The sequence below is a fragment of the Klebsiella sp. ME-303 genome, assembly GCF_007910085.1.
Taxonomy (GTDB): domain Bacteria; phylum Pseudomonadota; class Gammaproteobacteria; order Enterobacterales; family Enterobacteriaceae; genus Klebsiella; species Klebsiella michiganensis.
Window position 1 is genome coordinate 211,767 of the sequence record NZ_VOJB01000061.1, and the last position, 57,671, is coordinate 269,437.

At 57.5% G+C, this 57,671-nt stretch carries 51 protein-coding genes (1 of these 51 only partly in view); 30 read left to right on the plus strand and 21 right to left on the minus strand.

Translation table 11 applies throughout. The annotated features are described in order from the left end of the window. Window positions 1-28 precede the first annotated feature (28 nt). From FQK12_RS06500 to mdcH, 9 genes are all read left to right on the plus strand, one after another. Entirely contained in the window at window positions 29-1,063 is a 1,035-nt protein-coding gene (locus FQK12_RS06500; RefSeq protein ID WP_004119683.1) for an AI-2E family transporter, read from the plus strand. Window positions 1,064-1,615: 552 nt separating this feature from the next. Beyond that, window positions 1,616-3,271: a malonate decarboxylase subunit alpha gene (mdcA, locus tag FQK12_RS06505; protein WP_014229541.1), complete on the plus strand. Its 1,656-nt coding sequence runs from the start codon at window positions 1,616-1,618 to the stop codon at window positions 3,269-3,271. Beyond that, window positions 3,271-4,113, plus strand: a complete 843-nt coding sequence (locus FQK12_RS06510; protein ID WP_014229542.1) for a triphosphoribosyl-dephospho-CoA synthase — start codon at window positions 3,271-3,273, stop codon at window positions 4,111-4,113. Before mdcA ends, FQK12_RS06510 begins: the two co-directional genes overlap by 1 nt. A 17-nt stretch (window positions 4,114-4,130) precedes the next feature. Beyond that, window positions 4,131-4,430, plus strand: a complete 300-nt coding sequence (gene mdcC / locus FQK12_RS06515) for a malonate decarboxylase acyl carrier protein (RefSeq protein WP_004102520.1) — start codon at window positions 4,131-4,133, stop codon at window positions 4,428-4,430. Continuing rightward, on the plus strand, window positions 4,423-5,256 hold the full coding sequence (locus FQK12_RS06520) for a biotin-independent malonate decarboxylase subunit beta (RefSeq protein WP_004851300.1): 834 nt from the start codon (window positions 4,423-4,425) through the stop codon (window positions 5,254-5,256). The genes mdcC and FQK12_RS06520 overlap by 8 nt, the downstream gene beginning before the upstream one ends. Next, window positions 5,256-6,056, plus strand: coding sequence for a biotin-independent malonate decarboxylase subunit gamma (mdcE, locus tag FQK12_RS06525; protein ID WP_014229543.1), 801 nt, complete (start codon window positions 5,256-5,258; stop codon window positions 6,054-6,056). Before FQK12_RS06520 ends, mdcE begins: the two co-directional genes overlap by 1 nt. A gap of 129 nt (window positions 6,057-6,185) precedes the next feature. Continuing rightward, a complete protein-coding gene (locus FQK12_RS06530) occupies window positions 6,186-7,145 on the plus strand; it encodes an AEC family transporter (RefSeq protein WP_004851304.1) in 960 nt (319 codons plus the stop codon). A 2-nt stretch (window positions 7,146-7,147) separates the two neighbouring features. Beyond that, window positions 7,148-7,768 (plus strand): malonate decarboxylase holo-ACP synthase, encoded by a 621-nt coding sequence (locus tag FQK12_RS06535; RefSeq protein ID WP_014229544.1) that lies wholly within the window; start codon window positions 7,148-7,150, stop codon window positions 7,766-7,768. Then, complete coding sequence (gene mdcH, locus FQK12_RS06540) at window positions 7,765-8,667, plus strand: malonate decarboxylase subunit epsilon (protein ID WP_014229545.1); 903 nt, start codon at window positions 7,765-7,767, stop codon at window positions 8,665-8,667. Before FQK12_RS06535 ends, mdcH begins: the two co-directional genes overlap by 4 nt. Here the strand turns inward: mdcH and FQK12_RS06545 are convergent. The 4 genes from FQK12_RS06545 to FQK12_RS06560 all read right to left on the minus strand — a co-directional run bounded on the left by FQK12_RS06545 (window position 8,657) and on the right by FQK12_RS06560 (window position 13,631). Continuing rightward, window positions 8,657-9,583: a LysR substrate-binding domain-containing protein gene (locus tag FQK12_RS06545; RefSeq protein WP_004135593.1), complete on the minus strand. Its 927-nt coding sequence runs from the start codon at window positions 9,581-9,583 to the stop codon at window positions 8,657-8,659. The genes mdcH and FQK12_RS06545 overlap by 11 nt on opposite strands. Before the next feature lie 214 nt (window positions 9,584-9,797). Continuing rightward, entirely contained in the window at window positions 9,798-11,453 is a 1,656-nt protein-coding gene (gene mqo, locus FQK12_RS06550; RefSeq protein ID WP_014229546.1) for a malate dehydrogenase (quinone), read from the minus strand. Window positions 11,454-11,753: 300 nt separating this feature from the next. Then, complete coding sequence (locus tag FQK12_RS06555; protein WP_014838636.1) at window positions 11,754-12,659, minus strand: N-acetylmuramic acid 6-phosphate etherase; 906 nt, start codon at window positions 12,657-12,659, stop codon at window positions 11,754-11,756. Window positions 12,660-12,890: 231 nt separating this feature from the next. After that, window positions 12,891-13,631, minus strand: coding sequence for an SDR family oxidoreductase (locus FQK12_RS06560; protein ID WP_014229548.1), 741 nt, complete (start codon window positions 13,629-13,631; stop codon window positions 12,891-12,893). 107 nt (window positions 13,632-13,738) lie between these two features. Here FQK12_RS06560 and FQK12_RS06565 point away from each other — a divergent pair, with 107 nt between their 5' ends. From FQK12_RS06565 to dcuR, 3 genes are all read left to right on the plus strand, one after another. Next, window positions 13,739-14,662, plus strand: a complete 924-nt coding sequence (locus tag FQK12_RS06565; RefSeq protein WP_014229549.1) for a LysR family transcriptional regulator — start codon at window positions 13,739-13,741, stop codon at window positions 14,660-14,662. An 80-nt stretch (window positions 14,663-14,742) separates the two neighbouring features. Further along, complete coding sequence (locus FQK12_RS06570; protein ID WP_004851318.1) at window positions 14,743-16,356, plus strand: sensor histidine kinase; 1,614 nt, start codon at window positions 14,743-14,745, stop codon at window positions 16,354-16,356. Further along, the gene (gene dcuR / locus FQK12_RS06575) at window positions 16,353-17,072 is read left to right on the plus strand and encodes a two-component system response regulator DcuR (protein WP_004851320.1); all 720 of its coding nucleotides are present in this window, start codon (window positions 16,353-16,355) and stop codon (window positions 17,070-17,072) included. Before FQK12_RS06570 ends, dcuR begins: the two co-directional genes overlap by 4 nt. Here the strand turns inward: dcuR and FQK12_RS06580 are convergent. Beyond that, window positions 17,053-18,003, minus strand: coding sequence for an FAD:protein FMN transferase (locus tag FQK12_RS06580; protein WP_014229550.1), 951 nt, complete (start codon window positions 18,001-18,003; stop codon window positions 17,053-17,055). The two genes, dcuR and FQK12_RS06580, sit on opposite strands and share 20 nt — an antisense overlap. A 67-nt stretch (window positions 18,004-18,070) precedes the next feature. After that, window positions 18,071-20,848: a flavocytochrome c gene (locus FQK12_RS06585; protein WP_014229551.1), complete on the minus strand. Its 2,778-nt coding sequence runs from the start codon at window positions 20,846-20,848 to the stop codon at window positions 18,071-18,073. Between the two features lie 627 nt (window positions 20,849-21,475). Between FQK12_RS06585 and FQK12_RS06590 the strand changes: the two genes are divergently transcribed. Further along, on the plus strand, window positions 21,476-22,981 hold the full coding sequence (locus tag FQK12_RS06590) for an anion permease (protein WP_004851326.1): 1,506 nt from the start codon (window positions 21,476-21,478) through the stop codon (window positions 22,979-22,981). A gap of 52 nt (window positions 22,982-23,033) precedes the next feature. Further along, the gene (gene fumA / locus FQK12_RS06595) at window positions 23,034-24,689 is read left to right on the plus strand and encodes a class I fumarate hydratase FumA (RefSeq protein ID WP_014229552.1); all 1,656 of its coding nucleotides are present in this window, start codon (window positions 23,034-23,036) and stop codon (window positions 24,687-24,689) included. Between the two features lie 83 nt (window positions 24,690-24,772). Here fumA (FQK12_RS06595) and pcaC read toward each other — a convergent pair whose 3' ends face one another. The 6 genes from pcaC to FQK12_RS06625 are packed head-to-tail and all read right to left on the minus strand — an operon-like array spanning window position 24,773 to window position 29,831. Continuing rightward, window positions 24,773-25,156 (minus strand): 4-carboxymuconolactone decarboxylase, encoded by a 384-nt coding sequence (gene pcaC / locus FQK12_RS06600; protein ID WP_014229553.1) that lies wholly within the window; start codon window positions 25,154-25,156, stop codon window positions 24,773-24,775. After that, entirely contained in the window at window positions 25,146-25,913 is a 768-nt protein-coding gene (gene pcaD / locus FQK12_RS06605) for a 3-oxoadipate enol-lactonase (protein WP_014229554.1), read from the minus strand. The genes pcaC and pcaD overlap by 11 nt, the downstream gene beginning before the upstream one ends. After that, window positions 25,903-27,255 (minus strand): 3-carboxy-cis,cis-muconate cycloisomerase, encoded by a 1,353-nt coding sequence (locus FQK12_RS06610; protein ID WP_014229555.1) that lies wholly within the window; start codon window positions 27,253-27,255, stop codon window positions 25,903-25,905. The genes pcaD and FQK12_RS06610 overlap by 11 nt, the downstream gene beginning before the upstream one ends. 9 nt (window positions 27,256-27,264) lie before the next feature. Next, window positions 27,265-28,467, minus strand: a complete 1,203-nt coding sequence (gene pcaF, locus FQK12_RS06615) for a 3-oxoadipyl-CoA thiolase (RefSeq protein WP_014229556.1) — start codon at window positions 28,465-28,467, stop codon at window positions 27,265-27,267. Between the two features lie 10 nt (window positions 28,468-28,477). After that, window positions 28,478-29,134 (minus strand): 3-oxoacid CoA-transferase subunit B, encoded by a 657-nt coding sequence (locus tag FQK12_RS06620; RefSeq protein ID WP_014229557.1) that lies wholly within the window; start codon window positions 29,132-29,134, stop codon window positions 28,478-28,480. 10 nt (window positions 29,135-29,144) lie between these two features. Then, a complete protein-coding gene (locus FQK12_RS06625; RefSeq protein ID WP_014229558.1) occupies window positions 29,145-29,831 on the minus strand; it encodes a 3-oxoacid CoA-transferase subunit A in 687 nt (228 codons plus the stop codon). A 167-nt stretch (window positions 29,832-29,998) separates the two neighbouring features. Between FQK12_RS06625 and FQK12_RS06630 the strand changes: the two genes are divergently transcribed. Further along, complete coding sequence (locus tag FQK12_RS06630; protein ID WP_004851343.1) at window positions 29,999-30,805, plus strand: IclR family transcriptional regulator C-terminal domain-containing protein; 807 nt, start codon at window positions 29,999-30,001, stop codon at window positions 30,803-30,805. Here the strand turns inward: FQK12_RS06630 and smrA are convergent. Together smrA and FQK12_RS06640 are read right to left on the minus strand one after the other, a co-directional pair. Then, window positions 30,802-31,365, minus strand: a complete 564-nt coding sequence (smrA, locus tag FQK12_RS06635) for a DNA endonuclease SmrA (RefSeq protein ID WP_014229559.1) — start codon at window positions 31,363-31,365, stop codon at window positions 30,802-30,804. The genes FQK12_RS06630 and smrA overlap by 4 nt on opposite strands. A gap of 82 nt (window positions 31,366-31,447) precedes the next feature. After that, the gene (locus tag FQK12_RS06640; RefSeq protein WP_014229560.1) at window positions 31,448-32,356 is read right to left on the minus strand and encodes a LysR family transcriptional regulator; all 909 of its coding nucleotides are present in this window, start codon (window positions 32,354-32,356) and stop codon (window positions 31,448-31,450) included. Window positions 32,357-32,522: 166 nt separating this feature from the next. On the opposite strand from FQK12_RS06640, the gene FQK12_RS06645 reads away from it, so the two are divergent. From FQK12_RS06645 to uspE, 6 genes are all read left to right on the plus strand, one after another. Continuing rightward, window positions 32,523-33,833: a M20 family metallo-hydrolase gene (locus tag FQK12_RS06645; RefSeq protein WP_014229561.1), complete on the plus strand. Its 1,311-nt coding sequence runs from the start codon at window positions 32,523-32,525 to the stop codon at window positions 33,831-33,833. Next, window positions 33,833-35,278: a M20 family metallopeptidase gene (locus tag FQK12_RS06650; protein WP_014229562.1), complete on the plus strand. Its 1,446-nt coding sequence runs from the start codon at window positions 33,833-33,835 to the stop codon at window positions 35,276-35,278. The genes FQK12_RS06645 and FQK12_RS06650 overlap by 1 nt, the downstream gene beginning before the upstream one ends. A 112-nt stretch (window positions 35,279-35,390) precedes the next feature. After that, window positions 35,391-36,917: a p-aminobenzoyl-glutamate transporter gene (gene abgT, locus FQK12_RS06655; protein WP_014229563.1), complete on the plus strand. Its 1,527-nt coding sequence runs from the start codon at window positions 35,391-35,393 to the stop codon at window positions 36,915-36,917. Window positions 36,918-37,371: 454 nt separating this feature from the next. After that, entirely contained in the window at window positions 37,372-37,887 is a 516-nt protein-coding gene (ogt, locus tag FQK12_RS06660; RefSeq protein WP_014229564.1) for a methylated-DNA--[protein]-cysteine S-methyltransferase, read from the plus strand. Between the two features lie 194 nt (window positions 37,888-38,081). Further along, window positions 38,082-38,834, plus strand: coding sequence for a fumarate/nitrate reduction transcriptional regulator Fnr (gene fnr, locus FQK12_RS06665; protein WP_004851364.1), 753 nt, complete (start codon window positions 38,082-38,084; stop codon window positions 38,832-38,834). Between the two features lie 137 nt (window positions 38,835-38,971). Beyond that, a complete protein-coding gene (gene uspE, locus FQK12_RS06670) occupies window positions 38,972-39,922 on the plus strand; it encodes a universal stress protein UspE (RefSeq protein ID WP_004851366.1) in 951 nt (316 codons plus the stop codon). Window positions 39,923-40,050: 128 nt separating this feature from the next. Here uspE and FQK12_RS06675 read toward each other — a convergent pair whose 3' ends face one another. From FQK12_RS06675 to pntA, 3 genes are all read right to left on the minus strand, one after another. Beyond that, window positions 40,051-40,239 (minus strand): YdiH family protein, encoded by a 189-nt coding sequence (locus tag FQK12_RS06675; protein WP_004102581.1) that lies wholly within the window; start codon window positions 40,237-40,239, stop codon window positions 40,051-40,053. A gap of 144 nt (window positions 40,240-40,383) precedes the next feature. Further along, complete coding sequence (pntB, locus tag FQK12_RS06680) at window positions 40,384-41,772, minus strand: Re/Si-specific NAD(P)(+) transhydrogenase subunit beta (RefSeq protein WP_014229565.1); 1,389 nt, start codon at window positions 41,770-41,772, stop codon at window positions 40,384-40,386. Window positions 41,773-41,782: 10 nt separating this feature from the next. Then, window positions 41,783-43,312, minus strand: coding sequence for a Re/Si-specific NAD(P)(+) transhydrogenase subunit alpha (gene pntA / locus FQK12_RS06685; RefSeq protein ID WP_014229566.1), 1,530 nt, complete (start codon window positions 43,310-43,312; stop codon window positions 41,783-41,785). 522 nt (window positions 43,313-43,834) lie between these two features. On the opposite strand from pntA, the gene ydgH reads away from it, so the two are divergent. From ydgH to folM, 3 genes are all read left to right on the plus strand, one after another. Then, on the plus strand, window positions 43,835-44,785 hold the full coding sequence (gene ydgH, locus FQK12_RS06695; protein ID WP_014229567.1) for a DUF1471 family protein YdgH: 951 nt from the start codon (window positions 43,835-43,837) through the stop codon (window positions 44,783-44,785). 179 nt (window positions 44,786-44,964) lie between these two features. Continuing rightward, entirely contained in the window at window positions 44,965-46,347 is a 1,383-nt protein-coding gene (locus FQK12_RS06700) for an amino acid permease (protein ID WP_014229568.1), read from the plus strand. Between the two features lie 36 nt (window positions 46,348-46,383). Then, a complete protein-coding gene (folM, locus tag FQK12_RS06705; RefSeq protein WP_014229569.1) occupies window positions 46,384-47,109 on the plus strand; it encodes a dihydromonapterin reductase in 726 nt (241 codons plus the stop codon). On the opposite strand, the gene FQK12_RS06710 is transcribed toward folM, so the two are convergent. Beyond that, window positions 47,106-47,441, minus strand: a complete 336-nt coding sequence (locus FQK12_RS06710; protein WP_014229570.1) for a GlpM family protein — start codon at window positions 47,439-47,441, stop codon at window positions 47,106-47,108. The two genes, folM and FQK12_RS06710, sit on opposite strands and share 4 nt — an antisense overlap. A gap of 1,029 nt (window positions 47,442-48,470) precedes the next feature. Between FQK12_RS06710 and iraM the strand changes: the two genes are divergently transcribed. The 4 genes from iraM (at window position 48,471) to FQK12_RS06735 (ending at window position 52,521) form a co-directional block, all read left to right on the plus strand. Then, window positions 48,471-48,818, plus strand: coding sequence for an anti-adapter protein IraM (gene iraM / locus FQK12_RS06715; protein ID WP_014229571.1), 348 nt, complete (start codon window positions 48,471-48,473; stop codon window positions 48,816-48,818). A 348-nt stretch (window positions 48,819-49,166) separates the two neighbouring features. Continuing rightward, the gene (gene rstA / locus FQK12_RS06725; RefSeq protein WP_004851385.1) at window positions 49,167-49,883 is read left to right on the plus strand and encodes a two-component system response regulator RstA; all 717 of its coding nucleotides are present in this window, start codon (window positions 49,167-49,169) and stop codon (window positions 49,881-49,883) included. 309 nt (window positions 49,884-50,192) lie between these two features. Then, the gene (locus FQK12_RS06730) at window positions 50,193-51,965 is read left to right on the plus strand and encodes an EAL domain-containing protein (protein ID WP_014229573.1); all 1,773 of its coding nucleotides are present in this window, start codon (window positions 50,193-50,195) and stop codon (window positions 51,963-51,965) included. A gap of 88 nt (window positions 51,966-52,053) precedes the next feature. Next, on the plus strand, window positions 52,054-52,521 hold the full coding sequence (locus tag FQK12_RS06735) for a glutathione peroxidase (protein WP_014229574.1): 468 nt from the start codon (window positions 52,054-52,056) through the stop codon (window positions 52,519-52,521). Between the two features lie 176 nt (window positions 52,522-52,697). Here the strand turns inward: FQK12_RS06735 and FQK12_RS06740 are convergent, their stop codons facing one another. Then, window positions 52,698-53,387, minus strand: coding sequence for a VIT family protein (locus FQK12_RS06740; protein WP_014229575.1), 690 nt, complete (start codon window positions 53,385-53,387; stop codon window positions 52,698-52,700). Window positions 53,388-53,705: 318 nt separating this feature from the next. Here FQK12_RS06740 and rstB point away from each other — a divergent pair, with 318 nt between their 5' ends. Both rstB and tus read left to right on the plus strand, forming a co-directional pair. After that, complete coding sequence (rstB, locus tag FQK12_RS06750; RefSeq protein ID WP_014229576.1) at window positions 53,706-55,007, plus strand: two-component system sensor histidine kinase RstB; 1,302 nt, start codon at window positions 53,706-53,708, stop codon at window positions 55,005-55,007. Between the two features lie 75 nt (window positions 55,008-55,082). Then, entirely contained in the window at window positions 55,083-56,015 is a 933-nt protein-coding gene (gene tus / locus FQK12_RS06755) for a DNA replication terminus site-binding protein (protein WP_014229577.1), read from the plus strand. Here the strand turns inward: tus and fumC are convergent. Continuing rightward, window positions 56,005-57,405 (minus strand): class II fumarate hydratase, encoded by a 1,401-nt coding sequence (gene fumC, locus FQK12_RS06760; RefSeq protein WP_004851399.1) that lies wholly within the window; start codon window positions 57,403-57,405, stop codon window positions 56,005-56,007. The two genes, tus and fumC, sit on opposite strands and share 11 nt — an antisense overlap. A 142-nt stretch (window positions 57,406-57,547) precedes the next feature. Further along, window positions 57,548-57,671, minus strand: the end of a protein-coding gene (fumA, locus tag FQK12_RS06765) for a class I fumarate hydratase FumA (protein ID WP_014229578.1). The gene runs 1,523 nt beyond the window's last position; only the last 124 of its 1,647 coding nucleotides appear in the window; its start codon lies beyond the right edge, outside the window; it ends in the stop codon at window positions 57,548-57,550.

Sequence of the window (57,671 nt, forward strand, 5' to 3'; positions counted from 1 at the left end):
CCCCATTTTTTCTCTCGCAGGGAGCGGTATGGCCAAACCCATCATCACGCTTAACGGCTTAAAAATAGTCATCATGCTCGGCATGCTGGTTATCATCCTGACAGGCATTCGCTTCGCGGCGGATATTATCGTTCCTTTTGTTCTGGCGATCTTTCTGGCGGTGGTGATAAACCCGCTGGTTCAGCTCATGGTGCGCTGCCGGGTACCGCGGGTGCTGGCTATTTCGCTCCTGGTCGGCGTGATTGTCCTGCTGGCCGTTGTGCTGCTGGCCTCGCTCGGCACGTCGCTTAACGAGCTTGCGCGCACCCTGCCGCAGTACCGTAATTATCTCTATGAACCGATGCAGACCGTTGCGCCCTGGCTACAGCGCTTCGGCTTTACCGTGTCGGTGGTGGAGCTGAATAAGTATATTGACCCCAACGCGGTGATGACGCTGGTGACCGGCCTGCTCACCCAGCTTTCCAACGCGATGTCCTCTATCTTCCTGCTGCTGCTGACGGTGGTCTTTATGCTGCTGGAAGTGCCGCAGCTTCCCGCGAAGCTGCAGCAGCTGATGTCGCGGCCGGTGGAGGGAATGGGCGCGATTCAGCGCGCGCTGGATAGCGTCTCCCACTACCTGGTGTTAAAAACCGCCATCAGCCTGGTGACCGGCCTGGTGGTCTGGGGAATGCTGGTGCTGCTGGACGTCCGCTTTGCTTTTATGTGGGGACTGCTGGCCTTTGCGCTCAACTACATTCCCAACATTGGTTCGGTGCTCGCGGCGATCCCGCCGATCCTGCAGGTGCTGGTGTTTGGCGGTCTGTACGAAGCGCTGGTGGTCCTGGCAGGCTATCTGGTGATTAACCTGGTGTTCGGCAATATTCTTGAACCGCGCATTATGGGCCGCGGGCTGGGGCTGTCGACGCTGGTGGTCTTCCTGTCATTGATCTTCTGGGGCTGGCTGCTGGGCCCGGTGGGTATGCTACTCTCGGTACCGTTGACGATTATCGTCAAAATCGCCCTCGAACAGACGGTGGCCGGGCAAAGTATTGCCTTTCTGCTGAGTGATTTGAGTAAAAACTAACGCCATTGCGCATGCTTCCCCGGAGGCGATGCTGGCGCATCTGTCCGGGCTACCGGCCCGCAGACGACCCTTAACCTGTAGCCCGGGCAGGCGCTTTGCGCCGCCCCCGGGAGCAGAGCGCGGAGCCGATGAACTTCCCCGGAGGCGATGCGGCGCATCTGTCCAGGCTACCGGCCCGCAGACGCCCTTAACTGTAGCCCGGGCAGGCGCTTTGCGCCGCCCCCGGGAGCAGAGCGCGGAGCTGATGAACTTCCCCGGAGGCGATGCGGCGCATCTGTCCAGGCTACCGGCCCGCAGACGCCCTTAACCTGTAGCCCGGCTAAACGCAGTGCGAGCCGGGAAGCCGCGCCAATACCTCAACCCGGTACGTCCCCTGCTCGTAGACCAATCATTCGCAATCATTATTGATCGTCATCACATCTCTGCCCCGTCAATCATTACTCTTACGCTAACGATTCGCCATCGGCCTTAATTGATGCCCGCCACCTCGCGACGCACACTTACTTCCACACCAGGACAATCAAAACGATTCGTCGAATCAGGAGGTTAATAATGAGTGCCGAACAAACGACGGGACGCGTCTGGAACCATCGCCGTACGGAAAAACAGCGGCGACTGACCGAGGCGAAGGTCTCGGGCAAAGTGATCCCCACCGACCAGCTGGTCGCCGTTCTTGAGCAGCTGCTGGCCCCCGGCGACCGGGTGGTGCTGGAAGGTAACAACCAGAAACAGGCTGATTTCCTCTCGCGGATGCTGGCGGAAGTTAACCCACAAAAAATTCACGACCTGCATATGATTATGCCGAGCGTCGGGCGCAGCGAGCACCTGGACCTCTTCGAAAAAGGTATCGCCCACAAGCTTGATTTCTCCTTCTCCGGTACCCAAAGCCTGCGTATTTCGCAGCTGCTGGAAGATGGCCTGCTGGAAATCGGCGCTATCCACACCTACATCGAACTTTACTCTCGCCTGTACGTCGACCTGTCGCCAAACGTCGCGCTGATCGCCGGTTACAAAGCCGACCGCAAGGGCAACCTGTACACCGGGCCGAGCACCGAAGATACCCCGGCGCTGGTGGAAGCCGCCGCGTTCCATGACGGCATCGTTATTGCGCAGGTTAACGAACTGGTCGATGACGAGTGCGATCTGCCGCGCGTGGATATACCCGGTTCGTGGATTGACTTCGTGGTCGTCGCGGATAAACCGTTCTTTATCGAGCCGCTGTTTACCCGCGATCCGCGCCTGATTAAGCAGGAACATATCCTGATGGCGATGATGGCGATTAAAGGCATCTACGCCGAGCATCAGGTGCAATCCCTGAACCACGGGATCGGCTTTAACACCGCCGCCATCGAACTGCTGCTGCCGACCTACGGCGAACAGCTCGGCCTGAAGGGCAAAATCTGTAAACACTGGACGCTGAACCCGCACCCCACCCTTATTCCGGCAATTGAAAGCGGTTGGGTCGAGAGCGTGCACTGCTTCGGCGGCGAGCTGGGAATGGAAGAGTACATTCGCGCGCGTCCGGATATCTTCTTCACCGGCGCCGACGGCTCCATGCGCTCCAACCGCGCGTTCTGCCAGCTGGCGGGACAGTATGCGGTAGATATGTTTATCGGCTCGACCTTACAGGTTGACGGCTACGCCAACTCCTCGACGGTGACCCGCGGCCGCCTCTCCGGCTTCGGCGGCGCGCCGAATATGGGCCACGACCCGCACGGTCGCCGCCACGCTACGCCGGCATGGCTCAACATGATCACCGAACCGGATCCGATGCAGCGCGGTAAAAAGCTGGTCGTTCAGATGGTGGAAACCTTCCAGGCGGGCGTGAAACCGACCTTCGTGGAAAAACTCGACGCCGTTGAGGTCGCCAAAACCTCCGGAATGCCGCTGGCGCCGGTGATGATTTACGGCGATGACGTCACCCACGTGCTGACCGAAGAAGGCATCGCCTATCTCTATCGGGCGGAAAGCCTGGAAGAGCGCCGGGCAATGGTGGCGGCCGTGGCCGGGATCACCGATATCGGGCTCGGCGTTGACGCCAAACGCGTGGCCGCACTGCGCCAAAGCGGCAAAGTCGTCTATCCGGAAGATATCGGTATCCGCCGCAGTGACGCCACCCGCTCTCTGCTCGCCGCCGGCAGCGTAGCCGATCTGGTGGAGTGGTCCGACGGTCTGTACAACCCACCGGCAAAATTCCGGAGCTGGTAATGAAAAAACTCTCCCCCCACGTTGCTGAAACCCGGGCCCGCTGGCTGGCCCAGACCGCCAGCGCCTGCCTGGTTGACGAAGCGCGACTCAGCCCCAAGCCGGGCCTGGTGGATAGCCGCGGCAACGGCGCGCATCAGGACCTGAACCTGGCCCTGATGGAGCGTTCGGCCCACAGCCTGCAGCCGACGTTTCACGCGCTGGCTCAGCAGAGCTGGCGGCGTCCGGCCGACGTTGCCCTGCGGGAAACCGTTGGCCGGCTTGGCCGCGAAGGCGAAGCGCGGATGATGCAGGCGACCGCCGGGGTCAATACCCATCGCGGCGCTATCTGGGCGCTGGGCCTGCTGGTCAGCGCGACGGCGATGCTCGGGGGGGAGGGTCAGGCACAGAGAATTACGGAAACCGCCGCCGCCCTCGCCCGTCTGCCGGACGCCTGCGCGCCAAAGACCTTCAGTAAAGGTCTGCGCGCCAGCCGCCGCTGGCAGGTTCCCGGCGCGCGGGAAGAAGCGCAGCGCGCTTTTCCGCACATCACCACCCTGGCGCTGCCGCAGCTATTGCGCAGCCGGGCCGCGGGGGCCAGCGAGGATCAGGCCCGGCTTGACGCGCTGATGGCGATTATGACCTCGCTTAGCGATACCTGCGTGCTCTCCCGCGCCGGAATGGCGGGCCTTGAGGCGATGCGGCAAGGCGCAGCCGAGGTGCTGGCGGCAGGAGGATGTGCGACAGCCAGGGGGCGCGCCGCGCTGGCGCGTCTCGACGTGCAGATGCTGGCGCAGAACGCCTCGCCGGGTGGCGCGGCGGATCTTCTTGCCGCCACCCTGTTTCTCGACCGGGTTTCCGCTTAACGCATTCAGAGGATGTTATGGAACAGATTAAATTGTCATTCCCTGCCAACCGCGCCCTCAGCGGCAAAGCGCTGGCAGGCGTTGTCGGCTCCGGCGATATGGAAGTGCTCTATACCGCCGGACAGAGCGATACGCTCAACGTCGAAATCACCACCTCCGTGGACAACAGCCAGGCGCGCTGGAACGCGCTGTTCGAACGACTGAGCCTGATTAACGGCCTGCCCGGCGGACAGCTGATCATCCACGATTTCGGCGCCACGCCCGGCGTCGCGCGGATCCGTATTGAACAGGTTTTTGAGGAGGTGGCTCATGCGTAACGATCGCAGCTTTATTGAACTCCGCGCCCGTGAACGCGCCCGCACCCTGCTGGATGACGGCAGCTATCGCGAACTGCTGGATCCCTTTGACGGCATTATGTCCCCGTGGCTCGGCGCGCAGGGCATCGTCCCGCAGTCCGACGACGGTATGGTCGTCGCAAAAGGCACCATTAACGGCCAGCCGGCGGTAGTCATTGCCATCGAAGGTACCTTCCAGGGCGGCAGCATGGGCGAAGTCTCCGGCGCGAAAATGGCCGCCGCCCTTGAGCTGGCGGCGGAAGATAACCGCAACGGCATTCCTACCCAGGCGGTTCTGTGCCTGGAAACCGGCGGCGTGCGCCTGCAGGAAGCCAATCTGGGCCTTGCCGCCATCGCCGATATTCACGCCGCGATTGTCGACCTGCGCCGCTACACCCCGGTAATCGGCATCGTTGCCGGTACCGTCGGCTGCTTCGGCGGGATGTCCATCGCCGCGGCGCTGTGCAGCTACCTGATTGTCACCCGTGAAGCGCGTCTGGGCCTCAACGGACCGCAGGTTATTGAACAGGAAGCGGGGATTGAAGAGTACGACTCCCGCGACCGTCCGTTTATCTGGAGCATGACCGGCGGCGAAATTCGCTACGCCAGCGGTCTGGTGGATGCCCTGGTGGGCGATGGCATCAACGCGGTGAAAAGCGCGATGAACGAAGCCATTGCCAAAGGCGTGCCCGCGCAGCATCGCAGCGACAAATATGAAGATTTCCTGACCCGTTTGACCCATTTCGATACCCGCCAGCAGGCGGATACCGCGCAGATCAAACAGCTATTCGCCCGGGAGGAGAAATAATGAGCCAGTTCACAAATCGCGCCGCGCTGTGGCTAAACCAGCTGGCGCCGAACGCCCCGCTAATGACCGGTCTGTGCCCATCGGTGCAGGTTGCCGACGCCGATTTTAACGGTGAAAGCGCCCGTTTTATCGCCGTGGTGCCGGATGCTAATAACCATTATCCACGCGCCGCTCAGGGTGAAGTCGGCCTGCTCGAAGGCTGGACGCTGGCCAAAGTGGTCAACGAAACCATCGACGCCGATGCCGATAACGCGGTGAAGCGCCCGATTATCGCGGTTATCGATGTCCCCAGCCAGGCCTATGGCCGTCGCGAAGAAGCGTTCGGTATTCATCAGGCGCTGGCGGGCGCCGCGGGCGCCTACGCGAAGGCGCGGCTTGCCGGACATCCGGTGATTGGTCTGATCGTCGGCAAAGCGATGTCCGGGGCGTTTCTCGCCCACGGCTACCAGGCCAATCGACTGATCGCGTTTAACGACGCCGGCGTGCTGGTGCACGCGATGGGCAAAGCGTCCGCCGCGCGTATCACGCTACGTACCGTTGAGGCGCTGGAGAAACTGGCGGCAACCATTCCGCCGATGGCCTATGACGTCAGCAACTACGCAACGCTCGGCCTGCTCTCCGCCCTGCTGGATATCAGCAATCCTGACGCGCCGGACGCCCGCGATCTGACGCTGGTCACCGACACCCTGCGCGACGCCATCGCTGACGCCCGCCGGGATGTCTCGCTGAAGTGCCGCCTTGGCGCGGAGAATCGCCGTAGTTCCCAACAGGTGCGCGATCGCATGCGCGCCAGCTGGTAGTCAGTCCCTAAGTAGAAGAAAACCTGCCGGAAGCGGCCGCCCGGGGCGCCATCGCGCGCCCCGGAAATAAACCGCTTTTAGAAATTATAACAATCGCGCCAGTACTCTATTTTCATTTACAGGTGATTTATGACTTATGTGATTATTCATGCCCTCGCGCCGATTTTTGTCATCATGCTGCTGGGCTTCTGGGCCGGCAAGGCCAAAATGGTCGATAACAAAAACGTCTCTTTACTCAACATCTTCGTGATGGACTTCGCCCTGCCCGCCACGCTGTTCAGCGCCACGGTGCAAACGCCGTGGAGCGGTATTGTCGCGCAATCGCCGCTGGTGCTGGTGCTGACCGGGGCGATGTGGATTACCTATGCGGCCATCTACTTCCTCGCGACCCGCGTCTTCAAGCGCTCGCCGCAGGATGCCGCCGTGCTGACCCTGACCGTCGCGCTGCCTAACTACGCCGCGCTTGGCCTGCCGATTCTGGGCAGCGTGCTCGGCGAAGGCGCCTCCACCTCCCTCTCCGTCGCCGTTTCCATCGCCTGCGGATCGGTACTGATGACGCCGTTCTGCCTGCTGATTCTGGAACGTGAAAAAGCGCTCGCCGCCGGAGAGAACAGCGGCTCGACGCTGGCAATGCTGCCGGTTCTGATGTGGCGTTCGGTGAAAAAACCAATTGTCTGGGGTCCGCTGCTGGGGGTCGTGCTTTCGGCCATCGGTATCAAAATGCCGGATCTGCTGCTGGCCTCTATCAAACCGCTGGGCCTGGCGGCGACCGCCGCCGCGCTGTTCCTGACCGGGGTGATTCTGTCGGCGCGTAAGCTGCAGCTCAATGCGCTGATTGCCACTTCCACTATTGTCAAACTGCTGGTGCAGCCGTTTATCGCCTGGGGTCTGGTGATGCTGCTGGGGCTGCACGGCTCTATCGCCATTACCGCCATTCTGATGATTGCGCTGGCGGCCGGTTTCTTTGGCGTGGTCTTCGGCAACCGCTTTGGCGTGCAGTCGCCGGATGCGGAAGCGGTGCTGCTGTTAAGCTCGGTTCTGTGTATTCTGTCGCTGCCGCTGTTTATCACCTTAACGTCAGGAATCTAACGATGTCATCAACGCCGCGTCCTCATGATTTAGTCTGGTTGAATAATGCCGCCGCGCTGGAGGCGATTGAGGAGTCCTGGGTCGCACAGTACTGGCGTATTAGCCTGCCGGTGGTGGTACGACGCGACGTTGATGCTAACGCCCGCATTCCGGTGGGCGTACGGGGTATGAAGCGCGAGCAGCGGGCCGCAGGCTGGGTACAGAGGGAAAATATCGTCCGTACCGTCAGCCCGGAAACCCTCGCCGATCGCCAACAGCTCCTGCGCTCGCCGTTTGTCTCCCAGCCGCCGGTACAGGCGGCGATATCACTGACCTTACACCCCTGGCCGTGGCGCTGGGGCATTACCGGCAGCACCGGCTACGCGCTGGCCACCGAGATTCCGGTGCTTCACGCCGCCAGCGATCTCGATCTGCTGATCCGCGCGCCGCAGCCGATCGCTCGCGAAACGCTGCTCGCCTGGCAGTCCCGCGTCGCGCAGCTGCCCTGCCGGGCGGATACCCAGGTCGAAACGCCCGCAGGGGCTTTCGCGCTAAATGAGTGGCTGCGCGATGGCCGCGCCCTGCTGAAAACGTCCCGCGGCGCGCGCCTGACCGCTGCGCCGTGGAACAGGGAGGAAGCATGAAAATTATCTTTACCTTTCCCGGTCAGGGAAACCAGCGGCCGGATATGCTCGCCGCGCTTCCCGACCGCCAGAATATCCTCGCTGAAGCGCGAACCGTGCTTGGCGATGAAGTAGACCATTTAGATACCGCCGCCGCGTTAAAACATACCCGTGCGGTGCAGCTGTGCCTGCTGATCGCAGGCACAGCCTGGGCGCGGGAGCTGCAGCGTCAGGGAGTAAATCCGGACATGGTCAGCGGCCTGTCGATAGGGGCTTTCCCGGCGGCGGTGATGGCCGGCGCGCTGGATTTCACCGACGCCCTGCGGCTGGTGGCGCTGCGCGGCGATTTAATGGAGCAGGCTTATCCTCACGGCTACGGGCTGACGGCGATTATGGGCCTGACGCTCGACCGCGTGGAAAAGCTGATTGCCGACAGCAACCTCTATATTGCCAACCTGAACGCGGAAACGCAGATTGTCATTGCCGGACGCGACGACGAGATGGCCCGCGTAGCCCGGCTGGCGCTGGCGGCTGGCGCCGGTAAAGCACAGCGGCTGGAGGTCAGCGTACCTTCCCACTGCGCGCTGCTGGATGAACCGGCGGCTAAGCTGGCAAAGGCATTCACTGACGTCACGCTGCAGCGCCCGCGCTGCGCCTATCTGAGCGGCTCCACGGCGCGCGTTTTATGGGACCCGTTAAGCATTGCCGACGATTTAGCGCGGAATATGGCGCGAACCGTGCGCTGGCAGGAAGCGATGATCGCCGCTGATGAACGGGACGCGCGGCTGGCGATCGAGATGCCGCCCGGCGGCGTACTGACCTGTCTCACCCGCCAGGCGGGCTGGCAGGGGGAGTGTATTGCGCTGGAGCGCAGCGGTATCGACGTTGCCCGTCACCTGGCGAACCGGCTTAACGGCTGAGGCTGCGGGCGTACATCCGCCCTTCTGCCGCCAGCGCCAGCAGGTCGGCGTCGCGCTCACGATGGTGTGAGTAGACAATGGAGATCAGCTGGCGCATCTGATACGGCTCCGCCAGCTTCAGCAGCTGTACGTCGTTTTCATACACCTTTTTCATTCGTCCCGGCAGCAGCGCAAAGCCTACGCCCGCCTGCACCAGGCTAATCATCGAAAAGATATCGTTAACCCGGGTGACGATTTCAGGCTCGAATCCGGCCACCTGGAAGGCGTCCTGAAATCCGGCATAGGTGGCAAACCCTTCCGCCAGCGAAACAAACTTGCGCCTGGCGTAATCGCGCAGCTCGGCGGGAGCGGTGGTATCCAGCTGTTCCGTCGCCGGGGCGGCGAGGAAGATATCGTCCTCAAACAGCGGGACCACATCAAAAGCCGAATTATTAAATTCACCTTCGTTGGTGGCGATCAGGATCGCATCAAGCGCGTCATCTTCCAGCATATCCAGCAGCATCTGATTGGAGCCCATGGTGAGATCCAGCTCCAGCTCCGGCCGACGCAGCTTCATGCCCATAATAATGCGCGGCACGGTTTCAAGGGTCAGGGAGTAAAGCGTGCCGATGCGCAGCCGGCCCTGCCCGACGCCGGCTACTTTACGCGTCGCTTCCAGGCCGCGGGTCATCAGGCTCATGACGTCCTGGCAGTACTCCAGCAGCGTCCACGCCGCCGGGAGCGGCAGCAGGTTGCGCCCTTTATGAATAAACAGCGGGCAGCCGACGCCCTCTTCCAGCGTATGCAGCGCCCGGTGGACGCTGACGCCGCTCAGCTGCATGGCCTCAGCGGTTCTGGCGATGTTCCCTTTCGCCATAAACATCATAAATACCGACAGCTTGCGGAAAGTGATGTCCTGATTAATGTCGTCTTTCATTGCCCTGGGCTCCGCGTTTCGGTCTTCATTAGCATTTTGTTTCGTGATTTCAAGACAGTATAACCACAATTAATGAATGAAGGATTAGCCGGAAGGGGGATATCAGCGCGAGGGAGAGATTAGAGCAATGTCACGTTTTCGCCGGGGCAGCGAAGAGAGGCCAGTAGGCCCGGTGAGGCGTCAGCCGCCACCGGGCAATGTCAACGACGTGGGCTTACAGCGCCATATCGTGCTGCGGCGACGTTTCCGCCTTCGGCTCCGCCGGTTTGGCGGTCATCACCGGCGCGGAGGCGTTCATCTCAATCACCGGCGGTTTGGTCAACTGCAGCGCCGCCGCGGTATCATCCCAAACCTGCTGGGTCAGCGCGACGTTACCGTTCAGCTTCTGGCCGTAGCTCGGGACGATATCGTGAATACGGCGCTGCCATTCCGCTGAATGAAACTGCTCAGGGAACATCTGCTTAAGAACGTTCAGGGTAATCGGCGCGGCGGTAGAAGCCCCCGGCGAAGCGCCCAGCAGCGCGGAGAGGGTTTTCTGCTGGTCAACCACCACTTCGGTACCCAGCTTCAGTATGCCGCCCTTCTCTGCATCTTTTTTGATGATCTGCACGCGCTGACCGGCCTGGATCAGCTTCCAGTCCTCTTTACGCGCGCCAGGGTAATACTCTTTCAGCGCCGCAAAACGGTCGTCGTCGCTCAGCATCACCTGGCTGATGAGGTATTTCACCAGATCGAAGTTGTCCAGACCTACGTGGGTCATCGGCAGGACGTTATCGGTGGTGGTGGTGCTCAGCAGGTCGAAGAACGAACCGTTTTTCAGGAATTTCGTCGAGAAGGTGGCGAATGGCCCAAACAGCACCACGCGCTTGCCGTCGAGGAAACGGGCATCAAGATGCGGGACCGACATCGGCGGTGCGCCTACAGAGGCCTGACCGTAAACTTTTTGCTGGTGCGCATTGGTCACCGCCGGGTTTTCGGTCATCAGGAAAGAGCCGCCTACCGGGAAACCCGCATAGTTATCCGCTTCCGGAATACCGGTTTTTTGCAGTAATTTCAGCGCGCCGCCGCCGGCGCCGATAAATACGTATTTCGCATCGATCGCCTGCTCTTCACCGCTATTAACGTTTTTAATCGTCACGTGCCAGGAATTATCGGCATTGCGTTTAAAATCGGTGACTTCAGAAGAGGTCTGCAGCGTGAAGTTATTATTTTTCTTCAGGCTACCGATCAGCTGGCGGGTTATTTCCCCATAGTTAACGTCGGTACCCACCGGAGTCCAGGTTGCCGCAACGCGCTGCTGCGGATCGCGCCCTTCCATCACCAGCGGCGCCCACTGTTTTATTTGCGCGTGATCGGTAGAGAATTTCATCCCCTGGAATAAGGTCGTTTGCTGCAGCGCGGCGTAGCGTTTTTGCAGATAATCAACGTTATCTCCCCAGACGAAACTCATGTGCGGCGTGGAGTTAATAAAAGAGTGCGGATCGTGCAAAATGCCGCGTTTGACCTGCGCCGTCCAGAACTGGCGGGAGATCATAAACTGTTCGTTAATATCCAGCGCTTTGCTGACGTCGATGGTGCCGTCCGGGCGTTCCGGCGTATAGTTCAGCTCCATATTCGCGGAGTGCCCGGTACCGGCGTTGTTCCAGCCGTTAGAGGACTCCAGCGCGACGCCATCCAGCTTCTCAACCATCACCTGTTTCCAGTCCGGCTGTAATTCCTGCAGCCAGGTCCCCAGCGACGCGCTCATAATACCGCCGCCAATCAGCAGGAAATCGGTTTTTTTCGAGGTATCGTCATTTGCGAAGGTCGCCGAGCTGACGAACATCGCTAATGCGGTCATAGATATAATCGTATTTTTAATTGCAGGCATAATAGAAATATCACATAGCACAAGTGTAATAAGAGCGTGCATATTAACGCACTTTTACTTTATTTTAAAATATCATTTACACATCCGCACACATAGCTAATTATTGTTAACCTGGTTTTTTAACTTAAAAAAGTAAAAGCCTCGCCAGCAGCAATAAATACGCCTTGCGATGGCCATTTTCAAACGGGGAATTAAACCCGGGTAAGCGGATGAAGAGTATGGAATAACGATGCTGTTGATGACCAGATTATTTTGCGTTATCCGGCGCGTATTGTGGAAATACGCGCCGTCGGGTTAAGTTCAGGCAACCGTCTGCGCCGCGCGTAGCGCAATCCGCAGATGATCGTTATGCTCTGCCAGCAGCTCGCGCGCCTGCCAGGCATCGAGCCCGCTGAGGAGCATGAGTATTGCCGTCCGGCAGTGCTGATTGCAGCTGGCCAGCGCGGCTTTGGCCTCGCTGCGCGAGCCCCCCGTCGCCGCCATCACGATCGCTATCTGCCGCTCGGCCTCGTGCGGCGTATTGGCCTGCAGATCGACGCGCAGGTTTTCATAAACCCGTCCTTCGCGAATCGCCAGCCCGGTGGTCAGCATCGTCAGGATCTGCCGCTGCGCGATGCGCGCTTTCGGATTCCCGAAACCCGCCACCGCTTCTGGCCCGGTTTGCGGGGCGATAATGATATCCGCCAGCTGCGCGGCTTCACTGGCGGGCTGCTGCGTCACAACCGCAATCGGCGCCCCCAGCGACCAGGCGTGGCGCATCGCGCCCCAGACCCACGGCGTTTTGCCGCTAACCGTCAGCGCCAGCAGCATATCCTGGTTGCTGAATCGCAGAGCCTCAAGTTCGAAAGCCCCAAGATCGTAATGACTCGCGGCGGTTTCCATCTCCTGCCGCGCGGCGGTCGCTCCTCCGGCGATAAGGGCGACCAGCGAATGTTTTCCCTCCGGGGTAAATTCATTCACCGCCTGTGCGGCGGCTTGACCCGATGCCCCGGCCCCCACAATCACCAGCCGCCCTCCTCGGCTGAGCGTCGCCGTCGCGTTATCCATCAGGCGCGCGATCGCCGGCAAACAGGCCTCAACGGCATCGGCAATCCGCTTATCATCCTTATGCAGCAGCGTCAGCATATCGAGGGTGGCAAGACTATCAATATGGGTGGTTTCAGGGTGGCGTCGTTCCATCATTGAAGCGGTTGGCTTACTGCTCATAAAAACCTCCATTTAAACGCGAAAGAACCTTCCGGGACGAAAGCGCAGGCCTGAGGCAAACCCTTTCATTGACCATGGCTATTAATGGCAGTGTAAGGCTTAAGCGACGCGCTTTACCGCCACCGGAGTCACAGTTTTCATCCCCCTGAAGCCATTCAGCTGCCGATTGGTCGTTATCCAACCAGCGGCGCGTTCGGCGCGCCGAGGTTGCGAGGCGAGGCCAATGCGCTATTAGCGCAACGTCAGCCCGCCATCCACGACATACTGGCTACCGCTCACGAAGGACGCCGCGTCGGAAAGCAGAAACAGCGCCACATCAGCCGCTTCAGCCGCCGTCCCCTGGCGGTGAAGCGCCAGGCGGCTCACCACCGAGGCTTCAAATTCGCGGCGCACCTCGTCGCGCATAAAATGGCGAAATGGGGTGTCAATCGGGCCGGGAATCAGCGCGTTAACGCGAATATTTCGTTCCCCTAACGCCGAGGCCCAGCAGCGGGTTAACGAAATCAGCGCGCCTTTAGTCGCCGAATAGAGGCTTGCCGCCGCGGCCCCTTCATAAGCGGAAGTGGACGCCGTCACCACCACCGAGGCTCCCGCATTAAGCTTTCCGGCGAGCGCCGCCATCTGGAGAACCGGCCCGCGCACGTTGGTCGCCATCATGCGATCAAAGGCCGCGGCATCCACCTGCGACAGCTCCCCAACCGCTGCGTATCCGGCGTTGAGCCAGAGGCCATCAAGTCCGCCGGATGAATCGATCGCCTCGGCCAGCGCCGCGCCGGTCAGCGGATCGCTGGCATTATTGTCAATGACCCGCGCCCGATCCGAGAGCTGCCGGCGAAGAGACGCCAGCCGTCCGGGATCGCGCCCGGTGGCGATCACCCAACCGCCTTCGCTATCGATGCGCTTTGCCCCGGCAAGCCCGATTCCGCTTGTCGCACCGGTGATAAGAACTCTTTTTGCGCTAAATCTCGCCATGGTCATTGCCCCTCTCTGCGTAATCACATTTATCAGGATGGTAACCAGCGAAGAACTGTTTGATAATACCAGTATTATAAATAAGACTGTTTGGGGTAATAGCCATAATGCGCGGAAGTGATTTTGCGGAATTAAGAGCCTTCGCGATGGTCGTTGAGCAAGGCAGTTTTACCCGGGCGGCGGCGCATCTCGGCGTCACGACCTCCACCTTAAGCGCAACCATCCGGCGTCTCGAGGAGCGCATCGGCGTACGTTTATTACACCGGACAACGCGCAGCGTCGCGCCGAGCGAGGCCGGCAAGCGCATGATGCAGCGGCTGGCTCCTGCGCTGGCGGCGCTGGAAGACGCGGTTACCGATGCCCGGACGGCCAGCGCGCCCGCGGGCCGCCTGCGCCTCAATGTGTCGCGCATCGCCGCGATTCATTATCTGGCGCCGCTGCTGGGCGGATTTATGCAACGCTATCCCAACATTGAGCTGGATATTGTTACCGACGATGCTTTAGTCGATATCGTTTCTTCCGGTTTTGACGCCGGAATTCGTCTCGGTGAAAAGCTCCATCAGGATATGGTTGCCGTCAGGCTGAGCGGCGACCTTGAAATGAAAGTCGTCGCCTCGCCGCACTATCTGGCGCAAGCGCCGCAGCCGCGAAAGCCGCAGGATTTGCTGCAGCACCCCTGTCTGACTTATCGCAGGCCCAGCGACGGCAGCGTTTATCGTTGGGAGTTTCAGCGCGACGGCGAACGCTACGAGATTGCGGTCAAAGGGCCGATCGTCGTCGATGAACCGGCCATGCTGACGCCGTTAGCCCTCAAGGGCACCGGTATCGCCTATCAGTTTGCCCATCAGGTCGATCCCTGGCTGGAGACAGGCCAGCTAGTCCAGCTATTGAAAGAGTGGACCCCGGCTTTTCCCGGGTTTTACGTTTACTACCCCAGCCGTAAGCAGATGGCATCGCCTCTGCGGGCGTTTATTGACTATCTGCTGACCGTCGGCGGCAAATCGCGTCCGCCAGAATTGCCGTCTGGCTGATTTTGCTTTTATTACGCGGCTTTATGTAAACCGCGCATTCAGCGATAATACGCCTCTATCCGTTTTCTCCTGGGGTCGGTATGAATGAATTCGCGCAGCAGCCCGCGCGTAAACGCGCAATGAGCATGAAGCTGAGCACCGCCGTGACCTTAATGATCGGCAGCGTCATCGGTTCAGTACTGATTCTGGTCTATGCCCTGTGGTTTATGCAGATTAGCGGCGCCACCCGCGACGGCGTAAAAGATACGGCGCTGGCGGTGGCGCGGACGCTGGCCGATACCCCGGAAGTCAAGCGCGGCCTGACGCTGCCGCCGGACAGCGGCATTATTCAGCCGCTAGCGCTGGCCGTCACCCGGCGCAATGGCCTGCTGTTTGCCGTCGTCACCAATATGGACGGCATTCGCTACTCGCATCCCAATAGCCAGATTATCGGCAAACCTTTTATCGGCGATGACATCCGGCCCACGCTGGCGGGCAAAGAGAACGTTGCCGTTAACCACGGCGTGCTGGCTCCGGCGCTGCGCGTCTTCACCCCGGTGTTTGACGATAGCCGCCGGCAAATCGGCGTGGTGGCGATTGGCATTTCGCTGAGCAAAGTCGATACGCAGATCGCCGCCAGCCGCTGGGATGTGATTCTGACCGTGCTGTTCAGCGCGCTCGTGTGCGCCGTCGGTACATGGAGTCTGGTTCGCGGCCTGAAGCGCGTCCTGCTGGGCCTTGAGCCGCAGGAGATCTCAACGCAGTTCCAGCAGCGCCAGGCGATGCTGCACTCATTAAAAGAGGGCGTCGTGGCGGTGGATACGGACGGCAAGGTGACGCTGATTAACCCCGCCGCGCGCGACATTCTGTTTAACGGCCCCGGGAACGATATCGCGCAAACGCCGCTGCTGGCGGATTTGCAGGAAGTGCTGCAAACCGGCGAGCCGATTTACGATCGGGAGCTGGGCTGTAACGGTCTGCTGCTGATCAGCAACACGGTCCCCGTCCGCGACGAGGATGACGTGGTCGGCGCCATCAGCACCTTCCGTGACAAAACCGAAGTCAGCCAGCTGCTGCAGCGGCTTGACGGGATGGTGAACTATGTGGACGCCCTGCGTACCACATCCCATGAATTTATGAATAAGCTGCACGTGATCCTCGGCCTGTTGAATATGAAAAGCTACGATAAGCTGGAAGAGTACGTGCTGCAGACCGCCCACACCTATCAGGCGGATATCGGCGAAATCCAGCACCGGATTAAATCACCGGTAGTGGCAGGCTTTTTGATCGGTAAAATTCAGCGCGCTAAGGAGCGGGGTTTTACCCTCACTCTCGCCGAAGAGAGCCTGGTGCCGGACTGCCCGAATGAAAAACAGGTCACCGTACTGGTTACGGTGCTGGGTAATTTAATCGAAAACGCGCTGGATGCTATGAGCGGCCAGGCCGAAGGCGAAGTCGGCCTGCTGCTGCATTACCAGAACGGCTGGTTAAGCGGCGAAGTCAGCGATGATGGTCCCGGTATCCCGGAAGCGTTTATCGATGATATTTTTAATAAAGGCTTCTCCACCAAAGGCGAAAACCGCGGCGTCGGGCTGTTTCTCGCCAGCCAGCAGCTTCGCGAACTGGGCGGATCGCTGGCCGTGGAATCCGAACCCGGCGTATTTACTCAATTTTTTGTTCATCTCCCGTGGGACAGTAAAAGGAAAAGTGCGTGATAAATGTATTAATTGTTGACGATGATGCCATGGTTGCCGAACTGAACCGCCTGTACGTGGGACGGGTCAGCGGCTTCCGCTGCAGCGGCACGGCGTCTACGTTGAGTAAAGCCAGGGAGATGATTAACGACAAGGATCTGGAGATAGACCTGGTGCTGCTGGATGTCTATATGCAGCAGGATAGCGGTCTGGATCTGCTGCCCGCCATTCGCGCGTCCGGACGGGCCATCGACGTGATTATGATTACTTCCGCCGCGGATGCCGCGACGGTTCAGGCCTCGATGCGCTACGGCGTGGTGGACTATCTGATCAAACCCTTCCAGTTTCCACGGTTTGAAGAGGCGCTCACCGCCTGGCGCGAAAAGCGTAAGCTGATGACCGGTCAACCCTATTATGAACAAGCGGATGTCGACCGGCTGCTGCACGGCGGCGTACCGGAAGCCGCTGACGCCCGCAAGTTGCCGAAAGGCCTGACGCCCCAGACGCTGCGCACCCTCTGTCAGTGGATTGATGCCCATCCGGACGTGGAGTTCTCCACCGACGAGCTGGCGGCAGCGGTAAATATATCCCGGGTTTCGTGCCGCAAATACCTGATTTGGCTGGCGCAAATTAATATTTTGTACACCAGTATCCACTACGGCGCCACGGGACGTCCGGTGTACCGCTACCACCTGATAGCGGAGCAGTACGGCCTGCTTAAGCAGTACAGCCAGTAAGCCGGTAACCGTCATCCAGCAGCTGAAAGCGGAAACGACGCTGTGAAGAGAGGATAACGTCGCGATTTTTAGTGACGAAAATCGCTTCGATATCCTCGCGCTGGCGCAGCGCCGCGCAGCCTTTCTCTACGCCAAGACCGTAGATCAGGGTGGTCCAGATATCGCCGTCCAGCGAGTCGGCGGAAATAATCGTTACGCTCTCCAGCTCGTTATCCAGCGGGTAGCCGCTACGCGGGTCGAGAATATGGTGCCAGCGTTTGCCGTCCTGCTCGAAGTAGCGTTCGTAAATGCCCGAAGTCACCACCGATTGCCCCGCCACCGCAATGCTGCCAATCAGCGCATCCGCCGCTGAGTACGGTTTTTTCAGCCCGATAGACCATTCGCCCAGGGTATGGACATTGCCGCCGAGATTAATCAGCGCGGCGTTCACGCCCTGCTGCCGCAAATAGTCGCGCACCCGGTCGGCGATATAGCCTTTCGCGATGGCCCCAAGATCGATCTCCATTCCCGTCCGCGCAAGGTAGACGCTGCTGGCGGCGTCGTCGAGGATCACATCCTGCGCACGCGTTAACGTCAGGCGAGCGGCAATATCCTGCGGGGCGGGCACGCTCTGGCCCTGAAAACCAACGCGCCACAGCTTCACCAGCGGGCCGATCGCCAGGTTAAACGCGCTGTCCCGCACCATGCTGGCGGATTTGGCGCATTTAATCAGCGCATACACCGGGCGGCTCACCGTCACCGGATGTCGCCCGGCGGCATGGTTGATATCCATCACCTGGGAGTGCGCGCGGTTAACGGTGAAAAGATCTTCATAGCCTTTAATCAGCTGAAAGACGCGGGAGGCGAGCGGTTCATCGTGAACGTAGAGCTTGAGGAGAATGGGCGAACCCATCAGTACAGCGGAGTAGCTGTAGACGCGGTTGTCGGACATATCGCACTCCTCAGAGAGATAAGAAGCCGGGCCGTCTATTTGCCAGCCCGGCGGGTGTCGCTGACGTTTAACCTCTGGCGCGTTTCGCCGCCTGATGGCCCGCGAGGGTCCCGAAGATAATAATATCGGCCACCGCGTTACCGCCGATGCGGTTACCGCCGTGAATGCCGCCAACCACTTCGCCCGCGGCAAAAGCGCCCGCAATCACCTGATGACCGGCATTCAGCACCGCGGTATCGGTGTTAATGGTCACGCCGCCCATCGTGTGGTGTACCCCCGGAGCGATACGAATCGCATGGTAAGGGCCTTCATTGATCGGCGCACGCAGCGCGGTGGTACGGCCAAAGTCATCGTCATGCTGTTTTTCAACAAAGCCGTTGTAGCGTTCCAGCGTATTGAGAAAAGCATGGTAATCCATCCCCAGTTTCTCCGCCAGCTGACGCGGCGAGCTGGCGCTGGTGACGAAACCTTTAGCGATGTACTCATCGGCGGCTTTGTTTTTCGCCCGGACGTGCTCGTCAAAGACGATATAGGCGAAGTGCTCAGGCAGCGCGATAATCGCGGCGGAAACCTTATCGCGGGTCTCCATTTCGTTGAAGAAGCGGTTGCCCTGCGGGTTCACCAGTATCGCCCCGCCGCCGCGAATCGACTCGGAAATCAGGTACGAGGTTTGCTGCTCGACGGTCGGGTGAATCTGAATTTCACCCATATCCACGGTGCCCGCGCCGATGCGTTCAAGCAGCGCGATACCGCCGCCGGTCGCCCCTTTATGGTTGGTGGTCACAAAGCCCGCCAGATCCGGGCGGTATTTCACCACCATCGCGCTGTTGGCGCTGAAGCCGCCGGTAGCCACCACGATGCTCTTCGTCTGTACCACTACGGATTCGTTTTCATCGGTGAGCAGGCGCACGCCGCTCACCTCATCGTCGGTCATCAGGATCTCTTCCACCGATGTATCCAGCAGGACATCGATACCGCGTTTGGTGATGTTACGCACCAGGCCGCTGATCAGGTAGCCGCCGACCGCCGACCCGTCGCGCGGACGGTGGGTGCGGTCGATGCTCATCCCGCCGGTAGTGGTGATATCGTTAAGCATAATGCCGCGACGCGCCAGCCACTCAATGGCTTCCGGCGCATTCTCCACGAAGCGGCGAAGCAGCTGCGGGTCGTTTTTGTTCTTACCGCCTTTCAGCGTTTCCTGGTAAAACAGCTCTTTGCTATCTTCAATACCTTTCACGCGCTGGAAGCGGGTCTCTGCGGCGTTCATCCCGGCAGAAGCTTTAATGGTGTTACCGCCGATGGTCGGCATTTTTTCAACGATCAGAACGCTCGCGCCTTCATCGTGTGCCTGAATCGCGGCCGCCAGACCGGCTCCGCCGCTGCCGACCACCACCACATCGTAGCTTTTCGGCGCCGCATCGCCCGCGCCCTCTTCGGCGGCCAGCGCTTTACTGGACTTCAGCATCGCTTTGGAAACCGCCTTTTTCACCGCTTCACTCTGGCTGGTTGCGCCGGAAATCGCATCCACGTGCGGGGTGTTGGCGCTGAGGATCCGCTCGCGGATCTCTTCAAAGCTGGTGGTGAACTCGACGGTCTGTACCGGGCTTGCCGCCAGTGCGATATCGGCAATGCGGTCGTTTTCCAGGCTGACGTTTATCACCAGCTCGTTAGCGTCGTCCTGAACGGTTTCGACGAACATCCCCGGTTTGAATTTGGCGTCGCCCATGCTCATATCGCGGATCATCGCCTCCACCAGCGAGAAGCGCCACAGCGGTTCCGGGATGTTCAGCGCTTCGCGCTGGATGCTGTCAATAAACAGCTCCAGATCTTCGCCAGCGGCAATGCGCGCCGTCCAGTCAGGATACGCGATACAGGCGCGGCCCACCGCCATCAGGTCGTAGCCGTGATCCAGGCCCTGCTCGGCATCGGCCGCGTTCACTACCCCGCCCACGCCCATCACCGGCACCTGAGCCAGGGTTTCGGAGCGCATGGCGCAATATTTTTCAATCAGCGGCGTGGGATCGGTGGTATCGACAATCGAGGGTCGCAGCGTGGCGCCAACCGAGAAGTGGAGATAGTCGACGCCGCGGGCGGCCAGCTTTTCCAGCAGATACATGGTGTCAGCAAAACGGATACCGGGGACTTCCATCTCTTCCGGGGAGAACCGGTAGCCGATAATAAAGGCATCATCGGCGTACTGGCGGGCCATTTTGTGGGTGATGTCCAGTACCGCCAGCGGGAATTTCGCGCGATTATCGCGGCTGCCGCCCCATTCATCGTCGCGCTGGTTAGAGTTTGGCGAATAAAACTGCTGGATCAGATAGGTGTTCGCGCCGTGAATCTCGACGCCGTCGAAACCGGCCTGAATGGCGCGGCGTACGCCTTCGCCAAACTTCGCGATCATGCCCTCGACTTCAGCGCCGCTCAGCGCGCGGGGCGTTGCTGCGCCATCGCGCGGCGCGGCAATCGCGCTCGGGGCCACCGGCTGGCGTCCGCCGATAAGCTGCGGGTCGACCATCCGGCCGCCGTGGTAGATCTGCAGAATCGCTTTTGACCCTTCCGCCTTGATAGCGGCGGCAATTTTCGCCAGGCCAGCCACTTTTTCATCATTATCGATACCGATGGCGCCGGGGAACGCCAGACCGTAGTCATCAATAAAGCAGCATTCAACGATAATGGTGCCGATACTGCCTGCGCGAGCGCGGTAGTACTCAACCAGTTCGCTGGTCACGGTACCGTCAAAATAACCGGTGCAGGTGGTCATCGGCGCCATTAACAGGCGGTTTTTAAGCTCAGTACCGTTCGGTAAAGTAAAAGGACGCAAAATTCGTGGATGACTGGTCATAATGACGCTCCAGATTTTAAATATTGAAAATTGAGAATTGGGTGACGGAATTGTTTTTGTTTGTATTTGGTAATCCCTTAAGTCATGCCAATAATATAGCGCTTTTTTTAGTTACCAAAATAATTACGTTAGTTAAAAAACTATTTAATACCAACAATAACATCGATACCTCCTTTGTATTATTAATTAAATATAATTCGTTCACATAATGGATATAACCAATAACAAATCTGAAACCATTTTTAACATGCATCGCCAGGAAGACACCAAAATAAAATGATAAAATTCAACAATATAAATAAATCATCAGTTCATGGAATCATTCGTGATTTAACATTAAGCCAAATTTCAGACAAATAAACACCTCACTAAACAGGGTTATCCGTAATAATAAAAAAGTGGCTAACAACCCGCTTTTTTTGATCTAAATCAATTGCAACGGCGCATGAAAGCGCAATATATAAATAACCCAATATTTTAATTTAACGCCCAACGAAGAGCTTTAAATAACGGTCAGCGCAATAACCAAAATCGACAATTAATAATTAAAGAAACTTTTGCAACTAAAGAAATCGAACGGTTAAGCGATGACCAAACCCTATTTTTAACTACTTGCAGATACTCATTATGAAAGAGAAAAAGACAACCATACCGCCTGCCGGTGCAGCAACAAATGCTGCTTATAAACGTCTGCTGATGATGGCGATGCCCATTATCGTTGCCGTCTTACTCTTATTCGTCCCGGTGCCCGACGGCCTTCCCCCTTACGCCTGGCACTACTTTGCCATTTTTGTCGGCGTGATCGTCGGTCTGATCTTCGAACCGCTGCCCGGCGCGGTCATCGGTATTACCGGCGTGGTGGTGATTGCGCTGTGCAGCCAGTGGCTGCTGTTCAGCCCTGAACAGCTGGCCGCGCCAGGGTTCAAGCTTGCCGGCGCCTCCTTTAAATGGGCGGTGAGCGGTTTCGGTAACTCCACCGTCTGGCTTATCTTCGGCGCCTTTATGTTTGCCGCCGGCTACGATAAGACCCAGTTTGGCCGCCGTCTGGCGCTGATCCTGGTGAAGTATCTCGGCCGCCGCAGCCTGACGCTGGGCTACGCCATTACCTTCGCCGACCTGCTGCTGGCGCCGTTTACCCCCTCCAACACCGCGCGCAGCGGGGGGACTATCTACCCGATTATCGCTAACCTGCCGCCACTGTACGGCTCTAAGCCCAACGACCCGAGCGCGCGCCGTATCGGCTCCTACCTGATGTGGGTGGCCATTACCGCCGCCTGTATCACCAGCTCGATGTTTCTCTCCGCACTGGCGCCGAACCTGCTGGCGCTGGCGCTGGTGAAAAGCATCGTCGGCATTAATATCTCCTGGGGCACCTGGTTTATCGCCTTCCTGCCGCTGGGTATCCTGCTGATTCTGGCAATGCCGCTGCTGGCCTACTGGTTCTACCCGCCGGAAGTGAAAGTCAACGATGAAGTGCCGCTGTGGGCCGCCCGCGAGCTGGAAAAACTTGGCCGCCTATCGCGCAATGAAATTCTGCTGCTGGTCTTCGTCTGCTTTGCGCTGATGATGTGGATCTTCGCCGCCGAATGGATTGAACCGGCGCTGGCCGCCCTGCTGGTTATCGTGCTGATGCTGTGGACCGGCGTACTTTCGTGGAATGACATCACCAGCAACAAAGCGGCGTGGAATACCTTTGCCTGGTTCGCTACCCTGGTGGCGCTGGCCGACGGCCTCTCCTCCACCGGTTTTATCGCCTGGCTGGGTAAAGAAGGCGGCGCGCTGATGAGCGGCATCTCCCCGGGCGTCGCAACCGTCGTCCTGCTGCTGGCGTTCTATCTGCTGCACTATCTGTTCGCCAGCACCACCGCGCACACCACCGCGCTGCTGCCGGCCATGCTGACTATCGCCTCCACCATTCCGGGGATGAATATGCAGGTGTTCGTACTGCTGATGGTGACCTCGCTCGGCGTGATGGGGATTATCACCCCCTACGGTACCGGCCCCAGCCCAATCTACTACGGCAGCGGCTATCTGCCGACCAAAGACTACTGGCGTCTCGGCACCATTTTCGGCGCCATCTTCCTGGCCGCCCTGCTGCTGATTGGCTATCCGTGGATGTCCATGATGTTCTGATTCATAACCGTCGGGCCGAACCCCGGCGGTTTTACTCTTAGGGAGCAAAGCAATGTCGACTAAACCATTTGTCTATCAGGAAGCCTTTCCGCTAGCAAAAGATAAGACTGAATACTATCTGCTGAGCAAAGAGCACGTGTCCGTGGCCGAATTTGAAGGCCAGGAGATCCTCAAAGTAGACCCTCAGGCCCTCACCCTTCTGGCACAGCAGGCCTTTCACGATGCGGCGTTTATGCTGCGCGTTTCCCACCAAAAACAGGTCGCGCAGATCCTTCTCGACCCTGAAGCCAGCGATAACGATAAGTACGTGGCGCTGCAGTTCCTGCGCAACTCTGAAATCGCGGCTAAAGGCGTGCTGCCCACCTGCCAGGATACCGGCACGGCGATTATTATGGGTAAGAAAGGCCAGCGCGTGTGGACCGGCGGCGGTGATGAAGCGGCCCTCGCCCGCGGCGTCTATAACACCTATACCGAGGATAACCTGCGCTATTCGCAGAACGCCGCGCTGGATATGTACAAAGAGGTCAATACCGGGACTAACCTGCCTGCGCAAATCGACCTCCACAGCGTCGACGGCGACGAATATAAATTTCTCTGTATGGCCAAAGGGGGCGGTTCGGCCAACAAAACCTATCTGTATCAGGAAACCAAAGCGTTAATCACTCCGGCGAAGTTGAAAAACTATCTCGTTGAGAAGATGCGCACGCTCGGTACCGCCGCCTGCCCGCCGTACCATATCGCCTTTGTGATTGGCGGTACCTCGGCAGAAGCGACGCTAAAAACGGTGAAGCTGGCCTCTACCCACTATTACGACGAACTGCCGACCGAAGGCAACGAACACGGCCAGGCCTTCCGCGATATTCAGCTGGAGCGGGAACTGCTGGTGGAGGCGCAAAACCTCGGTCTCGGCGCACAGTTCGGCGGCAAATACTTCGCCCACGATATCCGCGTCATCCGCCTGCCGCGACACGGCGCCTCCTGCCCGGTGGGCATGGGCGTCTCCTGCTCGGCGGATCGCAATATCAAAGCCAAAATCAACCGCCAGGGGATCTGGATTGAGAAACTGGAGAGCAACCCGGGTCAGTATATTCCCGAACATCTGCGCCAGCAGGGCGAAGGCAAGGTCGTCAGCATCGATCTTAATCAGCCGATGAGCGAGATTCTGGCCCAGCTTTCCGCCCATCCGGTCTCGACGCGTCTGACGCTCAACGGCACCATTATTGTGGCCCGCGATATCGCCCACGCGAAGCTGAAAGAGCTTATCGATAACGGTGAAGAACTGCCGCAGTACGTCAAAGATCATCCGATCTACTACGCCGGCCCGGCGAAAACCCCGGAAGGCTATGCGTCCGGCTCCCTTGGCCCGACCACCGCAGGCCGCATGGACTCTTACGTCGACCTACTGCAATCCCACGGCGCAAGCATGGTGATGCTGGCCAAAGGCAACCGCAGCCAGCAGGTCACCGATGCCTGTCACAAGCACGGCGGTTTTTACCTCGGCAGCATCGGCGGCCCGGCGGCGGTGCTGGCGCAGCAGAGCATCAAGAGCCTGGAGTGCGTGGCCTATCCTGAACTGGGGATGGAAGCCATCTGGAAAATCGAAGTGGAAAACTTCCCGGCGTTTATTCTGGTGGATGACAAAGGCAATGACTTCTTCCAGCAGATCCAGAATAAGCAGTGCGCAGGCTGTTCGCAGCAAAGAGGATGATATTACCCGCCCCTGGCGGCGGGTAACCGTCGAAGGCCGTCGCATGACGGCCTGAGATGTGCGACAAACCTGCCGGGTGGCGGCTAAACGGCATCCAGCTCGTCAAATACCTGCTGCGCCAGATGCATCGTGGCGTTGGCGGCGGGCAGGCCGCAGTAGAGCGCGGAGTGCATAATCAGCTCTTTCAGCTCATCGCGGGTGACGCCGTTATTAAACGCCGCGCGCAGATGCATTTTCAGCTCAGCTTCGCGGTTCAGGGCAATCAGCATGGCGATGGTGATCATACTGCGGGTATGATGATCGAGCCCCGGTCGGGTCCAGGTCTCTCCCCAGGCGTAGCGGGTAATAAAATCCTGGAACTCTTCATTCAGCGGCGTCAGCTTTTCCAGCGTCTTATCGACGTGAGCATCGCCGAGCACCTTCCGCCGGACCTCCATTCCCCGCTGATATCGCTGTTTATCGTCCATGCTTTTCCCCCTGAACAAAACCCAGCAGCGCCGAGCTGAACGCCCCCGGCGCTTCGATATTCGATAAATGCGAAGCCGCCAGCACGACGACTTCTGAGACCGGGATCTGCTGATGCAGGAAGTTGGCGTCCGCCACCGTTGTGACAGGGTCACTTTCTCCGGCGACGATCAGCACCGGAATCGCGATCTGCGCGACCTCTCCACGCAGATCGGCGGCGGCCAGCGCTTCGCAGCAGGCCGCATAGCCTTCAGCATCGATATGGGTCAGCTGGTGACACAGTGCTTCCACCACTTCCGGCGTCTTCTGGCGAAATGCGTGGGTAAACCAGCGGTCCGCGGCGCCTGCGGCGACCACTTCCATCCCTTCCTGACGCACCGTGCGGGCGCGCGACAGCCAGCCGGCCTGGTCGCCAATACGCGCAGCGGTGTTGGCAACGACCAGCCCCTGAAAACGTTCAGGGGCAAAGCGCCCCAGCCACAGACCGGTCAGGCCACCCATTGAAATCCCGCAGAACCAGGCTTTAGCGATATTAAGATGATCGAGCAGCGCAATCACATCTTCGCCGAGCTGCGCCAGCGTCACTTTACCGTTTTTACGGGTGGCGCCATGGCCGTGGGTATCGTAGCGCAGCACGCGAAAATGCTGCGTTAACGCCTCAAGCTGCGGCTGCCACATCGCCCGGGTAGTGCCCAGCGAGTTAGAGAGAACGATGACCGGCGCGTCTTGCGGCCCGTCTATCTGATAATCAACATTCATAACGTTGCTCCTTATAGCGCGCCACAACCTGGCGCACGAAGAGTGCTGAGCTGCCGGTCGCCGTTGTCGGGTCCAGCAGTTGGGTTAAGCGGCTGGCGGAGAGATGCTCGCTGACCAGCGGATCGGTTTCCAGCACGCTTAACAGCGAACGTGACGCATCCAGCGCCTGGCGACACAGCGCCTCAACCCGGTGATGAGCCTCGGCTTTGCCGACAAACTCCGCCAGCGCCAGAGTGACGGCCTCGGCCATAATCAGGCCATGGGTGATATCGAGGTCGGCGCGCATCTTATGCGGGAAGACCTGCATGTCGCGGACCAGCGCTTCGCTCTGCGCCAGCGCGCCGCCGACGAGGGTTATCAGCTCCGGCAGCGTTTCCCACTCCGCCTGCCAGCCGCCCAGCGCCCGCTCGTGCTGCTGGATCTGCCCGGCATAGAGCGTTGCCACCAGCCCGGGCGTACGCTGGGCGGCGGTCAAAATAGCGGCGCAGGAGATGGGATTGCGTTTGTGCGGCATGGTAGACGATCCGCCGCGTCCTTCGGCGACCGGTTCACCCACCTCTGCAACCTCGGTTTGCATCAGCAGAGAAAAATCATTGGCGAATTTACCCAGCGTGCCGCAGACGCCCGCGTACCATGCCCCCACCTCCAGCAGCCGGTCACGCTGGCTGTGCCACGGCGCGTCCGGAAGCTGCAGGTCGAGAGTTTTCGCCAGCGCGCCAGCGATCCGCGGCGCCTGCGTTTTAAGGGAATCGAGGGTGCCCGCCGCGCCGCCAAACTGCAGCGCCAGCACCCTTGAGCGCATCTCTCGCAGACGCACCTGCCAGCGCAGCAGCGCATCCAGCGTCCCGGCCAGTTTCAGACCAAAGGTGACCGGCAGCGCATGCTGCATCCAGGTACGCCCGGGCATCACCGTATCCTGATAGCGCGCCGCCTGATGGGCTAACGCGTCGAGCAGTTGCTGCAGCAGGGAGTCCGTTTCCGCCAGCGCGCCGCGCAGTTGCAGGATAAAGCCGGTGTCGATAGCATCCTGGCTGGTCGCCCCCCAGTGTACGTAGCGCGCCGCCGCGTCATCCCGTTGTTTAACCCGCGCGGTCAGCTGTTTGACCAGCGGGATCGCCAGATTCCCGGCGCTGGCGGCGGCCTGCCCCAGCGCGGCAAAGTCGATGTTTTCGTGCCGGCAACTCTCAATAATGGGATTAAGCGCCGCCTGCGGCACGAGGCCGCATTCGACCTGAGCGCGAGCCAGCGCGGCTTCAAAATCCAGCATCCCCTGTACCCGCTGCGCATCGCTGAACCAGGCGGTCAGCGGACTGGTGCGCATCATCGGGGTCAACAAACTCATTATGGCTCCTTAAACGCGTTCTATAATCAGCGCGATCCCCTGACCGACGCCGATACACATGGTGCACAGCGCATAGCGCCCGCCGGTACGGCGCAGCTGGTACGCCGCGGTCATTGCCAGACGGCCGCCGGAGGCGCCAAGCGGATGTCCGAGGGCTATCGCGCCGCCGTTAGGGTTGACGTGCGCCGCATCGTCGGGCAGACCCAGATCGCGCGTGACCGCCAGCGCCTGAGCGGCAAAGGCCTCATTCAGTTCAATGACGTCCATCTGCCCAAGCGTTAGCCCGGTTTGCGCCAGCACCTTACGTACCGCCGGCGCCGGGCCAAATCCCATAATACGCGGCGCCACCCCTGCCGTCGCGACGCCCACCACGCGGGCGAGCGGCTGTAAATCATTGGCGGCCAGCGCCTGCTCGCTGGCAAGCAGCAGCGCGCAGGCGCCGTCGTTGACTCCGGAAGCGTTACCTGCCGTCACCGTACCGTCGGCGCGCACCACGCCGCGCAGCCTGGCCAGCGCCTCCGCCGTGGTGCTGCGCGGGTGCTCATCGCGGCTAAAGAGTAGCGGTTCGCCCTTACGCTGCGGCACCGAGACGGCGATCAGTTCGTTGGCAAAGCGTCCGGCCTCCTGCGCCGCCGCCGTACGCAGCTGGCTACGCAGCGCAAACGCATCCTGATCCTCCCGCGAAATGGCGAAATCGTCCGCCACGTTTTCCGCCGTTTCCGGCATCGAATCCACGCCGTACAGCGCTTTCATCTGCGGGTTAATGAAGCGCCAGCCGATGGTGGTATCTTCCATCCGCATCGTGCGGCTAAAGGCGCTTTCGGCCTTGCCCATCACAAACGGCGCGCGCGACATGCTCTCCACGCCGCCGGCGATCATCAGCTGAGTTTCGCCGCTTTTAATCGCGCGCGCTGCGATACCGATTGCATCAAGGCTGGAACCGCACAGGCGGTTTACGGTACTACCCGGTACGCTTTCCGGCAGACCGGCCAGCAGCAGCGCCATGCGCGCGACGTTGCGGTTATCTTCCCCCGCCTGGTTAGCGCAGCCGTAAATCACATCGTCAATACGCGCCGGATCGAGTCCCGGGTTGCGCTCCAGCAGCGCTTTCAGCGGCAGCGCCGCCAGATCGTCGGCGCGCAGGGCGGCCAGGGTACCGCCAAAGCGGCCGAACGGCGTCCGCACCGCATCACAGATAAATGCCTGATTCATCATAGGTTCCTTACGCGCTTTCCGCCAGTTGTGCAAAAGTCAGCGCCACCGGCGTGATGCGCTGCAGTTCCTCAAAAGAGAGGCCGTTAAAGATTTCCCGCACCACCGGGCCGCTTTCGCTGATATCGATGACCGCCAGGTCGGTGTAGATACGGCTGACGCAGCCGACGCCGGTCAGCGGATAGGTGCAGTGCTCTACCAGCTTGCACTCCCCGTCGCGGGTCAGGTGATCCATCATCACGAAGACCTGACGAGCGCCAATGGCCAGATCCATCGCTCCGCCGACGGCAGGAATGGCGTCGGGCGCGCCGGTACTCCAGTTCGCCAGATCGCCGCTGGCGGAAACCTGGTAAGCGCCAAGCACGCAGATATCGAGGTGCCCGCCGCGCATCATGGCGAAGGAGTCGCCGTGGTGAAAGTAGCAGCCGCCGTTGAGCAGAGTCACATACTCTTTCCCGGCGTTAATCAGCTCCGGATCCTCTTCCCCCGGCAGCGGTTTCGGCCCCATCCCCAGCAGGCCGTTTTCGCTGTGCAGGAAGATTTCTTTATCGGCAGGAAGATAGTTGGCGATGCGGGTGGGCAAGCCGATCCCCAGGTTGACGTAAGCGCCTTCGGGAATATCGCGGGCCACGCGCTGGGCCATCTCATCGCGAGTCAGTTTTTGCATTAAGAGTTCCTCAGGCGCTTTTAGCGGCAATCAGGTTTTCCAGGGAGTAGACGCGCTGCACAAAAATGCCCGGGGTAATGATGCTTTCCGGGTCGAGATCGCCCAAGGGCACCAGCTGCGAAACTTCTACAATGGTGGTTTTCGCGGCGGTCGCCATAATCGGGCCAAAATTGCGCGCCGCTTTGCGATAAACCAGGTTTCCCCAGCGGTCGCCCTGGTGGGCTTTGATCAACGCGAAGTCGGCCCTGATGGGGTATTCGAGCACGTAATGACGCCCGTCGATTTCGCGGGTCTCTTTCCCCTCCGCCAGCGGCGTACCGTAGCCGGTGGGGGTAAACACCGCGCCGAGGCCAGCGCCTGCCGCCTGGATCCGCGCCGCGAGGTTGCCCTGCGGTACCAGCTCCAGCTCAACTTTGCCGCGGCGATAAAGGTCATCGAAAATCTGCGAATCAACCTGACGTGGGAATGAACAGATCATCTTTCGCACCCGACCGGCCTTCAGCAGCGCCGCCAGGCCGACTTCGCCGTTGCCCGCATTGTTGTTGATAATGGTTAAATCACGGGCCCCCTGTTCTATCAGAGCATCTATCAGGTACGTCGGCTGCCCGGCGGGGCCAAAACCGCCAATCATTATGGTCGCCCCGTCGTGGATCCCGGCGATGGCATCACGTAGCGTCGACACGCTTTTATCAATCATCAGGTCGCTCCTGTATGTGCGGTAATCGCACTTTTATTCGTTGTTCGCACAAAATGTGACCCGCTTAACGATGCTGGTCAAGGGCGATAATCGAAATATGGTGCGATAATCGAACATCGTGTATGTTTAGCGAAAGAATGTGATCGACGGCAAATACGGAGAAGAAAATGGAGAAGCATCCAGATGATTTACTGACGGGCGATAGCGATCCGTTTAAGGGCGATCCGAACTTTATGGCTTCGCTGGCGCGCGGGCTGGAGGTGATCCAGGCGTTTACTCCGCAGCGCCCGCTGCTCTCAATTTCGCAGATCAGCCAAAAGACCGGCATTCCGCGCGCGGCGGTGCGCCGCTGCCTGTATACGCTGAGCAAACTGGGCTTTGTTTACGCCGAAGATGGTAAAAATTTCCAGCTGCGACCGAAAATTCTGGCGCTGGGCCACGCCTGGCTTGCCTCCACGCCGCTGGCGCGTTCGGCGCAGCCGGTGCTGAAGCATTTAAGCGAAATGCTCAATGAGTCCTGCTCCATCGCCACTCTCGACGGCGACGACATTCTTTATATCGCTCGCGCGTCGAGTTCGCGCATTATGACCATCGATCTCGACATCGGCAGCCGCCTGCCCGCCTGGGCGACCTCCATGGGACGCGTGCTGCTGAGCTATCAGCCGGAAGAGAAGCTGAACGATATGCTGGGCCGGGTCACCATGATTCGCTATACCCCGCAAACCGTTGATTCGGTTGCAAAGCTGCGTACCGAACTTAAGCGCGTGCACCAGCAGGGCTACGCGCTTAACGATCAGGAGCTCGAGATGGGGCTGCGCTCGCTGGCGGTGCCGCTGTTTAACCCTCAGGGGCAGATTCAGGCGGCGCTGAACGTCGGCGTACACGCCGGGCAGGTCTCCACGCACGAGATGCTGGAGCGGGTGTTACCCGAGCTACAGAAAGCAGCCCGGGAACTGACGCTGCTGATGCGCTAGCGGCTATGCTTGGCGTGGCGCTCCCAGTTTTCCTGCTTTGCCTCCGCCGATTTTCGCAGGGCCACGTAGCAGGCGCCGCTGCCGCCGTGGTGCGGTAACGCCGCGCAGAACGCCTGGACTTCCGGGAGTTCCACCAGCCAGCGCGCCAGGTAGCTGCGAATAATATTGGCGTGCGCGTTATCGTCGCGCCCTTTGCCATGCACGATCAGCACATTACGCAGCCCCTCTTTTTGCGCCTGGACCACAAAAGCAAACAGATTCTGTCGGCACTTCTCCACCGGCTGGCGCAGCAGATTGAGGCTTGCCTGCTGGCCGTATTTGCCGCGCCGGAGCTTATCCAGTACGCCGCTTTGCAGACCTTCCCGCTTAAACTCAAGGGCGGTTGCCAGCGGCACAATATCGAGATAGCCGGTGGTCAGAAAGTTATCCAGCTGCAGGGGATCAATCCGCTGCGCGGCGCGGGTATTGCGCACGGGGTGCCAGTGAACATCGTGATTATGTTTCAGAGGCTGAACGTCCTCCATGGCGCCAAGAAATAGGGATTTGTCGTCAAGGTTCATGCGCGCTCCTCCAGCTACTACCGGGTGGTTACTATAGCCGTCTCGCGGCGCCTCCTCAACGCGTTTAACCACCTCCGCGCGATTATGGAAACAGTTGTCGGCTCTGACGACGAAACAGCGTGATTAATGACGCGGTTAAGGGCGTTTGCCGCGTATCGCGGCGCTGAATCAGAAAATAGGTGGCTTTGGGTAACGCTTCGCGGATGGGGATCATCACCAGCTTATCCGCCATCATCGGGTCGTTGCCAAGTTCGACCGGCAGAATGCTGAGAAAATCGCTTTTCACCACCAGGCTAATGCACGAGGAGAAAGTCTCACAAACGATATCCACCTTTGGCGCCAGTCCGGCCTGGTTAAACATCTCCTGCAGCTGTTTGAAGTAGCTGCCGCGCGGCGTCGGCATCGTCCAGTGGTGATCGAGCAGCTCGGTCAGTGAAGTGACGTGTGCCGCCGGGTGACCGGCGCGGGCGAATACCGCGAAGGGTTTCTCAAATAGCTTCTCAAAGCTGAATTCATGATCGTAGGGGCCGGGATAGTAAGTATTGATGGTGAAATCCAGCTCACCCTGACGCAGTTCATTAATCATCGCCAGCAGCTGTCCTTCCATAATCCGCACCTTCACCAGCGGATGCTGCTGATGAAAGCGGCAAATAACCGAAGGCATCAGCGAACGCGCTACGCTGGCGCCAAGGCCGATATTAATCTGCCCGGCCTGCTCGCCCTGACGTTGCAGCAATTCATCCTGCGCCACCCGCAGCTCTTCCAGGATCAGGCTCGCATGTTGATAAAAGCTTTCGCCATTTTCGGTCAACGCCACCCCCTGGCTACGGCGGACAAACAGCTGCGCGGAGAGCCCCTCTTCCAGCTCTTTAATCGCTTTGGTCAACGCCGGCTGCGAAATCGCCAACGCCCGGCTGGCGCCGCGAATACTTCCTTCGCGCGCGACCTCAACGAAGGCGCGAATGTGGTGAAATTTAATCTGAAATGACATGTTGTGAGTGATAACCAGTGTTTATCAGACAGAAGAAAATGACATCTACTGTAATCGATTGTGCTGTGGCAGGTTAAGGATGAGAGTGCATGAAAGTGATGAGTGATAAGTAAAGGCTATCACTTCGTGAACACCATCACAGTTTTTGCTTATAACGGGAAAGGTTATGCCGCAACTTTATGATTTCATCAACCAGCTGGCGCCAAAAATGACCGAATGGCGTCGCGATTTTCACCTGCATGCGGAATCCGGCTGGCTGGAGTTCCGCACCGCCAGCAAAGTGGCGGAAGTATTAGACGGTCTGGGTTATCAGCTGGCGCTGGGGCGCGACGTTATCGATGCCGATAGCCGTATGGGCCTGCCTGATGAAGAGACCCTGGCACAGGCGTTCCAGCGCGCCCGCGCGCAGGGTGCGCCTGAACGCTGGCTACCGGCGTTTGAGGGCGGCTTCGCCGGAGTGGTGGCGACCCTCGATACCGGGCGGCCGGGGCCGACGCTGGCGTTTCGCGTCGACATGGATGCGCTCGATCTCAACGAGCAGCATGACGATAGTCACCGCCCGCATCGCGATCGTTTTGCCTCCTGCAACGACGGTATGATGCATGCCTGCGGCCACGACGGTCACACCGCAATCGGGCTGGGTCTGGCGCACGTGCTGAAGGAGTATGCCGCGCAGCTCAACGGGACGATCAAGCTGATTTTCCAGCCGGCGGAAGAAGGTACCCGCGGCGCGCGCGCCATGGTCGCGGCGGGCGTACTTGATGAGGTGGATTACTTTACCGCCATTCATATCGGTACCGGCGTCCCTGCCGGCACCGTCGTCTGCGGCGGCGATAACTTTATGGCCACCACCAAATTCGATGTGCAGTTCAGCGGTGTCGCCGCCCACGCTGGCGGTAAACCGGAAGATGGCCGTAACGCGCTACTGGCGGCGGCCCAGGCCGCCCTTGCCCTGCACGCCATCGCGCCGCACAGCGCCGGGGCGTCAAGGGTTAACGTCGGCGTCATGCAGGCCGGTACCGGACGTAACGTGGTTCCCTCCTCCGCGCTATTAAAAGTCGAAACCCGTGGCGAAACCGATGCCATTAACCAGTACGTCTTTGAGCGGGCTAAACAGGCGATCGCCGGTGCGGCGACCATGTATGAAGCCAGTTACCAGTTGCAGCTGATGGGCGCGGCCACCTCCAGCGCCCCGTCGCCGGCGTGGGTGGACTATCTGCGCCAGCAGACGGCCCAGGTCCCCGGCGTTAAACAGGCTGTCGATCGTATCGCTGCCCCGGCGGGTTCCGAGGATGCCACCCTGATGATGGCCCGGGTCCAGGAGCGCGGCGGTCTCGCCTCATACATGATATTCGGCACGGAACTGAGCGCCGGTCACCACAATGAAAAATTCGATTTCGACGAGAACGTGATGACCCTGGCCGTCGAAACGTTAGCACGCGTCGCCCTGAACTTTCCCTGGCAGCGAGGTGTGTAATGGAACACGTTTATCAATTTGTCGATGACGTTATTGAGGGGCGGCGCAACGATTTTTGCGCCATTGCCGATGATATCTGGGACCATCCGGAAACCCGCTTTCAGGAGTTCTGGTCGGCTGCGCGTTTGGCCGATGCGCTGGAAGCGGAAGGCTTTCAATTGATCCGCAATGCCGGCGGGATCCCCAACGCCTTTATCGCCAGCTTCGGCGCGGGCCAACCGGTGATTGCCCTCCTCGGCGAATTTGACGCCCTGGCGGGGCTCAGCCAGCAGGCCCACTGCGCGGAACCCGCGTCTTCGACGCCGGGAGAAAACGGCCACGGGTGCGGGCATAATCTGCTTGGTACGGCGGCGTTCGCCGCCGCGGTCGCCGCCAGGAACTGGCTGCAGCAACAGGGCGGCGCCGGCACGCTTCGCTTCTATGGCTGTCCCGGCGAGGAAGGCGGCTCGGGGAAAACCTTCATGGTCCGCGAGGGGTTATTCGATGACATCGATGCCGCTCTGACCTGGCATCCGGAAGCCTGGGCCGGGATGTTCAGCACCCGCACCCTTGCCAACATTCAGGCGGCGTGGCGGTTTACCGGCACCGCGGCGCACGCGGCAAACTCGCCGCATTTGGGCCGCAGCGCGCTGGATGCCGTGACGCTGATGACCACCGGCAGCAACTTCCTTAACGAACATATTATCGAAAAAGCGCGGGTGCACTACGCCATCACCGATACCGGCGGCGTCTCCCCCAACGTTGTTCAGGCGCAGGCGGAGGTGCTGTATCTCATTCGCGCGCCGGAAATGGCCGACGCGCAGCAAATCTTCGCCCGGATCGAGAAAATCGCCCAGGGCGCGGCGTTGATGACCGAGACCCGCGTCAGCTGTCGCTTCGAAAAAGCCTGTTCCAGCTATCTGCCCAACCGCACGCTGGAAGCGGCGATGTATCAGGCGGTTTGCCATTACGGCACGCCGCCCTGGAGCGCGGAAGAGCGCGCATTCGCCGCCGAAATTCGCGCAACCTTGAGCGCGAACGATATCAATAACAGCCTGAAAAACATTGCCGACACCGGCGGCGAGGACGGGAAAGCGTTCGCCCGCCGCCACCGCGAAACGCGCCTGATCGATGAAGTGGCGCCGTGGGCGGCAACGGACAACATCCTTGCGGGCTCTACCGACGTCGGCGACGTGAGCTGGAAGGCCCCCGTGGCCCAGTGCTTCAGCCCCTGTTTTGCCGTCGGGACGCCGCTGCACTCCTGGCAACTGGTGAGCCAGGGCAGAACCTCCATCGCCCACAAAGGGATGCTGCTGGCGGGGAAAGTGCTGGGCGCGACGGCCATTCGTCTGTTCAGCGACAGGGCGTTACTGACCGCCAGCCAGCAGGAACTGGCGCAGGTCTTAGCCGAAAGGCCCTACCGGTGCCCCATTCCACAGGAGGTCAAGCCTTCGATTTTAAAATAATAAAAGCCCCGTGGATGGAGTACGGCAACGCGGTAATCGCCAAAAAAATAACGGCTGACACGCCCAGGGGTAAAGAGACAACCAACACAACAACGACAACTGAGGAACGCCCATGAGTATGTCATCCATACCGTCGCCTTCCCCCACCGGTAAGCTTTATGGCTGGGTTGAAAAAATAGGTAACAAGGTCCCGCATCCGTTTTTACTGTTTATCTATCTGATTGTGGCGTTAATGATCGCCACCGCCATCCTGTCGGCGCTGAACGTCGGGGTACAGAACCCCACCGACGGCTCGCGAGTGGTGGTGAAAAATTTGCTTAGCATTGAAGGATTGCACTGGTTTTTACCGAACGTCATTAAGAACTTCAGCGGTTTCGCGCCGCTGGGGGCCATTCTGGCTCTGGTGCTGGGGGCCGGTTTTGCGGAACGAGTGGGCCTGCTGCCTTCGCTGATGGTGAAAATGTCATCCCACGTTAGCGCCCGTTACGCCAGCTATATGGTGCTATTTATCGCCTTCTTTAGCCACATCTCTTCTGATGCCGCGCTGGTAATTATGCCGCCGCTGGGCGCCCTGATGTTCCTCGCCGTCGGCCGCCACCCTGTTGCCGGGCTGCTGGCGGCCATCGCCGGCGTCGGCTGCGGCTTCACGGCCAATCTGCTCATCGTCACCACCGATGTCCTGCTCTCTGGCATCAGCACCGAAGCGGCAAAAACCCTTGACGCCTCGCTCCACGTCAGCGTGATTGATAACTGGTATTTTATGGCAACCTCAGTGATCGTTCTCACGCTGGTTGGCGGATTGATTACCGATAAACTGGTGGAACCGCGGTTAGGGCAATGGCAAGGCAACAGCGATGAAACGCTGCAGACGTTGACGGCGGAACAGCGCTTCGGCCTGCGCGTGGCCGGCGTGGCCGCGCTGTTATTCGTGGCGGCGATCGCGCTGATGGTCGTGCCGGAAAACGGTATCCTGCGCGATCCCATCAAGCATACCGTGATGCCTTCGCCGTTTATAAAAGGGATCGTCCCGCTCATTATCTTTTTCTTCTTCGTCGTTTCACTGGCCTACGGCATCGCCACCGGCAAAATTCGCCGCCAGGCCGATCTGCCTCAGCTGATGATTGAGCCGATGAAAGAGATGGCAGGTTTTATCGTGATGGTCTTCCCGCTGGCCCAGTTCGTCGCCATGTTCAACTGGAGCAATATGGGGAAATTTATGGCCGTCGGCTTGACGGATCTGCTGGAGAGCGCGGGAATGAACGGCGTACCGGCGTTTGTCGGCCTGGCGCTGCTATCCGCCTTTTTGTGTATGTTTATCGCCAGCGGTTCGGCAATCTGGTCGATTCTGGCGCCGATTTTCGTGCCGATGTTTATGCTGCTGGGCTTTCACCCGGCATTCGCGCAGATTCTGTTTCGCATCGCCGACTCATCGGTGCTGCCGCTGGCGCCGGTATCGCCTTTTGTGCCGCTATTTCTCGGCTTCTTACAGCGCTACCGGCCCGACGCTAAGCTGGGAACCTACTACTCGCTGGTCTTGCCTTATCCATTAATATTCCTTGGCGTTTGGCTACTGCTGCTGGTTGGCTGGTACCTCGTGGGGCTGCCCATCGGACCGGGTATTTATCCGCGATTACCTTAACGTCGCGACAGGCCAGGGAAGGCCACAAAAACGTTAACGCCAGGTCGTGCGGTTACTGATGACTTTATACAGTCCTTCAATCGCCAAAGCGATCAGATGAATTACTAAGCCGCTGATAATCACAATTACAACGCCAGTCATCATATATTGCATATCACCACCTTTGTTGGTAAAAACCCGCGCAGAAACGCCGGGAAATCATGGACTCAAGGAAAGCCAGTCTGTTTATCTGCCGCGCCGGATGGTTGCCGGTGAATTCGCCGCCGGATAAAGGTAGCAAAATCGCCTTGCCAACGCGTCTGCGAGTTAATGTAAAAATAAACATCGCTTTCCTCACCTCATTATTAATAGTCCATGCTGACCCTGTTTGTTGACCTTTTCGGAGTATGGTTTGCCCACATCGCGTCGTGCTATGGTGATGCCCTGCCAAAATAACCTCGCTGAAGGAGGACCGATGCTCACGCTGTTGCAAGATAAAATTGACACCCCGCTGGGGCCGCTGTGGGTGATTTGCGATGAGCAGTTTAACCTGCGGGCCGTTGAGTGGGATCAGCACCGCGACCGCATGGAGCAACTGCTGGATGTTCATTATCGCCGTGAAGGCTACCAACGCGTTGATTCGCGTAATCCCGGTAACCTGAGCCGTAAGCTTAGCGATTACTTCGCGGGCGATCTCGCCGTTATTGACACCTTACCTACCGCCACCGGCGGGACGCCGTTTCAGCGGGAAGTCTGGCAAACGCTGCGCACCATCCCCTGCGGCCAGGTCATGCACTACGGTCAGCTCGCGGAGGCGCTGGGACGTCCGGGCGCGGCGCGCGCCGTGGGTGCCGCCAACGGTTCAAATCCTGTCAGTATTGTGGTGCCCTGCCACCGGGTGATCGGGCGTAACGGCACCATGACGGGTTACGCCGGCGGCGTGCAGCGAAAAGAGTGGCTATTGCGTCACGAAGGCTATCTGCTCCTTTGACCGTAAGTGCCTTTTCTGGAATCTTCCGGTAATTTTACAATCCAATATCGCCAGATAACTTATTCATAATCAATGAGATAAAATGGGTAACTGATTTACCCTTTTAATATTACGTGTTTCAGGGGTTCGAGACTTACCTGCTCACCAAAAAGATGTTAAAATTGACCAATATCAATTAAAGCCTGAGCAGACTTATGATCCCGGAAAAGCGAATTATACGACGCATTCAGTCTGGCGGTTGTGCAATCCATTGCCAGGATTGCAGCATTAGCCAGCTTTGCATCCCTTTTACTCTGAACGAGCATGAGCTTGACCAGCTTGATAACATCATCGAGCGGAAAAAGCCTATCCAGAAAGGACAGACCTTGTTCAAAGCCGGTGATGAGCTGAAATCGCTGTATGCAATTCGTTCTGGCACCATTAAAAGCTACACCATCACCGAACAGGGCGATGAGCAGATCACCGGTTTTCATCTGGCCGGCGATTTGGTCGGCTTTGACGCTATCGGCACCGCCCACCACCCGAGCTTTGCCCAGGCGCTGGAAACCTCAATGGTCTGCGAGATCCCGTTTGAAACGCTGGACGACCTCTCCGGTAAGATGCCGAACCTGCGTCAGCAGATGATGCGTCTGATGAGCGGCGAGATCAAAGGCGATCAGGATATGATCCTGCTGCTTTCTAAAAAGAACGCAGAGGAGCGCCTGGCGGCCTTTATCTACAATCTGTCCCGCCGTTTCGCGCAGCGCGGCTTCTCACCGCGTGAGTTCCGCCTCACCATGACCCGTGGCGATATCGGCAACTATCTGGGCCTGACGGTTGAAACCATCAGCCGCCTGCTGGGACGTTTCCAGAAAAGCGGTATGCTGGCGGTTAAAGGCAAATATATCACCATCGAAAACAGCGACCTGCTGGCGCAGCTTGCTGGCCAGGCCCGCAACGTCGCCTGATAGTCCTCCCGTATCCGGCCGGATCGCGAATTTTTTTCTAATTTGTTGATCTGGCCAGGCTCATCCCCTGTTTCATTTCATCCATATAGGTTATCTTTTTAATACAGACTGTAGTTACAGTTGTAAGGAGACCCTGTATGGCGAAGTATCAGAACATGCTGGTAGTAATCGACCCCAATCAGGACGACCAGCCTGCATTGCGGCGCGCGGTGTATCTGCACCAACGGATTGGTGGCCGCATCAAAGCCTTTTTGCCGATCTATGATTTTTCTTATGAGATGACCACCCTGCTCTCCCCCGACGAACGCACGGCCATGCGCCAGGGCGTCATCGGGCAGCGTACCGCCTGGATCCGCGAGCAGGCAAAATTCTATATAGAGTCCGGCGTGCCCATTGATATTAAAGTGGTGTGGCACAATCGTCCCTTCGAAGCCATTATTCAGGAAATCATCAGCGACAAGCATGATTTAGTGCTGAAGATGGCGCACCAGCACGACAAGCTGGAAGCGGTGATTTTCACCCCAACGGACTGGCACCTGCTGCGTAAATGCCCATGTCCGGTCTGGATGGTCAAAGATCAGCCGTGGCCGGAAGGCGGTAAAGCGCTGGTGGCGGTCAATCTCGCCAGTGAAGAGAACTACCACAACGCGCTCAATGAAAAACTGGTCAGAGAAACCATTGAGCTGGCGGAACAGGTTAACCATACAGAGGTTCACCTGGTGGGCGCCTATCCCGTCACGCCCATCAATATCGCGATTGAGCTCCCTGATTTTGACCCCAGCGTCTATAACGACGCCATTCGCGGTCAGCATCTGCTGGCCATGAAAGCGCTGCGGCAAAAATTCGGCATCGATGAAGGCCGCACCCACGTTGAAAAAGGGTTACCTGAGGAGGTCATTCCCGACCTGTCAGAGCATCTTCAGGCGGGGATCGTGGTACTGGGTACGATTGGTCGAACCGGACTCTCGGCAGCCTTCCTCGGCAATACCGCTGAACAGGTTATTGACCACCTGCGCTGCGACCTGCTGGCGCTGAAGCCGGACCAGTACCAGACGCCGGTTGAGCTGGACGACGAAGAAGACGATTAGTCCGTTGACTTCATTCGTGGTAATAAGACGTCATCCCCCGCCCGCGCGGGGGATTTTTTTGCATCCCATTAACAAAAATAAAGGGCCATTTGGCCCCGGTTTCAACAGCTTTATGGGTAACGAAAACGTTAGTGGATACCTAAGCGCCAGGCGTGATCGATCTCTTCTTTAAGCTCCATGGACGAAAGCGCCATTAAATCGGCGAACTCAAGTTCCAGCAATTTCAGCTTTTTCAGATACTGCGCGGGGGTTAAAGCAGCGGGGTCACGGCGCAGAAATTCGATGGCCAGTTGCGTGGGGGTTAACTCGGTATCCATAATATCCTCAGTTTGGGTGAAAAGCAGCCTATTGTAACACTTTCGCCTGATTATTTTATGAGCAAATAACCCCTTCGTTGCCTATATAAAAAAGCCGTCTCAGAAGAGACGGCTTAAGAAGCACAGGTTTTAAACGAGCAGGCCTTACAACGCTTTCAGAATCGCATCGACGCTGGCTTTGGCATCGCCAAACAGCATGTGGGTGTTCTCTTTAAAGAACAGCGGGTTTTGTACGCCAGCGTAGCCGGTGTTCATTGAACGTTTAAATACAATGACGTTCTGCGCTTTCCACACTTCCAGCACCGGCATACCGGCGATCGGGCTGCCCGGATCGTCCTGCGCGGCCGGGTTCACCGTGTCGTTAGCGCCGATGACCAGTACGGTGTCGGTATCGGAGAAATCATCGTTGATCTCATCCATTTCCAGCACGATGTCATACGGGACTTTCGCTTCCGCCAGCAGGACGTTCATATGGCCCGGCAGACGCCCGGCAACCGGATGAATACCGAAACGCACTTTGATTCCGCGCGCGCGCAGTCTTTCAGTGATTTCCGCGACCGGATACTGGGCCTGCGCAACCGCCATGCCGTAGCCCGGGGTGATGATGACCGACTGAGAACCTTTCAGCATCTCAGCGGTTTCTTCGGCGCTGATTTCACGGTGCTCACCCACTTCTTCATCACCTGTGGACGCCGTGCCGTCAGAACCAAAACCGCCGGCAATCACGCTGAAGAACGAACGGTTCATCGCCTTACACATGATGTAGGACAGAATTGCACCGGAAGAACCTACCAGCGCACCGGTTACGATCAGCAGGTCGTTGCTGAGCATAAAGCCCGCCGCCGCTGCCGCCCAGCCGGAGTAGGAGTTCAGCATTGATACCACGACCGGCATATCCGCGCCGCCGATGGAGGCCACCAGGTGCCAGCCAAACGCCAGGGCAATCACGGTCATTACCAGCAGGCACAGTACCTGCATGCCGATGCTGTCGGTACGCACGAAAACGATCAGCAGCAGGAAAGAAACGACCAGCGCCGCCAGGTTTAGCTTATGACGGTTCGGCAGCATCAGCGGCTTAGAAGACATCTTGCCGCACAGCTTGCCAAACGCCACAACGGAACCCGTAAAAGTCACCGCGCCGATGAAGATACCGAGGAACACTTCGGTCAAATGAATATTGACCAGAATCTGTTCCATACCGGTTTCATGCTGCAGATAGCTGTTAAAGCCAACCAGTACCGCCGCCAGGCCCACGAAGCTGTGCAGAATCGCCACCAGCTCCGGCATCTCGGTCATTTCAACTTTCTTCGCCAGGCGAATACCGATCGCGCCGCCGATAACCATCGCCAGCAGGATCCACGCGACGTTGCTGCTATCCGGCCCCAGAATGGTCGCCACCAGCGCAATCGCCATCCCGGCAATGCCGTAGTAGTTCCCCTGCTGGGAGGTTTCGTGTTTGGAAAGCCCCGCCAGGCTAAAAATAAACAGAATCGCGGCAACAATGTATGCAGCTGTAACTAATCCACCAGACATTTGTTACCCCTTATCCTTTGCGGAACATTTTCAGCATGCGCTGAGTGACGGTGAAACCACCAAAAATATTAATGCTGGCGATCAGCACCGCGATAAAGCTCAGGAAGCTGACCCAGCCGCCGTGGCCTATCTGTAACAATGCCCCTACCACGATAATGCCGGAAATCGCGTTAGTGACCGACATCAGCGGCGTATGCAGCGCATGGGAGACGTTCCATACGACGTAGTAACCGACCACGCAGGAGAGCGCGAAAACGGTAAAGTGGCCGAGGAACTCTTTCGGCGCCACGCTTGCCAGCCAGCCAAACAGAATAATCGCCAGCGCCATCAGCGCATACTTGCGCAGCGGCGAGCTCGGTTTCGCCTCTGCTTTTGGCGCTTCAACCTTTTTCGCTGCCGCCTGCGGCTGAGCAGATACCTGAATGGGTGGAGCGGGCCAGGTGATTTCACCCTCGCGAACCACGGTAACGCCGCGGATAACGACATCATCAAAATCGATAACGACATTGCCGTCTTTCTCTTTGCACAGCAGCTTAAGCAGGTTAACCAGGTTGGTGCCATACAGCTGTGAGGACTGCGTCGGCAGACGACCAGGGAGATCGGTATAACCGATAATCTTCACGCCGTTGGCGGTGGTAACCACCTGGCCCGGCACGGTGTATTCACAGTTGCCGCCGTTTTGCGACGCCAGGTCAACCACCACGCTGCCGGACTTCATGGAGTCAACCATCTCGCGGGTAATCAGCTTCGGCGCCGGTTTACCCGGAATCAGCGCGGTGGTAACGATGATGTCGACATCTTTGGCCTGGGCGGCAAAGAGCGCCATCTCGGCTTTGATAAAGGCTTCAGACATGACTTTGGCATAGCCGTCGCCGCTGCCCGCTTCCTCTTTAAAATCCAGCTCAAGGAACTCGGCGCCCATACTCTGCACCTGTTCTTTCACTTCCGGACGGGTATCAAACGCGCGGACGATTGCGCCGAGGCTGTTAGCCGCGCCGATGGCCGCCAGACCGGCAACCCCGGCTCCGATAACCATCACCTTCGCGGGAGGAACCTTACCTGCCGCGGTGATCTGCCCGGTGAAGAAGCGGCCAAACTCGTGGGCGGCTTCAACGATTGCGCGATAGCCGGCGATGTTAGCCATCGAACTTAACGCATCCAGCGACTGAGCGCGCGAAATACGCGGCACTGAATCCATCGCCATCACGTTGATGTTGCGCGCCGCCAGTTTTTCCATCAGCTGCGGGTTTTGCGCCGGCCAGATGAAGCTGATGAGCGTCGTGCCGGGATTAAGCAGCAGGAGCTCTTCGTCATCGGGCGCGTTCACTTTCAGAATGACGTCGGACTGCCAGACGTCATCATCGCTAACGATCTCCGCTCCAGCCTGAACGAAGGCCTCGTCGTCGAAACTGGCCAGCTTACCTGCGCCGCTTTCTACCGCGACGCTGAACCCGAGTTTCAGCAGCTGCTCCACCGTTTTCGGCGTGGCGGCGGCCCGGGTTTCCAGGGCTAGTCTCTCTTTTGGTACACCAATACGCATAGTTTTCCCTTCCATCGGTTTTTGATGATGGTTTACTTTTCTTACAAACGACCGTCGCGAAGGCGGATGAACGTGCCTTCCAACATATGTCTGAAAAAATAAAACAGTAACAAACTTTTTATAACCTACTGAAAATACCGATTGTGATCTACAGCAATAAAACAGAAATTTTGATTTTATTGGTAAAACGCACGGCTAACCGTGCCAGGCAGCAATATTTACCTTATTTTTATGCCAGCGCCTGATAATCCGCTTGGCAGAGGGGTTAATTCACCATTTATCGCCGTCTTGAACATCGTATTAACATTACGTTAACTTATGAAAGTGATATCGATTATCGATTTTGCTGGTCAAGCGGCTGTTTTTTCAACATATCGAAAAATGTTATATTTCTGCAGTATACGTTTAGGGCGACAACTGAAAATTGACGCAGACAGTCACTCACGATAAATGCAATAATCAAATGTTTTCAGTCAACAACAATACCAGTACATGGTTTGCGCAAGGCAAAGGATTATTTTTATGAAGCTTAAGAACTCACTCCTGGCGTCTGCTCTTCTGGCTACAACCGCGTTGTCTGCCCATGCAGCGACCGAGCTGACTCCGGAGCAGGCGGCAGCGCTGAAGCCCTACGATCGCGTAGTGGTTACCGGCCGTTTTAACGCCATTGGCGACGCGGTGCAGGCCGTTTCCCGTAAAGCGGACAAAGAAGGCGCAGCATCCTTTTATGTTGTCGACACGTCTGATTTTGGCAGCGGCGGCAACCTGCGCGTAACGGCCGATTTTTATAAAGAAAATGCCCCGCAGGCCGACGCGCCGAAAAATCGTGTGATTAACGGCGTAATGGAATTACCGAAGGACCAGGCCGTCGAGCTGGAGCCGTTTGATACCGTCACCGTACAGGGCTTCTACCGCAGCCAGCCGGAAGTTAACGACGCCATCACCAAAGCCGCTAAGGCCAAGGGCGCCGCCTCCTTCTTTATCGTGCGCCAGGTTGATGCCAACCAGGGCGGCAACCAGCGAATCACCGCCTATATCTACAAAGCCGATGCCAAAAAACGCGTTCTGCAAAGCCCGGACGCTATCCCGGCAGATTCAGAAGCCGGTCGCGCTGCGCTGGCGGAAGGCGGAGAAGCCGCGAAGAAAGTGGAGATCCCGGGCGTAGCGACCACCGCAGCGGTCGGTTCCGGCACCGGCGTAGGCCGCTTCTTTGAAACGCAATCATCTAAAGGCGGGCGTTACACCGTCACTCTGCCGGACGGTACCAAAGTCGAGGAAGTGAACAAAATCACCGCCGCGCAGATGGTGCCATACGACAGCATCAAGTTCACCGGTAACTACGGTAACATGACGGAAATCTCCTACCAGACGGCTAAGCGCGCGGCGAAGAAAGGCGCGAAGTACTACCACATTACCCGCCAGTGGCAGGAGCGCGGTGGCAACATCACCATCAGCGCCGACCTGTATAAGTAACGGCGTCTGAGCTGAACAAAAAGGCGGCGATCTGCCGCCTTTTTTCTTTTTTTCATTTCTCGCCATTGCATGCATACAAAACACTCCGTAAAATCCCGCGCCTTAGCGCAATCCTCCATTTTTATGCGATTTCGCCAAATAAATATTCTTAGTTTGATGATTGTCACCTCGGGAATGCAATGGAAAAGAAACTGGGCCTTAGCGCCCTGACCGCGCTGGTTCTCAGCTCAATGCTGGGTGCAGGCGTATTCAGCCTGCCGCAAAATATGGCAGCCGTCGCCAGCCCTTCCGCACTGCTTATCGGCTGGGGTATCACCGGCGTGGGGATCCTGTTCCTCGCCTTTGCCATGCTGCTGCTCACCCGCATTCGCCCCGAACTCGACGGCGGTATTTTTACCTACGCCCGGGAAGGCTTTGGCGAGTTGATAGGCTTCTGCTCCGCCTGGGGCTACTGGCTGTGCGCGGTTGTTGCCAATGTCTCCTATCTGGTTATCGTCTTCTCTGCGCTAAGCTTCTTTACCGATACCCCCGAGCTGCGCCTGTTTGGCGACGGCAACACCTGGCAATCCATCGTCGGCGCCTCCGTCCTGCTGTGGATTGTCCATTTCCTGGTGCTGCGCGGTGTACAAACGGCCGCGGGTATCAACCTGGCCGCGACGCTGGCCAAACTGCTGCCCCTCGGCGCGTTTATCGCGCTGGCCGCCATCGCGTTTCGTATGGAGACATTCCGCCTGGATTTCAGCGGCCTGGCGCTGGGCGTACCGGTATGGGAGCAGGTGAAAAACACCATGCTGATCACCCTGTGGGTTTTTATCGGCGTCGAAGGCGCGGTCGTGGTTTCCGCACGCGCGCGTAATAAACAGGATGTTGGCCGCGCGACGCTGCTGGCAGTACTCTCCGCGCTGGCGGTCTATCTGCTGGTGACGCTTCTCTCGTTAGGCGTCGTGCCGCGTAGCGAGCTGGCGGAAATACGCAACCCCTCAATGGCCGGGCTGATGGTCAACATGATGGGCTCATGGGGGGAGATTGTTATTGCCGCCGGGCTGATTATTTCCGTCTGCGGCGCGTATCTGAGCTGGACCATTATGGCGGCGGAGGTGCCCTATCTGGCAGCAACGCATAAAGCCTTCCCGCGCCTGTTTGCCCGGACCAATAAAAACAATGCCCCGTCGGCTTCGCTGTGGCTCACCAACGTCAGCGTACAGGCTTCGCTGGTATTGATTTGGCTTACCGGCTCAGATTACAACACGCTGCTGACCATCGCCTCTGAGATGATCCTGGTGCCCTACTTTCTCGTCGGCGCATTTTTGCTGAAGATTGCTGAGCGCCCGCTGCACAAGGCCGTCGGTGTCGGTGCCTGTATTTATGGCTTATGGTTATTATATGCGTCCGGCCCTGTGCATTTATTGTTGTCAGTGATACTTTACGCTCCGGGTCTTCTGGTTTTCCTGTATGCCCGTCGTACACACCAGCACGATCGCCCGCTCAAACGCCGTGACCTGGCATTAATTGGTTTTTTGCTGGTTGCCGCCGTACCGGCAACGTGGATGTTGGTAGGGTAAGCGGTTACCCTGCCGCTGAACTCAAAGGAGATACCCATGGCTGATATCCAGCCTCGTCCAATCCTGATTACCGGCGGGGGCCGTCGTATCGGCCTCGCCCTGGCCCGCCATTTTCTGGCCCGGCAGCAGCCCGTTATTATCAGCTACCGCACCTGGTATCCCGCCGTCGACGCGCTTCGTGAAGCGGGCGCCGTTTGTCTGCACGCGGATTTCAGCACTGACGATAGCATTCTGGCGTTCGCCGAAGAGGTGAAGGCGCACGCCGGCAGCGGTCTGCGCGCCATCATCCATAACGCCAGCGGCTGGATGGCGGAAAAGCCCGGGGTGCCGTTAACCACGGTGCTCGCCAGCATGATGCAAATTCACGTCAACGCCCCCTACTTGCTCAACCATGCTCTGGAGAGCCTGCTTCGCGGCCACGGCCATGCGGCCAGCGACATTATCCATATCACCGACTACGTTGTGGAGCGCGGCAGCGACAAACACATTGCCTACGCCGCCAGCAAAGCGGCGCTGGATAATATGAGCCGCTCGTTCGCCCGCAAGCTGGCGCCGGAAATTAAGGTCAATGCTATCGCCCCTTCGCTGATTTTATTTAACGAAGGCGATGACGCGGAATACCGCAAGCAGGCGCTTGATAAATCGCTGATGAAAATCGCGCCAGGTGAAAAAGAGATCAGCGACCTGATCGAATACCTGTTCAGCAGCCGCTACGTGACCGGTCGCTCATTTGCCGTCGACGGCGGCCGCAATCTGCGCTAGTGGAAACGACTCCAGCCGATAATTAACAGCCACGCGCAGAGGCTCCAGCACCCCACTGCGCCTGCCAGAGCGAACGGCAGGCGCATAACGCCGGTGAAATACCATAGCGAGAGCAAATAGATAAAGTACGGAATGATCGACCACATCCCGAATACGATGGTGGTTCGCAGCGCTTCGATCCCCCGTTCGCTGGCAACGATATAGTTCGCGATCAGGGCGAAAGTCGGAAAGAGCGGAATCAACCCGGCGATATAGTAGTTCTTCGTTTTAGACAGCACGCCAATCAGGACAACGACCAGCGCGCCGAGCAGCGCTTTTATCAACAACCCCATACCTTTTGCCTTAACATTTAAACAACAAGACCCCGCAGCATAACGGAAGCGCCGACAATTATAAACGCGCAAGAGCGGCCGATACCGTGTAGAAGCAAAAGACCTATTTTTTAGCGGTCTCATCACTGACGCCAGCCCCTATGCCGAATATCCGCAGCTGGTATTAAACGTACGCAAGGATGATATCCCTGGCAAGCGAGCACGTTATTCGAAGACCGTTTTCGCTGCCTTAAAAACCCTTCGGCTAAATACACACATTAAACCGAAAAGAGAATATTTTTTCTGATTGTTGAGTTATACGTATAACATATTATTTTTCGTATTTTTAGATACAAATCAAATTAGCCTATTTTCGGCTCATCTCCCCCTCACGTATTTACACAGATTTTAAAACCTGAAGCGCTTTACTGACGGGCATTTACAAAATATCCAACTCAATAACTGCACCGCTTCAGTGCAGCTAGTGATCTGCACTAAATGATTCAAATCAATACTGGCGAAATAGCTTAAAAGTTGTTAATTGATATGGTTGATTTTTATCATAAGGGGTTATTTTGAAATTATTCTTTTTGCGCAAATCCTGAATAAGCGCACATAGCCATTTTTTAGCAAAATGGCTAAATAAAACCAATTATTTTGATTTACATCAATATAAAACCGATTTCACAAGGAAGCATACTTTGCCGTTAATAACAGGCACGGTAGTAGATATGATCGTAATTATATGATTTTACAATCTTTCGATCTGTTCCTGATATCCGCAACAGAATTTTATTCTGTTCACAATCCTCAACGCAGCCATTTAGTTCAGCTCATGCCAGTTTTTCGAATCTTTTACTTGTTGCTATTATCATTACTAGTATTAGACACTCATCTGATTGTTATTATTTTATATTAATCAGCATCAGAACCAGTTAAAGGAATCTCCATGTTCGGACCTGCTTCACGCAAAGTAAAAATGGCCATGAACTTCATCAAAATATATTCATCAACGCGAAAATGCTCGTAAATTACCGGAGAGCGTCAAGCATGCAGTGGAATATTGAAAATAGCCTTGTATGTCCTGTAACAGGAACAGGTTTTTCAGTTGCGGCAAGTGCCAAAAATCTGAAATTAATTATTTGGTATAGTGGAGATTATTTTTTGAGCATTGGTTCGGTTATTAACATCACACAAAATGAAGTTTTCATTAATGGTGTGCCCGGCGATTTACAGGTTATTCATGCATTCCCCTATACGGAAAATTTGTGGTCAACATTTTCAAAGAATATTGAATGCCCCGGTAATCAGAACCCTATGCTGCTCATCTGCAATCGAAGAAGCCTCTGCAAGTTCGCCTTGTGCCCCTACGGCGCCAGGCAAAAGAGGCCGCAATAAGGCTTCCCCCTCATTCGCGCTAGCGTACCGGTACTTATTTTCTATGTGGGCACGTGCTGTCCTGACAGCCCGTGCCCACATTGTGCCGCATCCTGTTCCCTTAATGCGCAATGCTTCTGCTCGTATCTGAATCATTGTCTGGCTCCGCAAAAAATAGTCCTGAACCGCAGCTCCGGGAATCATAGCGAATTTCATGGCTAATATATAGCTCATATTAATGTCCGGATGGTTTACAATGGCGGTAGCGAATGAATAGGCACCTGACTTCAGATACTGAATGCGCCACCTCAGCCGCGATTCAGGTACAGAGATTCAAGCGATTAAAAGATGAGTGCAGGCATACACAATATGAATAAAATTGTTTTCGTTGAGGATGATGCCGAGGTCGGCGCACTGATTGCGGCCTACCTTGGCAAACACGATATGGACGTGGTGGTAGAACCGCGCGGCGATCGGGCGGAAGAGGTTATCGCGCGCGAAAAGCCGGACCTGGTGCTGCTGGATATCATGCTGCCGGGTAAAGACGGTATGACGCTGTGCCGCGATTTACGCGGCCAGTGGCAGGGGCCAATCGTATTGCTCACTTCACTGGACAGCGATATGAACCATATTCTCTCACTCGAAATGGGCGCCAGCGATTATATCCTGAAAACCACGCCGCCCGCGGTGCTGTTAGCTCGCCTGCGCCTGCATTTGCGCCAGCATATCGCCGTGCCGGACGGCAGCGTCCCCTCCTCGCTCACCCCGCATAAAGCGATCGCTTTTGGCTCCCTGAGTATCGACCCGGTGAATAGACAGGTGATGCTCGGCGGCGAAAGCGTCGCCTTATCCACTGCGGATTTCGATCTCCTGTGGGAGTTAGCGACCCATGCTGGACAAATTATGGATCGGGACGCGTTATTAAAAAATCTGCGCGGAGTCAGCTACGATGGTATGGACCGCAGCGTCGATGTCGCCATCTCGCGGCTGCGTAAAAAGCTTCTCGATAATGCGACTGAGCCATATCGTATCAAAACGGTACGCAATAAAGGTTACCTGTTCGCCCCGCACGCCTGGGACAATTAATTTTGGCATATGGCGATGGAATAGCTGTTTGTGCGGAGTTAGCCGTCAGAGCCAATTCAACCTCCTGTTAATTATTTTTAAAACAGGGGGTGAAATTGCTTTTCCCACGCAAAACCCGCGCTTCACCGCGCGGCGCGCCTCACGACTTGCCGGGCGGGTGATACTCTTTGCAGACAATCAACGGAAAACATTCTACTGTGGAGTGATAGCGCTGGCGCCTGGCCAGTATCGACACCCGTCGTGAGTATAGAGATTCACACCTTCAGTGGGTTGGGATGACCGCAATATCTACTGCACGGGAGCATCTATATGTTGAACGATCTCAGCAGCGATGAAAGCAAAAGACGCGCGGCGATTGACCTGTTAAAAAACGCGGACGAAGGGCGAGACGAAGCGTTAAAAAAATACACTCATCTGGTCTGCCAGTTGCTAAAAATGCCAATGAGTTTTGTGTCAATCCTTGACGATGAAAAGCAGTACATCAAATCCGCTCAGAATATCGCCCCCACGGACACCAGCCTGGGCGGAGCATTTTGCGAACAGACCCTGAAACAGGGTGAGACTCTCCTTTGTCCTGATACGCATCAGCACCCGATCTTTCATCGCGATCGGGCGGTCAGAGAAGCGCCATTCATTCGCTTTTATGCAGGATGCCCGCTGAAAACCCGCGACGGAGTGACCGTGGGTACCTTGAGTATCTTAGATACGCAACCCAGGGCACTTTCAGATGAGCAGATCGCTATTTTTAAGGCGCTGGCCGAGCTGATATCGGATTTCTTAGCCTCCTGGCACTCAGTGGGGTATATCGACGTCGTCACGCTTTTACCCAATCGGCAGCGCCTGCTCAAGGACATTGAGGTGTCGGCGGAGGGTACTTTCAGGCTGGTCATTATTGACTGCATTGATATGCCATTTGCCTACGAGATGGCCCGCTCATTGGGGATGCTGGCGGTAGAGAATTTGCTTCGTGACATGACCGTCGCGCTGCAGGCGCGCCTGCCCATGGCGAGCAAACTTTACGCCGTGGCGGTTGGACGCTTTGCCTTTTTCACCCCGGAACCCATGGCGCTGTCATTGGAGGGTATAGCACTACGGCTTCAGGGAACCCAGGCCAGGATCGGCCCGGACGTTCCCCTGGATTTGAATATTCACATGGGTGACTCCGGTATTTGCGATAGCGACATGACGCCAAATGAAATTCTGCGGCGCGCGGTGAGCGCACTGCATGAAGCGATAAGCCAGGGGCACCGTTTTACGACCTATAATGACGCACTGGACATCCGCAAGAAGCGAGATTTCAGCCTGCTCACCGAACTCAGGCAAACGCTGCAGGGAAACCAGGGGTTATATCTGGTCTTTCAGCCAAAAATTTCGCTGACGACGGGAGACGTGACGGGCGCTGAAGCCTTGATAAGATGGAAGCATCCTATCAATGGCGAAGTGCTGCCGGGTGAATTTATTCCGCTGGTCGAAAAGACTAGCCTGATGCGCGAACTCTCGGCCTGGGTTATCGATCATACTATCGCGCAGTTGAGTGACTGGCGGGATCGGGGGCTTTCTCTTCCCGTCTCAATTAATCTCGCCGCCAGCGATTTTTCTCGACCCGATTTCGCTGAGGAGCTTGAGCAGAAACTGCGGGAGGCGTGTCTTGACCCAGCCCTGCTGGGGGTGGAGTGTCTGGAGACTGAGAAGATGCTTGAAAGTCCGGCCGCGCTGAACGGACTGGACATGCTCAAAAAACGCGGGTTTAAAATTTCTCTGGATGACTTTGGATCGGGATACAGCAACATTAATTACCTGCGGCAAATCCCGCTGGACATCATCAAACTCGACCGGTCTATTGTGAGGCATATAGTCCATGAGAAAGCCAGCCGCATTATTGTGCACAACGTTATCAGGCTCCTCAAGCAGCTCGATTACGTCGTCCTTGCCGAAGGCGTCGAGGATCTCGAAACGGTTGAGATTTTACGCAGCCTGGGCTGCGATGAGGTTCAGGGATATTTTTATGCCCGGCCGATGGTCTCCGTTGATTTTGCCGCATGGTATCGCACCAGAAAGGCAGACCAGGGAAAGAAATCCTGAGACGAACGACTCTTTTCAATGTTCTTTCAGTATATGAACCAATCCAGCGATAAAGACGCGCAACGGGCGCTGCACTGAGGAACACGATATGACTACCTTTTACCAATTGACTGCCACCAGCCTGCACGGCCAGCCCATCTCAATGGCTGACTATGCTGGCAAGCTCGTTCTGGTGGTCAATACTGCCAGCCAGCAATATGCAGGGCTGGAAGCGCTCTATGCGAAATACGCTGCCCATGGGCTGATAGTGCTTGGTTTCCCCTGCAACCAGTTTGGTAAGCAGGAGCCCGGCGGCGTCGATGACATCGAGCAGACCTGTCGGATCAATTACGGTGTAAGCTTCCCGATGTTCGAGAAAGTGGAGGTCAACGGCGCCGGCGCGCACCCGCTGTTTCGTTACCTGAAAGATGAGTTACCCGGCGTGCTGGGCGGGCGGATCAAATGGAACTTCACGAAGTTCTTGATCGGTCGCGACGGCACCCCTCTCACGCGTTTCGCGCCGTTCACCACCCCGGAGAAAATGGAGACCGCCATCCTTGCCGCACTAAAGATTTAAATCTTTTGCCTCCCTGACCGCTGCCTGTGCGCGAGTGAATGTTCGCTCCGCGCCGGAAGTGCGCCTGGAAAAATGACAATGGGTTAGGAATAAGTCCCGCGCACGCGATACAAATCACTCATTTTTCAGCCCACCACACGCCAGATATTTCTCTTTTCTGCGAGTTAAGCCATCTATTAAAACAATACCTGCCCGGCAAGATGACCTATTCCCATCGACGAAAACATCGCCAGGGTGCTCCAGAAAGTAATTCTGCCGATCGCCCTGACAGGAGAGGCTCTGCTGACAATTGAAGATATATAGCCAAGAGCGGCCAGTGAAAAAAGGGAGGAGAGAATAACAAAGAGAAAAACCAGCGTTGCTGGAGAAAGCCATGCAACGACTAAAGGCAACGTTGCGCCAGCGGAAAAACTCAGCGCCGAGAAAACGGCAGCCTGCAGGGGGCGCGCAGAATTGGTATCCGTCAGTCCCAGCTCCTCGCGGGCATGCGTGTCCAGAGCATCTTTCACCATGAGTTGTTCGGCAACCTTTTGGGCAAGCTCTGGCTCGAGTCCGCGTTGCACATAAAGTAAAGTCAGCTCGCGTACTTCTCCCTGATAATCTGTTTCCAGTTCCCTCTTTTCCTGAGCGAGAACCGCGTTTTCCGTGTCGGCCTGAGATGAGACGGAAACATATTCCCCCGCGGCCATCGACATCGCCCCCGCGACCAGCCCGGCAATGCCCGCCAGTAAAACCCCGGAAGAGCCCGTATTAGCAGACGCAACGCCAAGAACAAGGCTCGCTGTCGAAACAATACCATCGTTAGCCCCGAGTACAGCAGCCCTTAACCATCCGACGCGTTCAATGCTGTGTCGTTCAAGATGCATGCTTTTATTCTCCTTTAAGTACGCCTGTTCAGCCTGGCGGAATGAGGGTGGAATAAAACGGATTAAAACAGAGAACGCTTCGCACATCGGCGCCGACCGAGGTACATTACATTCTTCTCTGATTTGGCTTCAACCCACACCATCATACTTATGCGTGCCGGATGTTGTCAGCCGCAGCGAACCCTGCTTTCATAGCAAATCAAATGGGCATAAAACGCAACAAGGGTTTTTCACGTAGATTGCGCCTGGATAAATGCCCCCGCAGTGCCCCTGCAGGTAAAAGCAGGAATTTAACCTTTTGATTTTGAGTGATATTTAATGAAAAAGCTGTTTGTGCAGTTTTACCTCCTGCTGTTCGTCTGCTTCCTGGTCATGACCATGATGGTGGGCCTGGTGTACAAATTCACCGCCGAACGCGCAGGGCGTCAGTCGCTGGACGACCTGATGAAAAGTTCGCTGTATCTGATGCGCAGCGAGCTGCGGGAGATCCCGCCGCGCGACTGGAGCAAAACGCTCAAAGAGCTGGACCTCAATCTCTCTTTCGATCTGCATATCGAGCCCATCAGCAAATTCAAGCTCTCGGAAAACTCGATGCAGCATCTGCGCGCCGGGGATATCGTCGCCCTCGACGATCAGTACACCTTTATCCAGCGGATCCCGCGCAGCCACTACGTGCTCTCCGTCGGTCCGGTGCCGTATCTCTATTTTTTGCATGAGATGCGCCTGCTCGATCTGGCCCTGATGGCTTTTATCGCCATCTCGCTGGCCTTTCCGGTCTTTATCTGGATGCGTCCTCACTGGCAGGAGATGCTGCGTATTGAGACCGCCGCCCAGCGCTTCGGCGACGGACATCTTACTGAACGCATTCATTTCGACAGCATGTCCAGCTTCGCGCGGCTGGGGGTGGCGTTTAATCAGATGGCCGATAACATCAACGCGCTTATCGCCAGCAAAAAACAGCTGATCGATGGCATCGCCCATGAACTGCGGACCCCGCTGGTGCGCCTGCGCTATCGCCTGGAAATGAGTGAGAACCTCACCGAAGCCGAATCGCAGGCGTTGAACCGCGATATCGGGCAGTTGGAGGCGCTGATTGAAGAACTTCTGACCTACGCCCGGCTTGACCGCCCGCAGAACGAACTGAAGCTAACGACCCCCAATTTCCCGGCGTGGATCCGCGATCACGTTGAAGATATTCAGACGGTTAATCCCCAGCGCGAGATTGCGCTAACCGACGTCGTGGCCGGGAGTTACGGCGCGCTGGATATGCGCTTAATGGAACGGGTGCTGGATAATCTGGTGAATAATGCCCTGCGCTACAGTAACCAGCGTATTCAGATCAGCCTGACGCTGCAGGCTTCGCGCGCGACGCTGCGGGTCGAAGATGATGGCCCCGGAATTGCGCCTGATGAACGTGAGCGAGTGTTCGAGCCTTTCGTACGCCTCGACCCGAGCCGCGATCGCGCGACCGGCGGCTGTGGCCTCGGTTTAGCTATCGTCCACAGCATCGCCCAGGCAATGGCCGGAGAAGTGCATTGCGAAGCGAGTTCGCTGGGCGGGGCCTGTTTTTGCTTTAGCTGGCCGGTCTATCATCAGTTGCCGGATTTTACCTCCGCCTGATACGCCTTTGCGCAAAAGCTGAGGCCTGCTATAGTTAAAAAATCGCTAAGTATGTTGTAACTAAGATGGGGAAATATGGCCAGCTATGACCTTGTTGAACGTCTGAACGACACCTTTCGCCAGCTCGAGCATGAACTGCAGGCGCTAAAACACGCCCTGAGCCAGTGCCGCCTGCTGGCCGCCCGCGTCTTTGAGCTGCCGCCGGTGAGTAAAGACGCAGAACACCAGCCGCTGGAGAGCATCAACGTGGTTCAGCACACCGGCAAAACCGCGCTGGAGATGGCGCTCAGGCACTATAGTCATCTGTTTATCCAGCAGCAGTCGGAAACCCGCAGCAGCAAAGCCGCCGTGCGTTTACCCGGCGCGATTTGTCTGCAAACTGACGCCCGGGAACAGGCTGAACTCTTAGACAAAATCACCCATATCAACGCCCTCAAAGCGCGCTTCGAGAAGATTATCACCGTGGATTCCGGCCTGCCTGCCGCCGCGCGGTTTGAGTGGGTCCACCGCCACCTGCCGGGACTGATTACGCTGAGCGCCTATCGCACGCTAACTCCCCTCCTCGATCCGAGCACCATCCGCTTCGGCTGGGCCAATAAGCACGTGATTAAAAATCTCACCCGCGATCGGGTACTCATGCAGCTGGAAAAAAGCCTTCAGTCGCCCCGGGCGGTTCCGCCGTGGACCCGCGAGCAGTGGCAAAGCAAGCTGGAGCGAGAGTATCAGGATATTGCCGCCCTGCCGCAGCGGGCAAAGCTGAAAATCAAGCGGCCGGTGAAGGTGCAGCCCATCGCCAGGGTCTGGTACAGCGGGGAACAAAAACAGGTGCAATACGCCTGTCCGGGACCGATGATTGCACTGATATCCGGCACCAAGGGCGTCAGCGTGCCGGACCTCGGTGAACTCCTGAACTATGACGCCGATAACGTGCAGTATCGCTACAAACCGCAGGCGCAGTCGCTCAGGCTACTGATTCCGCGGCTGCACCTGTGGCTGGCTAGCGAGTAGACATACTGCCCACCATCTCTTCCGGGCGTACCCAGCGGTCAAACTCGGCTTCCGTCAGGTAGCCGAGCGCCAGCGCCGACGCTTTCAGGGTTAACCCCTCTTTATGGGCCTTTTTGGCAATTTCCGCCGCTTTGTCATAGCCGATATGGGTATTCAGCGCGGTTACCAGCATCAGCGACTCATTCAGCAACTGGCTGATGCGTTCACGGTTCGGCTCAATGCCTTCCGCGCAGTGCTCGTTAAAGCTCGCCATCCCGTCAGCCAGCAGCCGCACCGATTGCAGGAAGTTGTGGATCACCATCGGGCGATAGACGTTGAGCTCAAAGTTGCCCGATGCGCCGCCGATATTCACCGCGACATCGTTGCCCATCACCTGACAGCACAGCATGGTCAGGGCTTCGCACTGGGTCGGGTTCACCTTGCCCGGCATAATCGACGAACCCGGTTCATTTTCCGGGATCGCAATTTCGCCAATCCCACAGCGCGGGCCGGAGGCCAGCCAGCGCACATCGTTGGCAATTTTCATCAGCGAAGCGGCCAGCCCTTTCAGCGCCCCGTGCGCGTGCACCAGCGCATCAACGGTCGCCAGCGCTTCAAACTTGTTCGGCGCGGTGACAAACGGCTGGCCGCTTAAGGCCGCCAGCTCGGCGGCGACGCGTACCGCATATTCCGGATGGGTATTGAGCCCGGTTCCCACCGCCGTCCCGCCCAGCGCCAGCTCGGCCAGATGCGGCAGGCTATGATCGAGATGTTTTAAATTGTGCTCCAGCATGGCTACCCAGCCGGAGATCTCCTGACCGAGGGTCAGCGGCGTCGCATCCTGCAGATGGGTGCGGCCGATTTTGACAATATCGCTGAAGGCAACGGCTTTATTGTTCAGGGTCTGCTTCAGCACGTTGAGCTGCGGGATCAGCTTCTCCCGCAGGGCAATCATCGCCGCCACGTGCATCGCCGTCGGGAACACGTCGTTAGAGCTCTGGCTCTTGTTGACATCATCGTTGGGGTGAATCTTACGCTCCATCCCGCGCGGCCCGCCCAGCAGTTCACTCGCGCGATTGGCCAGTACCTCATTCATATTCATGTTGCTTTGCGTGCCGGAGCCGGTTTGCCAGATAGCCAGCGGAAACTCGTCCGGATGTTTGCCTGCCAGCACTTCGTCCGCGGCCTGAATAATCGCTTGCGCTTTCTCCGCGGCCAGAAGGCCGAGATCGTTATTCACCTTCGCCGCTGCGCGCTTGGTCAGCGCCAGCGCATAAATAAGCTCGGCCGGCATTTTTTCCGTCGAAATACGAAAATGTTCCAGCGAGCGCTGGGTTTGCGCGCCCCATAGCTTGTCGGCAGGCACATCGATGGCGCCCATTGAGTCTTTTTCACTGCGATGCGTTGTCATGACTTTCTCCTTGGATTCAACGTGCGTAATAGCGACAAAGCTCACCTGCTCAAAGGGTAAAGTATGGGTCAGATTTATAAGTTGTTTTGGTGGTTCGTGCCGCTAAGCGGCATAAAAAAACCGCCCCGAAGGGCGGCTGAAATCATTTTACGCAGCGGGCGCACTGCGAGCTCTGGATTTGCTGGAAGAAGTCGTTGCCTTTGTCATCCACGAGGATAAACGCCGGGAAGTCTTCGACTTCAATTTTCCAGATGGCTTCCATCCCC

Coding starts and splice junctions, on each gene's coding strand:
- FQK12_RS06500 (WP_004119683.1), top strand. CDS start 29: ATGGCCAAACCCATCATCACGCTTAACGGCTTAAAAATAGTCATCATG.
- mdcA (WP_014229541.1), top strand. CDS start 1,616: ATGAGTGCCGAACAAACGACGGGACGCGTCTGGAACCATCGCCGTACG.
- FQK12_RS06510 (WP_014229542.1), top strand. CDS start 3,271: ATGAAAAAACTCTCCCCCCACGTTGCTGAAACCCGGGCCCGCTGGCTG.
- mdcC (WP_004102520.1), top strand. CDS start 4,131: ATGGAACAGATTAAATTGTCATTCCCTGCCAACCGCGCCCTCAGCGGC.
- FQK12_RS06520 (WP_004851300.1), top strand. CDS start 4,423: ATGCGTAACGATCGCAGCTTTATTGAACTCCGCGCCCGTGAACGCGCC.
- mdcE (WP_014229543.1), top strand. CDS start 5,256: ATGAGCCAGTTCACAAATCGCGCCGCGCTGTGGCTAAACCAGCTGGCG.
- FQK12_RS06530 (WP_004851304.1), top strand. CDS start 6,186: ATGACTTATGTGATTATTCATGCCCTCGCGCCGATTTTTGTCATCATG.
- FQK12_RS06535 (WP_014229544.1), top strand. CDS start 7,148: ATGTCATCAACGCCGCGTCCTCATGATTTAGTCTGGTTGAATAATGCC.
- mdcH (WP_014229545.1), top strand. CDS start 7,765: ATGAAAATTATCTTTACCTTTCCCGGTCAGGGAAACCAGCGGCCGGAT.
- FQK12_RS06545 (WP_004135593.1), bottom strand. CDS start 9,583: ATGAAAGACGACATTAATCAGGACATCACTTTCCGCAAGCTGTCGGTA.
- mqo (WP_014229546.1), bottom strand. CDS start 11,453: ATGCCTGCAATTAAAAATACGATTATATCTATGACCGCATTAGCGATG.
- FQK12_RS06555 (WP_014838636.1), bottom strand. CDS start 12,659: ATGAGCAGTAAGCCAACCGCTTCAATGATGGAACGACGCCACCCTGAA.
- FQK12_RS06560 (WP_014229548.1), bottom strand. CDS start 13,631: ATGGCGAGATTTAGCGCAAAAAGAGTTCTTATCACCGGTGCGACAAGC.
- FQK12_RS06565 (WP_014229549.1), top strand. CDS start 13,739: ATGCGCGGAAGTGATTTTGCGGAATTAAGAGCCTTCGCGATGGTCGTT.
- FQK12_RS06570 (WP_004851318.1), top strand. CDS start 14,743: ATGAATGAATTCGCGCAGCAGCCCGCGCGTAAACGCGCAATGAGCATG.
- FQK12_RS06580 (WP_014229550.1), bottom strand. CDS start 18,003: ATGTCCGACAACCGCGTCTACAGCTACTCCGCTGTACTGATGGGTTCG.
- FQK12_RS06585 (WP_014229551.1), bottom strand. CDS start 20,848: ATGACCAGTCATCCACGAATTTTGCGTCCTTTTACTTTACCGAACGGT.
- FQK12_RS06590 (WP_004851326.1), top strand. CDS start 21,476: ATGAAAGAGAAAAAGACAACCATACCGCCTGCCGGTGCAGCAACAAAT.
- fumA (WP_014229552.1), top strand. CDS start 23,034: ATGTCGACTAAACCATTTGTCTATCAGGAAGCCTTTCCGCTAGCAAAA.
- pcaC (WP_014229553.1), bottom strand. CDS start 25,156: ATGGACGATAAACAGCGATATCAGCGGGGAATGGAGGTCCGGCGGAAG.
- pcaD (WP_014229554.1), bottom strand. CDS start 25,913: ATGAATGTTGATTATCAGATAGACGGGCCGCAAGACGCGCCGGTCATC.
- FQK12_RS06610 (WP_014229555.1), bottom strand. CDS start 27,255: ATGAGTTTGTTGACCCCGATGATGCGCACCAGTCCGCTGACCGCCTGG.
- pcaF (WP_014229556.1), bottom strand. CDS start 28,467: ATGAATCAGGCATTTATCTGTGATGCGGTGCGGACGCCGTTCGGCCGC.
- FQK12_RS06620 (WP_014229557.1), bottom strand. CDS start 29,134: ATGCAAAAACTGACTCGCGATGAGATGGCCCAGCGCGTGGCCCGCGAT.
- FQK12_RS06625 (WP_014229558.1), bottom strand. CDS start 29,831: ATGATTGATAAAAGCGTGTCGACGCTACGTGATGCCATCGCCGGGATC.
- FQK12_RS06630 (WP_004851343.1), top strand. CDS start 29,999: ATGGAGAAGCATCCAGATGATTTACTGACGGGCGATAGCGATCCGTTT.
- smrA (WP_014229559.1), bottom strand. CDS start 31,365: ATGAACCTTGACGACAAATCCCTATTTCTTGGCGCCATGGAGGACGTT.
- FQK12_RS06640 (WP_014229560.1), bottom strand. CDS start 32,356: ATGTCATTTCAGATTAAATTTCACCACATTCGCGCCTTCGTTGAGGTC.
- FQK12_RS06645 (WP_014229561.1), top strand. CDS start 32,523: ATGCCGCAACTTTATGATTTCATCAACCAGCTGGCGCCAAAAATGACC.
- FQK12_RS06650 (WP_014229562.1), top strand. CDS start 33,833: ATGGAACACGTTTATCAATTTGTCGATGACGTTATTGAGGGGCGGCGC.
- abgT (WP_014229563.1), top strand. CDS start 35,391: ATGAGTATGTCATCCATACCGTCGCCTTCCCCCACCGGTAAGCTTTAT.
- ogt (WP_014229564.1), top strand. CDS start 37,372: ATGCTCACGCTGTTGCAAGATAAAATTGACACCCCGCTGGGGCCGCTG.
- fnr (WP_004851364.1), top strand. CDS start 38,082: ATGATCCCGGAAAAGCGAATTATACGACGCATTCAGTCTGGCGGTTGT.
- uspE (WP_004851366.1), top strand. CDS start 38,972: ATGGCGAAGTATCAGAACATGCTGGTAGTAATCGACCCCAATCAGGAC.
- FQK12_RS06675 (WP_004102581.1), bottom strand. CDS start 40,239: ATGGATACCGAGTTAACCCCCACGCAACTGGCCATCGAATTTCTGCGC.
- pntB (WP_014229565.1), bottom strand. CDS start 41,772: ATGTCTGGTGGATTAGTTACAGCTGCATACATTGTTGCCGCGATTCTG.
- pntA (WP_014229566.1), bottom strand. CDS start 43,312: ATGCGTATTGGTGTACCAAAAGAGAGACTAGCCCTGGAAACCCGGGCC.
- ydgH (WP_014229567.1), top strand. CDS start 43,835: ATGAAGCTTAAGAACTCACTCCTGGCGTCTGCTCTTCTGGCTACAACC.
- FQK12_RS06700 (WP_014229568.1), top strand. CDS start 44,965: ATGGAAAAGAAACTGGGCCTTAGCGCCCTGACCGCGCTGGTTCTCAGC.
- folM (WP_014229569.1), top strand. CDS start 46,384: ATGGCTGATATCCAGCCTCGTCCAATCCTGATTACCGGCGGGGGCCGT.
- FQK12_RS06710 (WP_014229570.1), bottom strand. CDS start 47,441: ATGGGGTTGTTGATAAAAGCGCTGCTCGGCGCGCTGGTCGTTGTCCTG.
- iraM (WP_014229571.1), top strand. CDS start 48,471: ATGCAGTGGAATATTGAAAATAGCCTTGTATGTCCTGTAACAGGAACA.
- rstA (WP_004851385.1), top strand. CDS start 49,167: ATGAATAAAATTGTTTTCGTTGAGGATGATGCCGAGGTCGGCGCACTG.
- FQK12_RS06730 (WP_014229573.1), top strand. CDS start 50,193: ATGTTGAACGATCTCAGCAGCGATGAAAGCAAAAGACGCGCGGCGATT.
- FQK12_RS06735 (WP_014229574.1), top strand. CDS start 52,054: ATGACTACCTTTTACCAATTGACTGCCACCAGCCTGCACGGCCAGCCC.
- FQK12_RS06740 (WP_014229575.1), bottom strand. CDS start 53,387: ATGCATCTTGAACGACACAGCATTGAACGCGTCGGATGGTTAAGGGCT.
- rstB (WP_014229576.1), top strand. CDS start 53,706: ATGAAAAAGCTGTTTGTGCAGTTTTACCTCCTGCTGTTCGTCTGCTTC.
- tus (WP_014229577.1), top strand. CDS start 55,083: ATGGCCAGCTATGACCTTGTTGAACGTCTGAACGACACCTTTCGCCAG.
- fumC (WP_004851399.1), bottom strand. CDS start 57,405: ATGACAACGCATCGCAGTGAAAAAGACTCAATGGGCGCCATCGATGTG.